Origin of the sequence: Peribacillus psychrosaccharolyticus ATCC 23296 (assembly GCF_000305495.1) — a bacterium.
In the GTDB taxonomy this organism is placed as follows: domain Bacteria; phylum Bacillota; class Bacilli; order Bacillales; family DSM-1321; genus Peribacillus; species Peribacillus psychrosaccharolyticus.
Map to the genome: position 1 here is coordinate 1 of NZ_AJTN02000187.1, position 40,666 is coordinate 40,666.

The window sequence follows — 40,666 nt, forward strand, 5'->3', positions numbered from 1 at the left end:
GGGAATCCCACTTTCATTCATCGTTCAAGCGGTTAAACGTCTCAACCACCTTTTCATGGTTCGTGCTCGTAACGCCCTCATAGCGAATTAACTTTTTAGATTCTAACAGAGATCCTTCCTGATGTAAAAAGGCTTGAAAGGCCAGTAAGCAAATAAATTGAATGATAATGAGCTTTATAAGCAGCCGCTCAATTGATTTCATCGAATCCCTCCACACGTTCATAGTACAAGTATGGAAAAATATCGACTAATTCATTCATCTTTTTTATCTTACTGTGCTAATTCCTTTTTCTTTCTCTCCAGCTGCTTTTCAAAAATAAACCTAAACAAGGTTTGTGTATCACTTTCCGTGTTATCTACAAATTGAACAGACAGCATCATTCTCCCGTCCTTTTCTTCAGAAAGCCGGATGACTTCACTTTTTAGTCGTAAGTAGTGTATCTCACCTGATTTAAAAGGTAACACAAGCCATATATAAACCTTAGAAGCTAAGTCAATTTGAGTATTTTTGGGAACGACTAACGCAGCTCCGCCAGCACTAATATCTTCTGTTAGTGTTGTAAATGGCGTAAATTCACGGTTTTCCGGATGAACCGCTGCATCCATCACTGTTCCTATCCTCACGAAATGTCTTCTCTGGATTTTAAGGAATCCATCCGTTGTCGGACATGACAATTGAACCATAGGAATATTTGCTTTTAACCTTCCCAGCACTTCTGACTCAAAAATATAAACAGCATTTTCTGAGTCAGTATACGTCACTTTTAATTGTGTACCATCCATTAAGAATGAGATTTTACCAGTTTCGATATTCACTGGATAATCAACGAACACACAGCCCTCATCATATTCCACAACCATACATTTATATTTTTCTTCGTGTTGGGCAAATTTAGGTTCCAGAATCAATGTTTCTCCAACTTTAATCATTCTCTTCACTTCCTGGATGTTATTTCTATTGTCAAATCTAGTATAAAGTACCCACTACTTAAGAAGTTAAATCCTGCCATTATTATTGCATGAAAACAGAAAAAGGAAAAGCACATTCCGTACCTTTCCCATACATTTTAGAGAATATTTTCATAAACTGGTTCTGGATTTTTTAATTTTTCTACCTTTTCTTCGTTCCCATTATCGGCGTTAATAAAGATTCGATACGTATCATTGTCGATTGTCCCTAAATATTCGTAGCAGAGTGTTTCTTTGCCTAAGTCATTAATAATTAACGCTTTTCTTTCTTCCATAATTGTCACTTTGTGATTAATCTTCTCTTTTGCATCTTCCATGCTTAAACGCGCCTTATTGATCTTTCTGTTCACATTATGCGTTTTCAAATAGTCAGCTGCTGAGAAACCAATCACGCCGCCGTCATCAAGGGCTACCTTAAGTGTTACAGAATCAGGGTAAATTCTGACTCCATCTACTACTGACACAAAATTGAAAAGACCGATATGATCATACTCCGAGCTTTCGTATAATTCAAATTGCTCAAAATCGTGATCCTTCAAGAATTTCTGTGCCTTTAAATTGGCATCGTTTAACGAAAGTTTTGACTCATTAATGTCACGATTATTAATCAACCAAATCGGAAAACCACCTTTTTTGGTAATATCCATATTTACTTCTGCTTTGGTCTCTTGATCGACTAAACTGACACTATAAAATCCGTAATTCGCACCTTTACCATTTTTTTCGATTTTGATTGCCGGATCTGCTGAAAATCCAGAATAGTGTTTAGCAATCTGAATGGCTTCTTCTTTAGTGATCTTCTTTCCTTTTAATTTTTGATAATTTTCATCTTCATATTTGGTACTTGAAAAGCTGGGATTAAGGGAGTTTTCAGGATAACCCGTTACCTTTTTCTCTACCGTCTTAAAACCGTCTATAATGGTATTGTCACTATTTTCTTTTTGTGAAGCGAGAGCCGTTTCCACATCCATCCAGCGTAAGTTATTTTTGATAACAAGATATTGAACCTTACGCAGTTCCTTTTGGATATCGCCAGCTTGGTTATATAACGTGGCCATTTTGGCATATTCATCATCATTCAACGGTTCTTTATCCAAATCTCTAACAGCTGTTTGGTAACTGAATGTTCCGATCTCCGATAAGAATTCCTCCGTTTTATTAAAGGGAAGAAGCGTAAGCGGCAGCTGACCAACGTCATGCTGGGCATCAGAGGTAATCCTCCATACATCCGTAAGTGCCGGACTAATCGATTTTTTTGAATTCATCGCCAATGTATTCCCAATTTTATCTTGAAGGAGATCCACATGGTAAGATAGGTCATGAAACGCACGCTGATAGGTATTCTCAGCATTAATCAGAATCGCATTTTTTTCTTTATGTTCTTGATAGCCCCAAAAAGAGGTTCCAGCAACAACAACTAATAAGCATACAATCACAATGTTTCTAATCAAGATCGTTCACCTCCTTATTTACAGAAAATATGTTTCCCAATTTTTTTATTTGCGGTCTTGTCCAAATCCATTTACTCGTTGCTGTATCCGGATTAAAATAATATTCCGCTTGTCCAGTTGGATCCATTCCATTCATCGCATCAATTACCGCATTTTTAGCTTGTTCATTCGGCGTCAGCCAGATTTGACCATCTGCAACGGCTGTAAAGGCCAGCGGTTCAAAGATCACTCCAGAAATGGTATTCGGGAAAGAAGGACTCTCCACACGATTTAAAATCACCGCAGCCACCGCTACCTGTCCTATATAAGGTTCTCCTCTAGATTCACCATATACTGCATTGGCCATTAGCTGGATATCATTTTGCGAATATCCTCCGGGCACACTTGCAGATTTAGTGGTCTCTGTTTTCTCTGTTTTCTCTGTTTTTGGTTTCGATTGAGTCTCACTTTGTTTAATTTGTTTATCCACATCAACGCCTGAATAATAGGTAAATTCATTGCCTTTATTAATCTGCTCATGGACGAATGCTTTATTAAAGTTGGATGCATTCGTCAATTTCTTTTTGGTTGATTCACCTGCTAATCCATCAATGGGAAGACCAAATGCTTCTTGAAAATTACGAAGTGCCCAATATGTACCCCACCCATAAGCACCGTCTATTTTCCCATGGTAATAACCAATATTCTGCAGCCTTGCCTGCAGTTCAATGACATCATCCCCCTTTGCTCCTCTTTGGATAATCTGATTCGAGAAAGCCTCTTTCGGTGCAGGAGCGGTAACCAAACAGATTGATACTACACATACAGAAAGCAGCCCTTTCCATTTTGACGAAATTCCTTTCATCAAAAAACACTCCCTTTTTTCTAAATAGATTGGATTTACACCTATTTTCTTCTTTAACACTATTTTTATCCCAGAAATTAAGCACTGCTAGCTTCTTCCACAAAAAAAAGAAACAGAATATTATCCTGTTTCTTTTCGTGAAAATAGTTTGCTTGTATGAACAACAGAATAATCCCGGGCTTTTTTTGCCTTTTTTAAAGCCAGCCACCAGAGAAAACCCATAAATGGTAAAATCCAATAGATCCAAAATTTTAACGTTAGAAGAATATAATCATACACACCATGAAGAATCACCGGCACAATTAGTGCCGAAAATAAGAATACACGCTTATGGGAATAAGAAAACTTCGCTTTTCCGATATAATACCCCATAATGACACCAAATAGAGCATGACTTGATACAGGCAGCATCGCTCTAGTTAAGGCATGTTCGACTCCATTAGCCACTAAATATAAAATATTTTCTAACGTAGCAAAACCTAGAGAAATTCCCGCTCCAAAAATGATCCCATCATAGGGTTCATCAAAATCAACATGAGGATAGATGATATACAGTAGAAAAAACCATTTCACAAATTCTTCAAGCAAGGATGCCTGCAGGAATGCTTGTGCAAACGGACCGTTAAGGACTTGTTCTACTTGAAAGATATATTGAAGGAACATTATCGGCAGGACTAGACACACACCATAAAGGAATGTTTTTAATACAGTTTTAAACGTTTCTTTCTCATAGTGATCTTTAAGATAAAAGTAGCTAAGCAAGGCCAAACCTGGAGCCGTGCCAGCTGACAAAATGACCAGCATAGGCTGACCCCTTTTCATTCTTTTTATTTAATCGTATCATGGAAACATGAAAAAGAAAAACGCCAATATCACCTTATTTTACCAAATAATAATGTGAAATACCTTTCCGGTTAACCAGATAGCAGGAGGAATGTACAATGACAAAGCGCATCTTAGTAATTCATACAGGCGGAACGATTTCAATGGAAGAAGATTCTGAGACAGGTGCTGTTGGACTGTCCATCGAAAATCCGATAAAAAAACACGCGGATGGATTTTTCGATGATGTTGATTTTTTAATTGAAGAACCTTTTAATCTTCCTTCTCCACATATTACGGCAAAAGAAATGCTGCACATAAAACAAATCATTGAAGACAGAATAAAGGATTCACATATTGAGGGAGTAGTTATTACTCATGGTACAGATACGTTAGAGGAAACAGCCTATTTCTTAGACCTGACCGTCGCTTCATCCATACCTATTGTGGTTACTGGTGCCATGCGCTCTAGCAATGAAATTGGGTCCGACGGGTTGTATAATTTTATCTCCTCAATTAGAGTAGCCACATGTAATGAGGCATCAGGAAAAGGTGTCTTAATCGTTTTGAATGATGAAATACATACAGCGGGAAATGCGACCAAAACACATACAAGTAATGTTTCAACCTTTCAAAGCCCGCAGTTTGGTCCGATCGGTATTGTAACAAGACGGAGTGTGATTTTTCACCACAATCCACTATATGAAGAAAAGTATCTCCTCGATACAGTAGCTAAGCGCGTGACCTTGCTTAAGGCTCATGCGGGAATGGATTCATCTCTCTTCTTCAGCTTAAAAGAGATGAAGATCGACGGCTTAGTTATTGAAGCGCTGGGGCAAGGTAATATGCCTCCTCAAACCATCCCAGGTATCAAAGCTCTCTTAGCTGCTAATATACCGGTGGTCATTGTTTCTCGCTGTTTTAACGGGATTGTTCAAGATACCTATGGATACGATGGCGGCGGTAAGCAATTAAAAGAGATTGGTGTGATTTTCTCGAACGGCTTGAATGGCCAAAAAGCTAGAATTAAATTATTAATCGCTTTACATATCACGACGAATCATCAGAAAATCCAGGAAATATTCGCTTTCTAAGATTTAAATATCTTTAAATACATATGACAAAAGCGGCGTATCCATTCCGGAACGCCGCTTTCTATTTTTATTTTGACAGATGGTCAGCAATTAATCCCCCATGAAAACGGCCATTTTCAATAAAAATGGAATTGGCATTGTTGCCGGCTGCAATCACACCCGCAATATAAATCCCTTTCACATTTGTCTCCATTGTTTCAGGATCATGCACAGGCGCACCATCTTCCCCATTAATCTCTACACCCATTTCCGATAAAAATCCGCAATCTGGATGATAGCCAATCATGGCAAACACATAATCATTTTTAATTTCCTTCGTTTTATCACCCACATGGTAACTCAAGCTGTCTTCCGTTATGCTGTCAACACAGGCTCCAAATTCCATGGTAATGGTCCCATTACGTACCAATGATTCAAATTCTGGCAGGATCCAAGGCTTAATACTTGGAGAATATTCTAATCCTCTGTAAAGAACCGTTACTCTCGCCCCGGACTTGATTAGTTCAAGCGCTGCGTCAATACTTGAATTCTTACCGCCGATTACAGCTACATCAGTATCAAAGAAAGGGTGACCCTCTTTAAAATAATGAGACACTTTCGCAAGGTTTTCACCTGGAATGTTCAAGTAATTCGGCTGACCGTAATAACCGGTAGCGACCACAATGGCTTCAGCTTGATATTCATCTTTTGATGTAATGACATGGAAATTATTTTCACCAAGTTTTTTCACTCTTTTTACTTCTTCAAAAGAGTTAACCCGTAAATTCTTCCGTTTTACGACTTCTCTGTAATAAGCAAGTGCTTGGCTGCGAACAGGTTTCCTGTTTTCCGTAATAAAAGCCACATCACCTATTTCTAATTTTTCACTCGTACTAAAAAATGTCTGGTGTGTTGGATAATGATAAATCGCATCAACAATATTCCCTTTTTCAAGAACAAGTGCTTGCCTGCCTATATCATTTACAGCTATGGCTGCAGCGAGTCCACAAGGACCTCCTCCAATAACGATTACACTTTCTTTTTTCATAATATGCGCTCCCTATCACGGTTTCCCGTATTTTTCATGCTGTTATAGTTAGTATGGGTTCCCGTCTAAAAAAAATCTCCTATCACTTAATGATAGGAGATTTTTTGCACCTATTCAACTAGTAAGGCTTGAGTGTTTATACCCAGCCGCGGAACCGCGAGGCCTCAGCCATCTTCCTGACACCGACCATATACGCTGCGAGACGCATATCTACACGGCGGGAATGGGCAAGCTCATAGACATTATTAAAAGACTTGACGAGGATTTTTTCTAATTTTTCTTCAACCTCTTCTTCACTCCAATAATACCCTTGATTATTTTGAACCCATTCGAAATAAGAAACGGTCACACCACCGGAAGAAGCTAGTACATCAGGAACAAGCAAAATTCCACGTTCTGTAAGGATTTGCGTTGCCTCGATCGTTGTTGGTCCATTTGCTGCTTCTACAACGATTTTCGCTTTGATATTATGAGCATTTTCTTCTGTAATTTGGTTCTCAATTGCAGCTGGAACAAGAATATCACATTCAAGTTCTAATAATTCTTTGTTCGTTATCGTATTTTTAAACAGCTTCGTTACCGTACCAAAGCTGTCGCGGCGATCAAGGAGATAATCGATATCAAGACCCTTTGGATCATATAAACCGCCGTATGCATCGGAAATACCTACAACGACCGCACCCGCGTCATGCATGAATTTAGCTAAGAAACTCCCTGCATTGCCAAACCCTTGAACAACTACACGTGCCCCTTTTACACTAATGCCCTTCTTCTTCGCTGCCTCATTAATACAGATTGTTACACCTTTTGCAGTAGCTGACTCCCTGCCATGGGATCCACCGAGTACAAGAGGTTTACCCGTAATGAAACCAGGAGAATTCGAACTATCAAGACGACTATACTCGTCCATCATCCAAGCCATAATTTGTGAATTAGTAAATACATCAGGTGCTGGGATATCTTTAGTCGGTCCAACAATTTGGCTGATTGCACGGACATACCCACGGCTTAGCTTTTCTAATTCACGGAATGACATATTGCGAGGATCACAGACAATTCCACCCTTCCCTCCGCCATATGGTAAGTCAACAATGCCGCATTTTAGACTCATCCAGATTGAAAGAGCTTTCACTTCACGTTCTGTTACATTAGGATGAAAACGGATTCCTCCCTTTGTAGGACCTACTGCATCATTATGCTGAGCGCGGTATCCTGTGAAGATCCTTACAGCACCATCATCCATTCTAACTGGAATTTTCACAGTTAACAGTCGTAAAGGCTCTTTTAAGAGCTCATAGACTTCCTCCGGATATCCAAGTTTGTCTAATGCTTTATGTATTACAGTTTGAGTCGACTTCAGCACATCATTTTTCTCCTGTTGGCTGTCATGGTCAGTACCTTTTTCGGCTACCATCTGTGTACCTCCTAAAAATCATCATTTAATAGGCTATCGGCCAGCTTTCATGACATAGTATACACCTTTGCCGATTATCTGAAAAGCCATAAAAAAATGAAATAGTCAAATTCCCCCAAACAATTGTAAACGTTACCAATTATTAAGAGTTTTTTATTCTCCTATTCATATCTTCCCGATAGCCCTCTCTTCTAAACTGGTTTAATCCCTAACTGTAATCTATTGAATTTTCAAAGTCCCGTGTCCTATTTGCGAAAATATCCGGTCAAGGTAGTGATAGCTTCTTTAGGAATCAAACATTTTCCATATTCATTAATTCTATACAAGGTAAGTGTAGATGCACGGCCATACTCAGCAGCTAAAGAACTTATCGCATCAAAAAAATTCTCTTGGATATCCTCCAGTAGTAAATAATATTGATCATCGTATAAATATAGGGAACTTACAGAAATCTCCTTTAGGCGTAAGCGATAGCAAAGCTGTATTACATCCTCGATGTCCTGAAAGAAAAAAAGTATATGTGGACAATCGTCCATTTTGACTTTTAGATTTAAATAGTCCTCTTCGTCTGTCAGTGTATCTTCTTCATCCTTTGTCACAATGATGACGAGACCTTGAGCCTGAAGTGAAATAATCTCAATGGCGATGGACCCGCTCATATCAAAGTCAAGCTCCTCACAAGCTTCCTCCACCATATCTTGAAAGAGCTTATGAACCTTTATAGAATTGCCTCTAATCTCTTCTTTAGTTACTCCTCGGTCGAAAAGATCATCAAACGTAAAAAAAATTTTAATTTTATTGTTGGATAATCGCTCAAGCCTCATAAAAAAATGCCCCCCGGGAAAACCTTCTTCATCCATACTATGAAGTCGGCCCCACGGGGTGCATATTTTATCTTTATCTATTTAACCACTTATTCCACTCAGTCGGCGTGTCTCCAACGAATAAATCCTCTTCGTACCCAGCAAATCCTGTTCCTCCCAGACCTATTTTAAGCTGGGGATATTTCTGTTTTATAAGAGGTAACATCTTCATTGTTTTTGTATAGCACGCTGGCATTGTACACGATAGAAATAGGTAGCCCGGATTGACAGCATCAAGGACTGTTTCTAGATCATTTTCAGCAATGCTCGGTCCCAAATAGATGGTCCCATAGCCTTTTCTCCTCAAGTAAAGCGTAAATATAAGTAGTCCTAATTCATGTTTTTCTTCTGGACCACATACCATTACTGCTTTTGGCATCATGGGATTTGAAGGCTGGGTGTGCATAATAAAACTAATTCGCGCCTGTAAAATGGAAGAAGCAAAGTGTTCATGTGCAGTGTTTATTTCACCGTTTTCCCACATATCTCCAATTTTAACAAGAGATGCGCCTAATATTTCAATAACAGCTATTTCTACTGTAAACATACTGAATACTTGATTGATTATACTATGTGCTTTATCCTCTTCAAAAGCCAAAAGAGCCTTAATCAGTTTTTCAGAATAATCTTTTGTCTGATTATCCGTAATGATTGATTCTTCTTCTACAGCTTCTGTGCTTCTCTCACGATCAAGTAAGGCGACTGCTTGACTAATCGTAAAGCCCTGCTTTGTTTTTTCAATTAATCCTTTTAAGGTTTGAATCTGTTTATCTGAATATAGACGATGCCCGGATTCATTTCTGTCTGGAGCGATAAATTGATACCGACGCTCCCATGCGCGCAGCGTACCCGACGGAATGCCTAGAATGGTTGATGCTGCTTTAATATTATATTTACCTTCATGCATGCGTACCTAATGCCTCCATTTAAAGGAATAGTCGATTTCTTAAAGTATAGGACATTAAATGTGGTCTGTAAAATTCGGGTATGTAAAAAACCGTTAAAGAGTGTGTACCTTAAGATTTGGAGGTCGACTATCCCCTTTTTTCAGGATCAGCAGATGGGTTTCAGGCTTAGCACCTAACCTAAGCGGCACACCACTTGTTCCATACCCATTACTCGTCAATAACAGTGTATCACCTTGTTTTTCGATACCTCCTGCTTTATATGGACCATACCCGAAAATTCTAATTTGTCCTCCATGAGTATGACCAGCTAATACCAGCTTAATCGATTGTTCCTCTTTTAAATAGTGGCGTATTTCAGGGTTATGACTGACCAATATCCGAAATACTTGTTCAGAATCCTCCACAGCCATCGTAAGTTTAGCCCGGTTATCACTCATATCATCGACACCCATTAATGAAAGACGATCTCCTTCGCTGGATTCAAAGCTAACCGCTGTATTATCTAGTATTTTTACGCCTTTCTCAAGCAGCATCGCATCTAATGCATGATAATCGCCTTCATAATCATTGTTCCCCCAAACAAAGTACAAGGGACCAATCTTCTTTAGCTTACTAATATTCTCTTCCACTTGTTTAAGAGATATCCCGCCTTCACGAAGATCTCCACCGATAATCACGATATCTGCTTTTCCAATCGTAAAGTTAATGATTCGATCAGCAATGGTTCTCCTATGTATATCAGATATAAAAAATATTTTCATTTCACCAAAGGATTCGGGGAAATCGGGGAAATACAACGTTTGTTGTAATACCCTATTTTGGTAAGCCTGCCTCCACATTATGAAAACAAGGATTACCGCTGCTCCCAGTACAGCTGCTAAACTATAGACTACCATCTTGCGCCAACCTTTCTCTTGTTGCTTTTTATCTGGATAAATACTACCATTTATCGCCAACATTGTATAGGCAGATATCACTCTAAAAAAAGAGCAAGGAGGCCGCATGCTGCCTGCCCCCTTGCCTCATTTATTCATCCTCTTGAATATCAAGAATACCGAACCCTGCATCTTCTAACTTTTTAATAAATTTTTCAGTGTTTGATTTTTTTTCAACTTTCATAACAATACGGCGTACAAGCTTGTCCGTTTCATCGAACGTAACGAGGGAGATGATATGCTCACGGTACTGATGAGCAATCTCAGACAGCCGCGCAATTCGGCCTTCTGTTTCGACCGTCGTGAACGCGATCCGAATCCCTGGTCTCAGCATACCGAAAGCACTTTTAAATTGCTCGACCACATCGCTTCTCGTCACAGCCCCAAGAAACTCGCCTTTTTCATCAACCACCGCCAAGATCGGGAAATCTTTCAAATCTATAAGTGTTCGTTCAAAAATTTCTTTTCCTGTTAAGAAACTTTCTTGATGTGTAGCAATATCAGCGGCGATGGTTTCATGTATGTATGTTTCCCTCGACGATTCTGATTCAAAATAGTGTTTATAAATAAGATACCTGGTGATGATTCCTTTATAACTATTTCCTTTTAGAACAGGAAGGCCGTCCACATCGTGCTTTTTTAACTTTTCTAATGCTGTGTGAATGGTATCATCATGCTGAATAACATGACAATGAAATTTTGGTATCATTATACTTTTTGCAAACATGTCTATCACCCCATAAGTGTATTAACTACCTATTCCATACTTTTACTAAAATACCTTTATTTTTATTACTTACTTACTTATTTTCATGGTAAAGGTTTATGTCGAATTTTTTCTTCATCATTTCGAACACTTTGTGACGGCTTTTCCAACTTTCTTCCTGTTCCCACAAGATATTGCTTTTACTAATAATTTCAGTTCGAAGTCCCTGATATTCTTTTTCTGCTTTATCCATTTTCTTTTTCATTAAAACCATATATCCATTTGCACCCAATGCCAGACCTAACATAATAAAGTGGCCGAATCCTTCCACAAAAACCGTAAACATTTTTGCAAATGAATAAGAATATGGAACAGCAATATAAAAATAAACATCAAAAAGAAGCATAAGCGTGGCCGCTAATGCAGCCCAAACCCATTGTAAATATTTTTTCTCTAATGCCTCAAATTTTCTTTTTCTCATTACAACATTATGCAGCATCTGTTTGGTTGTCTGATCTGTCAAATCATCTAATAAAATAATGGCTGATTCCATCGTATGTCCCTCCGCTCACTTGTTTTAAGGAAGACTAAGATTCTCACTTCTATACCTATGTATGTCCACTTTGACTTTATGCTTCTATACAAAAAAAACCCGTAAATAGCGGGGTCGCATTTACAGGTTTTCCTTATTCTTTTACTGGGACTTTTAACTTCTGTCCTAGCTGAACTTCATCGCTGTCAAGCTGATTCCATTCACGGATGATCTCCATCCCCTCGCTGGAATGATAATAGGTAATGGCAATTGTAAACAAGGTATCTCCAGGAACGACAACATGATAACTTTGTTTAATTCCTTCCGTCTCGTCTGCCACTGTTTTCTGTTTTTCGGCAGTTTGGTCTTCACCCGCATCCGAAGCAACTGTAGTCTGTTCCTGCATCTCTTGTTCCTCAGTCTTAAGGGGAGCTGTTGCATGAGGAACAATACTTACTGTCTCATAACCGTTACTGATTTCCTTTATTAATGGCAGCGTTTTTTTCTCAAAAATGTCCATTAACAGAATAACCAAAAGCGGCATGAAAATAAAAAAGCAGCAAGAATCTTTATTAACGGGAAAACAGACTTCTTTTTACGTATTTTCTTTTTCTTTTTCTTTTTCTTTTTCTTTCGACGTTGAACTTCGCTTCTACTCGGCAGACTGCCTGGAGAAGGGGGATCCGCCTCTAATTTAACTCGTTGGTGTCTTTTTTTTCTCGGCATAGGTACATCCCTCTCTCTAAACTATTGTTTCCCTTTGGCTTTTACTAAAAAACCAAGGATGCAATCAATCACAAAATGCATCACAATCGTCGCAGTAAGACTCCCCGTAATTTCAAATATGAAGCCAATAAAAAAGCTAACCATCACAATACTGATAAATAAAAAACCATTAAATAAATAGCGATAATGTACCAAAGCAAAAATCAAGCTCGCCCATATCAGTCCGAAGTTAACCTGAAGAACCCCACGAAAAAGAATCTCCTCAGTAACAGCAACGATTAACGCGACCACCACAATCATCGGATAAGAAAGACTTTTAAAGATTCGTTCATTCACTCCACCGTCATCCTGCCAAGAATCCGGCACCCTTTTCATCATATAGAGGTCAACCAAAACCAGAGCTATACCAGCCGTCAATCCAATCAATAGTTGGCTAGGACGAATATGAAAAAGAGACAAAAAAGAAGCTGACTGAATATGTAGAAAAAAGCCTAATATACCCGCAGTAATAAGTATGATTATCTGTGTGACAAGTAAATTCAAAAATAATTCACGATTTGAAAGCTGTTTAATCATTGCTGCTTGCTTATTTTTCATACAATTCAGGGTCCTTTACTAACATAGCGGTCAATTCTTGTTTCCACTCAAATGGATGGACAGGATTTAGTATGGATTCTTTCAAGTTCTCCGTCAATTCTTTCACATTTACCCCGCATCGATCACAGCATATTAAATTTGGCTTCAACAAATCTTCCTCAAAATATTGAAGGATAGCCGTACGTCTGCATTGATTGGTCTTCAACCAATTAAAAAGACCAGCAAACCGATTAATGTTATATTGCCTTCTAGTTTTACTGTATTGTTTTAACTGTTCAATCATAACAGACATCTCCACTTGTTCCTGATGCTCCTTCACATAATGCTGTATAAAATTCCACTGTCCTTCAGATAAAGAATAGTGTTGTCTGAGTACTTCAGGAGACTGTCGATTTTCATTTTGTTCGCTCATCATGGTACATACGCCCTCTATTTGATTATCTTCAGGAATCTGTTGATCCAATAAGCGAAGCGGTAATCCTTCATCCCCTTCACAATAAAGCAAAACAGCCATACTTTGTTTACCGTCTCTCCCAGCTCTCCCTACTTCTTGAACATACGATTCCATAGAAACCGGCAAATGAAAATGAACGACAGCTCGAACCTCTTCTTTATTCACTCCCATACCAAAAGCACTTGTCGCACATATAATACGCAGCTGTCCAGTTATGAATTGCTGCTGGATCAATTTACGCTGTTCCTGTTCCATGCCGCCATGATAAAAATCAATGCTTTTTACTCCATTTTCTTGCAGATACTGTGTAACATTTTCCGTTGTTTTTTTACTGGAAAAGTAAATAATTGCTGATCCTTTGATTTCTTTGGCAAGCTCTAACAAGCGGGTTAATTTAGTCTCGTAGTTCGAAAAATTTTCAACGATATACGCTATGTTGCTTCTATCGACCGATGAGACGACCTCATTAGCTTCTCTAAGGTTGAGTTTAGACTTGATGTCCGTACGGACCGCTTCTGTAGCTGTTGCTGTCAACGCCACGGTAAGCGGGTTATTCAGCCTCTCTCTTACGCTGCCCAAATGTAAATAGTCCGGCCGGAAATCATATCCCCACTGTGAAATACAATGGGCCTCATCAATGACAAACAACCCAATATCAAGCTTCTTCACCTCTGTAATTACTTGATCGAGCATCAGCATTTCAGGTGAAAGAAAAATAAACCGATAGCGATTTAGTTGACTCAGGGCAGACTGTTTTTGCCTTGGCGTTAAGAATGAATTTAAGGCTAGTACACTTTTTTCACCACGCACTTTAAGCTGCTCCGCTTGATCCTCCATTAAGGAAAGCAGCGGCGAAACAATGATAACGTGTTTTTTTAATAAATAAGCTGGCAGTTGATAACATAAAGATTTCCCGGTACCGGTCGGCAGCATCCCCAAGGTATGGTTACCCTCAAGCAATGAAGTAATGACTTCTTTTTGTCCTGGACGAAAAGTAGAAAAGCCAAAGTGCCGATAAAGGGTTTCCTCCAAATTCATATGATCCCCCCCGATTTAGCCAGCACCAGTCGAATTTGGAAGAAGCTGATTTCATCATCTTCTAGTGCACGTTTTATAGGTGTCAATTGTCTGGTACTGCATGATTTAACTGCCTCGGCAATTCTTTGTTGAGCTTCCGCCGAAACATAGGAATCAATAGGAAATGACGAATCTGTAAGTACAATTTCGACAATATGATCTTCTATTGTGTTTAGCTTTAGTCGTCGGAAACCGGCGATTTCTTCAAGTTCCATTCCCTTTAAAACATAATCTAATGTGACCTTGGTAGACTGAGTCAACTGTCTTTCACTTTCTTTATGTAAGTCTTTTACTACACCTCTAAGTATGGAATAACGGGCAGGTTCTTCCATACTCGCTTTAATTAAGCCATGAAGTGTTCCAAGAAATACGTATCGTATATAGCCTTCGTCCAATTTCAACTCTCCAGCCAACTGAGGATATGTACTTCCGATTCGCCGATTACCAGTTAACCTCCATACAAAAATGTTTTGTTCAAGCGGCTCTCTAGTTTCTAGATATCCGGTTAATTCTGAGAGTAAACATTCCGCGAGTTCATTACGATTCTTTTGATTCACAGCTAAAAAATGCTTAACCCACCCTTGAACTTGTAAATTCCGCTGGATGGGATAAAAGCGATTTTCACTGTGAACAATATGAGAGAGTGTTTGAATTAAAAGGCTTAACCTCTCCCAAAAGGGTACTGTACTATCTCGAAACCTTATTCCATTCAGATCCTTTGGTAAAGGACAATGTTTAAATGATTCTAATAAATGCACGTTTCCCGATTCAGTGATTTGATAACGGTCCTCTCGGGTATGTTTTTTATATACTCTTTTCTAGCAAAGCCAGTAATCGTTTGTTCAAGATCTTTTCTTAAAATACTCGGAAGCGTTCCAAATAAAGGACTTAAACCAAACAAATGTGCATCCTGAATCGTTTGTGACGATTTTTTTCCCTTAAGCATATGATAAATAGCATAAATTGACCGTTCGCCATCAAAAACCTTTATTCCATATAAAACAATAATTTCGAAATACGTCAGCATTCTTATCCCCCGCCGTAAAATGATTTGAACCTACTGTCCTATTGTAACAAAATGCCTTTCATTCATGGTATTATAAACATAAGCGTACTAAAAATATAGTATCGCCTATGACTGACAATTCAAAAAAATAGATTCTGCGTAACAATTTCTATTGACTTTTCTTATTTGATAAAGATTCTCAGGTATATTTATATTGAAAAGTTACTATATCAGTTTTACAATAGATAAGAGTATATGGTTTTCGTGGCAAAGGAAGCCAGAGATAAAACATATCGGGAGGTCTTTATTCATGGCAAAATATACAATCGTTGACAAAGAAACGTGCATTGCCTGCGGTGCATGCGGAGCGTCTGCGCCTGACATTTATGATTATGATGATGAAGGTATAGCTTATGTAACACTGGATGATAATGAAGGGATTGTTGAAATTCCAGACGTTCTCATAGATGACATGATGGATGCATTTGAAGGTTGTCCAACAGATTCCATTAAAGTAGCAGATGAAGCATTTGATGGAGATGCACTTAAATTTGAATAGTAAATAAAAAGCCATCTTCCAACAGGAAGATGGCTTTTTTTTATTCATACAAGTAATCTGCACTTTTGTTTAAGCATTTTTATATTTTTTATATATTGACTGCTTATTAATCCATGTTTGAAGACGGACAAACAGCAGCATAAATACGACAGTAATTAAAATTCCTTTTACGATGTTAAATGGAAGAATGGCTGTAGTAATCATTTGTCTGGTTTCAGCACCTGACATGGCTGTTGCTCCCGCAAAAATCGTATAAGCAGGCAGAATAACGTAATAATTTAGGATACTCATAAATGCAGCCATTACGAATGTACCTGTAATCAGACCAAAAGTCATTCCCTTTTTTGTCTTCTTAAGCAGTTCATAAACATAATAGGTTGGTAAGATAAACAAGATCCCTGCAGCAAGATTAGCCAGATGGCCAACTGGTACACCTGTAGGACTTCCTGTCATAACAAAATCCAGCATGTTTTTGATTAATTCTACTAAAATACCTGCCAGCGGTCCAAAAATCAACGCAGCAATGAGTGCAGGAATGTCACTGAAATCAATCTTTAGAAAAGGCGGCAATCCTGGAAACGGAAAATTCAACAGCATTAGCACATAGGCTATGCTCCCTAACATCGAAAGTATAACTAATTTTTTCACACGCGTGTTGCTCATAATAGCTCTCTCTCCTTCTTTTTGTGTACTAATCTACCCCACGAAAAGAGGATCGGCACCAAATGCCGTTTCACAAAAAAACCCTTTGATCAATAAGATGATCAAAGGGAGAATTAGCGGCATCAACAAATAAACGTCACAAATTATTACATTTGGCACGGCATTTGGAACCTCCATCTTCTCCCATCCAGACTATACTGTCGGCTTTGGAATCACACCAAATCCTGCCTTGTAAGGCTCGCGGGCTTAGAAGGGATATTCCTTCATCACCGCCGGTGGGGAATTACACCCCGCCCCGAAGATAGACCTATTAAATTTTATTGCATAAAAAGAGTATATACGATATTTCTATGTTTGAAAAGCTTTTTGGCTTTAAAAGTTAGTTTTTAATTATTTATTCCGCATACTTCCCTTAAACACTATGCCGCTGTACTTCGCTAAAATAATTTCACACCATGCTTTTGTGAATCGAAAAACCATTCAGAATGCATGCTGGTAACATTTATTCACAAACATATTCAAATTGAAAACGATTACACATTAAGAGATCAAATTGACAGAAAGATAAAAGGTCGATAGAATTAACTGAAAATTCTAGAGAAAAACTTGGTTAGGAAGGTGTTTCTACGTGTATCGAATTTTAGTTGCAGATGCTATAAAACCAGAGGGATTGGGACCCTTATTAGAGTCCTCTCATGTTACCCTTATTCAGAAAACCATCCAAGAAGCAAAGGATGAGCTTAATGAAATGGATGCCATTCTTGTAAGAAGTGCGACCAAAGTAACAGAAGAACTAATGAGTCAAATGTCTAACTTAAAAATTATAGCTCGAGCCGGGGTAGGCGTTGACAATATCGATGTCCCTGCTGCCACCAAAAGAGGAATTGTCGTTGTTAATGCACCTGATGGCAATACAATTTCGACTGCTGAGCATACGTTTGCAATGATGGCTTCCTTAATGCGTCATATCCCACAAGCCTATTCTTCCTTAAAAAATGGAGAATGGAAACGTTCATCCTTTACAGGAACAGAACTTTATGGCAAGACGTTGGGAATTGTCGGCATGGGCCGTATCGGAACTGAAATTGCCAAGCGTGCAAAAGTATTTGGCATGGATGTTCATGTATTTGATCCTTTCTTAACAGCTGATCGCGCTAAAAAGATTTCTGTCACTTCCCTGCCGCTGTCTGAAGTCCTAACCAGCTCAGATATAATTACCGTACATACACCTCTAACTAATGAAACAAGAGGCTTATTGAACAAAGATAACCTGCGGACTTGTAAAAAGGGTGTTTATTTATTAAATTGTGCACGAGGCGGCATCATTAATGAAGATGATTTATATGAATTAATCGTGGAGGGCCATATTGCTGGAGCAGCTATAGATGTCTTTACAGAAGAACCCCCCCTTGGACATAAGCTTCTTGAATTAGATCAAGTCATCGCCACTCCTCATCTAGGTGCTTCAACAAAAGAAGCACAGTTGAATGTGGCTACACAGGTTGCCCAAGAGGTGCTAGTATTCTTAGAAGGAAAACCAGTATCAAATTCAATTAATCTTCCTGCCATCTCTAAAGAGGTCTTTGAGAAGGTTCAGCCATTTTATGAACTGATCAAACAAATGGGAGCAATTGTTTCACAATGTATGCAAGAAGGTGTACAAGAAATTTCTGTTTCGTATGCAGGAGAAGCCTTGGACTTTGATACATCGATTTTAACGAAGAGCCTTATATCAGGTTTCTTTAAACCAAGACTAGACGTACCCATTAATGAAGTAAATGCATTGTTGATCGCTAAAGAGCGCGGCGTATCTATTGGCGATAAAACCTCTCATGACACATTTGGGTATTCTAACTTAATCACGGTAACTGTAACTGGAGATAAGCAGCAGCTTAATATCAGCGGTACATTTATTCCTAATTATGGTTCTAGAATCGTGAACCTTAACGGATTTAAGATTGATTTCCATCCTGAAGGAAATCTGCTTTATATACAACACATCGATAAACCTGGTGTAATCGGGCGCGTAGGGAAAATCCTAGGTGATAACGATGTCAATATCGCCACCATGCAGGTTGGCCGTAAACAAGCCGGCGGCGAAGCAATCATGGTACTTACCTTTGATAAACCACTACAGCCTAGCTTAAAAGATAAACTTAAAGAAAATGCTGATATTACATCCATGTATAAAATAACATTATAATCTCTGTACGAAGAAAAGACTGTCGTCGAGTACTCAACGACAGTCTTTTTTTATGCGGAAAGTTTATATCCATTCCTTCATTACTCTATATAATTAGGTGCTGCCGGAATCGTAATCGGCGCCGATAAGTCTAGCTCCTGTACCTGATTTATGGAAGCATTAAACAATTGCACCTGTTCAAAGCCAAAATCTTTTGCAGTAAAAAGAATAGCCTCTATAGCGGTTTTTGTTTCGTCCGTATCGTCTATACGCGTATCATTAGACAGGTCAATTTCAAGTGTACGCTTATGCTCTCTGACATTGTCCCAGCCGATTGTTTGAGGTACTGAAGGGGAAATGCCTTCAATACCCGGATCTTCCTTCAGTGACGCTAATGCGTCGGTAATAGAATCATAGCTGATGTTTGATGGTGCAAGAAACCTCCTGCTAGTTTCATGAAGCTGATACAATAGAAAGGCTTTTTTATCAAATTTACTAATCTCCAAGGTCTTTAACATGCCTGCATGAGAAAACGATACCCCAGGCTGCCCATTTGTGGTAAATACGACACTTTCAATTTGATTATATTTTACTGTTTCTTGTAAAGCGGCTAAGAATGTACTATCTAACGTAATCAATGGTGAATCTTCAGACAAGTCAATGATAATTTGATTATTCTCTGCACCATCACTAATTGTGATGTCCAGCGGATAGTAATCGGTCAGGCCCCACGCTTCTTCCTTTGCATTAGTCATCGCTTCAACTAATGCCTGAGCAAGTGAAGCAGAAGCACTTGAGACGGTTATGGGAATAATGTAATTAGATTGATCATCTGGTACACCTATCGTAACAGCCTCACGGTTTGCCGCTTGATCACTTTCGTTCGCTTCAGCCTTACTAGCGTAGTCTTCCTCGTCATTTAAAGTTTCTTTTTCATCTGCCATGGCATCTGATTCAACTGCAGCTTTATTCTCTTTAGCTTTTTCTGTGTTATAATCCGATTCATTAGACTCCTTTTTGTCTTCCTGTTTTTCTACTTGATCCATCGATATAAACTGACTTCTGGGTGATTTCTTATCTGTACTTTCGCCGTTCAAAATGGAAGCACCCAGGACAGCCACGAGGAGCAGCGCAGCAGTCGCTGCAAACAAAGGAATCCAATTTTTCTTCTGTTTCCTTTTCCTTATGGATCGATTATTAACATGATGATAAACTTCTGAACGTGAACGTTTATCTTCTACTTCCGGCAGTTTTTGAAGAAGCTTAATAAGTTCGTACTCATTCCATTGGGATTTTTTCAATTGAATTCCCCTCCTCCCTGCCCTTCTCTTCCATTTTCTTTTTAATGGCCTTTAATGCACGGTGCTGTGTTGTTTTCACCTTACTCTCCGTCCAGTCCAAAACAGCCGCAGTCTCCATAATCGATAATCCCTGAATATATCGAAGAATAATAACACTACGTTGATCAAGTGTACATGAATGTAAGCTTTGATAAATCCCTTGAACTTCAGCGTTTTGAATAGCAATTTCCTCAGGTAACGGCTGAACATCCTTAACAGGCTGCTTATCCAAATCAAAATTCTCCAGCAATCGCTGTTTCCAGCCTTTTTCTTTTCTAAAATAATCAATTGCTGCATTTCTTGCAATCGAATAGAGCCAAGTTTTCTCACTGCTTTTCCCTTCAAAGCGGTCATATGACTTTAAAACGCGAATATATACTTCTTGAACAATATCTTCTGCCACCTCATGTTTTTTCACCATATAAAATAAAAATTGATATAAATCCTTATGATACTTTTCATAGAGTTCCTGAAAAACGGAGTCCATTTTTTTCTCCCTCCGTTCATATATTGTAGTCGTAATTTCCCGGAGAATAGTTACAAACTAACTATAGTATTTTTATGGAGAAAAAGGAATAGATTTCCGAAAAAGAAACCGGATACTCCTGCGAAAGAAATAGACTCCCATTTGAGATATCTTTTCATTTCGCGGCAGTATCCGGTTCTAAAAACAGTCGTTTCTTATGAAACAAGATTTTCCGTCATCATTTTATATCTTTACTCATTTTCTTCCAACATTCGTGGCAAAGAAAAAGTAAATGTTGTCCCTATATCCAGCAGACTATGTACAGAAATATAGCCTGCATGTGCGTCTATAATGTTCTTAGCAATAGCAAGACCAAGCCCCGTTCCAGATTTACCACGTGTTCTCGCCTTATCCGCTTTATAAAACCTTTCGAATACATAAGCTAGATCTTCCTCAGGTATACCTGTTCCAGAGTCTTTTACCTCCATGACTAATCCATTTCTCTCTTCTATCCATTGAGACACTTCCACAGTGCCTCCGCTTGGCGTATGGCGTATGGCATTATCAATTAAATTGGTCAACACCTGTTCGATTCGATCATGGTCAAAATCCCAATACGTTTCTTCACTAGCAGTCTTGGCATATAATTGAATCCCTTTTTCCTTCGCAAGCCCATTAAACTTGTATACGATTCGTTCAATATAACCGGTTACTTCAATTCTTTCATATCTTAAAGTAACCTTCCCTGATTCCATTCTTGCCAAATCCAGCAAATCATTAACAAGCCTGCCCATACGCAGTGATTCATCATAGATAACTTGTGCCATATCCTTCTTATCTTCTTCAGTGCCGGCTACATCATCAATAATGGCTTCACTATAGCCCTGCAGCATGGAAATAGGTGTCCTCAGTTCATGAGAGACATTGGCAATAAAATCAGTACGGAGTTTATCCGTTTTCCGTTCTTCTGTCATATCCCGAAGAATGGCTACAGCGCCTCTTATACTGCCGGCGCCATAAAGCGGACTGACGATTAGTACCCAATCATGACCCTGCAGACTAATTTCACCAATTTGCTCCTTATCAAGGATATCTGATTGATTAAATAGGGTCATTAATACTGCTGGAACATCATTACTTTCATCTTGCTTCTCAAAATACCAGCTTTGGAGAAATCGTTCTGCCGGTGGATTGGTCTCAAGGATTGTACCATCTTTATTAAAGGTAATAACCCCGTCAGCCATACTGCTCAATATACTGGCAAGATGTTCTTTCTCTTGGCTTAGCGCACTCATATTGAATTTAAGCTGTTTACCCATTTGATTAAACGCCATTGCCAGCTCGCCGATTTCATCTTGCGTCACAATAGGTACCTTCGTATCAAATTTGCCGCGAGCCACTTCAAAGGCAGCTTCCTTCATCTTATTTAAAGGAGCATTAATTCGAGTGGAAAGGAAAAAAGCAAAAATGGTTGTTAAGATAATCGCAACACCAGCAGCTAAAAGAATAAATTTAGTTGTGGAGCCGATTGCCTCTTCCATTAATTCGGATGATTGATATAAAAACAACTGATGCTGCTTGCCATTCAACTCCAACGGCATACCAATAACGATTGCTTTTATCTTTTCACCATCCTCCCCCTTTTGTGGATGAGTAATTTCTTTTTCAACGGTTTTACCCTCTGTAAAAACGCGATGAAAAGCGGAGTCATTTTCCAAGAATTCATAGGAAATCCCAGAAAGATCGCCTTCGTTTGAAGAATAAACAACAGAGTCATTTTGAAACACAACGATTTTTGTTTCATCACCAACAAGTTCTGAACTGATTTTCAGCACTTCATCAGTATTACTGTGTTCATTAGTAATTTGTACAATACGATGCGCTGTTTTTGTTAAATTATTCTCTACTTCTTCAATTTGGAAGTTTTCGAAAAATTCAACTAGAAAAACAGTCAGAATTAAGAGAACAAACGTTACCAGCAGTAGAATAGTTGCCCATAGTTTCCCTACAACACTTCTCCAAAGCATCAGTCATTGTTCACTTCAAATTTGTATCCAACGCCCCAAACAGTTACAATCATTTTTGCAGCGTTTTCAGATATTTTATTCAATTTCTCCCGCAAACGTTTAACGTGCGTATCTACTGTTCGAAGATCTCCAAAAAATTCATAATGCCACACTTCTTTCAATAACTGTTCTCTGTCAAAAACCTTATCAGGTGTTTTTGCCAAGAAGTATAATAATTCATACTCTTTCGGTGTCAGCGAGACTTCTTTCCCATCTGCTGTTACACGATGCGCATCGTTATCAATCATTAAATCAGGGAATACAATAACATCTTTTGAAGCAGACTCTGCCTGTAAGAACCCATTTGAGGAAGAACGGCGCAAGAGCGCTTTCACACGCAAGACCACTTCTCGGGGACTAAACGGCTTCACAATATAATCATCCGTCCCTGCTTCAAAGCCTTGAACTCTGTTAACTTCTTCACCTTTAGCAGTCAGCATAATGATGGGTGTTGATTTAATTTCTCTTATTTCCCGACAAACCTCAATCCCGTCTTTCCCTGGCATCATTACGTCAAGAAGAATTAAATCATAATCATTTTCACTTGCTTTCGATATCGCAATATCTCCGTTCTCTGCTTCATCAATCAAGTAATCTTCTCTTTCAAGGTACATTCTTAAAAGCCGGCGTATTCTATCTTCATCATCAACCACTAGAATTTTCAATTCATTATCCATTTTACCCATCCTCTCTCTCTCTTCTCTATAGTTTATCAAAAAAGAGCAGAATTTCTATAATTTTTCGTTTTCTCTCATGAAGTGAACAGAAAATAGACATAATATCGTCACTTTCATTACTAAAATCTCCCAAAAAAAGACAAATTAGCCATACTCGTTCAAAAAATCTATAAAAAAAGTCCATAAACGTTCAGTCCGAGGCACTAATAGAAAAAAAGCGTAGTTTTAAGTAACGGACAATCCGTTAACAAAAAACAAACGCTTTGGTTCATTATGCGTATGAATGTAGTCCTTTAATAACTAAGTTCACGACAATAAGATTAAACAGAATAATCCCAAAACCAATTACGGCAAGCCAAGCAGATTTTTCGCCCTGCCAGCCTTTTGACAGTCGTAAATGTAAAAATGCTGCGTAAAATAACCATGTAACAAGTGCCCAGACTTCTTTAGGATCCCATCCCCAGAAACGGCTCCAAGCAATCTGTGCCCAAATCATGGCAAATATCAGTGCACCTAAAGTGAAAACTGGGAAACCGATCATAACGGCACGATAACTAATTTCATCCATTAAATCGAGATTAACGTTCTTAACTAACGGTTGAAGAAGAGCGCCAGCACGTTTCCGGAATATCAGACGATAAATTCCATAAAGGACAATTCCTGCCCCAAGAGACCAGATCACTGTATTCGCCTTTCTTCCACTTAGTATAGGCGGGAGATCAAAAAACGGTTTGAACGCATCGGGTGTCTCGAGTTTACTTTCATGCGGTCCTACAAGAGCAGGCATGGTATATTCCATCTCAGCTGTTTGACCACTCTTATCTACCCAAGTAAATTCTGCTTTATAGTCCATTGCTTTAAATCCACTTGATACAAGCACAAAGCCGACGGTACAAATCAAAAAGAACATAATCGCTTCCAGCCAGAATGTCTTCGCGCTTCGCTTTGACTGATCAACTGATTTTATTAGATAAATTAACCCTGCGGCAAAACTCACAGCTAATATGGATTGACCAATGGCAGCAGTCGTTACATGGATATGCAGCCAATCACTTTGCAGAGCAGGAATTAACGGGGATATTTCCCGTGGAAACATGCTTGCATAAGCAATAATAAGTATAGCAACTGGAAGAGTAAACACGCCTAAAACAGGTGTTTTATACATATAATAAATGCCGATAAATGCTCCTACCAGCATCATACCAAAGAAAGTGGTAAATTCAAAAAGGTTACTAACGGGCGCGTGTCCGCTGGCAATCCATCTCGTAATAAAATAGCCAATTTGAGCAATAAATCCGATTGTTGTCACCCAGATGGCAAGAAGTGCCCATTTACTTTGCTTCTTTTCCATTTGTCCTTTTTTTGTTTAATCGCTCCACCGAATAAGACTGTTGCCACTAAATATAAGAAAAATGCTGCATATAATAAATTACTGCTTAGTTCAGCCATTTAAAACTTCCCCCTTTTTGGAAGACGGCTCATCTTGAGCTTGATCCACCGGTTCTTCTATGTCCGTCCCTTTAATAACTTGTTCGATATCTCTTTTCAGACCGTGCCAATTTTTATTTGTATGACCGGCAAGCCACATCTGGCCATTTCTTCTTTGAATCCATATCCGACGATGATTCCAATAACTCCCCTGAATTACTCCAATCATAAAGATACCGCCGCCAATGAATAACAGCCATAGTGTCATATCTTTTCTAACAGCTAAACCAGCTGCATTTCTCGTTTCTATACCTGCAAATGCAAGTTTATAGGTGTTCTCCCCAAGTGGTTCTAATGTTTGTTTAATAGCAACAAAGCTCGTCTCACCTTTTGGCTTATCAGGTGTATACATAGTAAATACGAAAGCAGGATTATCCGGTATTTTTGATTTAGTGATAGGTGTTCCCTTATCATCAAACTCAAAATCTGGGAAGTAGCTTTCAAGCTCTACTGAATATCCTTCTTTTAAGTCATATTTGGGTTTGGGGTCATTAAGATCGACCGTCATACTGCCAAACGATTCTTCGGTTTTTTTATTAATCAAATCAAAAGACATCGTATTTAATTCATCTTTTTTATAATCCATTTGATACAACGCATAATGATCATGCTTCAATGGAATATTGACTTTGATTTGAGCATCTTTTATTTTCTTCAAATTGACTTCTTCCCCTGGAAGTGTTTCACCGTCTTTTTCATACAGCGTGACATTAGACTGATAGTTCTTTGCTACTGTACCTGTACGTTCAATAGCTTCAGAGAAATCTTTATCATCTTTATCATAGACTTCCAGAATAAATTCATCATTTTTAAGAAAATACTTTCCATCTGTGCCAGGGATCGCTTTCGTTTCTCCCTCGCGAATCCAGAGGATTTCATCCACATACATTCCAGGTACAAATCGCAGCATACCGCCGAGTAAGAATAATATTAAGCCCAAATGATTGACGTATGGACCCCATCTGGCAAAACGGCCTTTTTCAGCAAGCAGGCTGCCATTCTCCTCACGCACTTTATATCGCTGTTTTTCGAGACGTTGTTTAAGGTCCTGGGTATCCGTTTGGTCCGTTTCAGATACTCCAAATATCCGCTGTCTTTTCATAAACCCTTCATGGCGCTCCACCTTTTGTTTCGTAAGTGAGCGATATAGCGGTACAATTCGGTCAATACTAGCAATCGTCAGCGACATGCCTAGGAACGCAATCAAAGCTAGATACCACCAAGAACTGTATAAATTATGGAACCCTAAGAGATAATAAAGCTTCCCAAACCAGCCGTATGTTTCTTCATAATATTCTGCTGCTGTCATCGTTTTAGGTATGTACATTTCTTGAGGCAATATGGTGCCAATGGCAGATGCCGCTAATACGAGCACAATCAGCCAGATTCCAATTTTTACGGAAGAAAAGAAATTCCATATTTTATCAACAATCGTTTTGTTATACGTTTGAGACCGCCTGGCTCCGCCTTCATAACGCATATCAATGAGCTTACTGTCTTTTTGTGTTTCATCAAGCAAACGTCCGCATTTCTCACAAAGAATGGTGCCATACGGATTGACATGCCCGCATTCACATTTAATATCATTCATGTTTAAAACTCCCCATTAAGGCTTAATACTCTCCATATGCTGTTGAATTGCAGCTTCAGACAAACTGCCCGAAAGTACATCTACTACTTTCCCTTCTTTATCTATTACGAAAGTAGTAGGCAGTGGATCTACACCATAAGCTGCTAAAACCTGGCTGCCTTTATCAATTGCCACTGGGAATGTCAGGTTATGCCTTTTGACAAATTTTTCAACGGCTAAGGTTGATTCATCTACATTGACAGCCAAAATTTGCACACCCTGATCCTTATAGTGTTGATATTGGTTATCCATATATGGCATTTCGTATTCACATGGTTTACACCATGTAGCCCAGAAATTCAGAAAAATCCCCTGTCCCTTATAATCTGATAGCTTATGTTTGTTTCCATCTAAGTCAACCAGTGCAAAATCAGGAGCTGTATCTCCTTTTTTAATCGTCTGGTTACTGTCTTTGGTAAAGTTAGCATAAAGCGTATACACCAAAGCTAGAGCCAATACTGCCAAGATAATGGTTCTCATAATCAGGCGCCGTTTTTTCTTATTCATTTGTGTCCCCCCGCCGTACAGTAAAAATTCCTTTCTATTATACCATTTAACAACATAGCGATAGTGTTAACAAACGTGAAGAATCTGTGACATATCTTACCATGCTGCTGTTATTTTTCGTTCATCGCCATTGAACGAAGCAGTTTAACTTCATGCGGTGTCAGTTCTCTTGAATCACCGGCAGATAAACCATGTAATGTCAGGAATCCATATTGTTCACGCTTAAGCTTTATAACAGGATAGCCAATTGCTTCAAGCATACGGCGAATTTGTCGATTTTTACCTTCATGAATCGTGACTTCAATAATTGATGTTTGTTTTTGTTTATCGACTGAAAGTACTTTAGTCTTGGCCGGAGCTGTCACTCCATCCTCTAGCTTAATTCCTTTTTCCAGCTTTTTAAGATCTTCGCGGAATGGCATTCCTTTTACTTTTGCCACATAGATTTTTTCTACTTCATGTTTCGGATGCATCATAATATTCGCAAATTCACCATCATTCGTCAAAATCAGTAAACCTGATGTATCGTAATCCAAACGTCCAACCGGGTAAATTCTTTCAGGGATCTCCGGGAAGAAATCTGTTACAACTTTTCTGTTTTTATCGTCCGTTACAGCTGAGATTACACCACGTGGTTTATAAAATAAGAAATACACTGATTTTTCTTTTTCCATTGGCACTCCATTTACTTCAACTTTATCATGAAGGCCGACTTTCACACCCAACTCTTTCACTACCTTGCCATTAACCTTTACTTTTCCTTCTGTAATCATTTCTTCTGCTTTTCGTCTCGATGCAAGTCCTGCATGAGCAATAACTTTTTGTAATCTTTCCATCTATATTCACCTCTAATGTTTCCTTTTGATTTGTAAATCCGTTAGTGCAATCATACAATTATTACACATTGAAGCAAAAAAACAAATGCTTTTTATTATATACTAACTGTTCCCTAAAAAACGGACCCTTATGAAGTGTACCACAAGCACTTTTCAATCATCAAAAAATGTACCGCTGAAAAATTCGGCAGAACGCAAAAAAGAGCTGGTATCTGCCAGCTTCTCTTGCATCTACTTTGTTCCAAATACAAGAACCACAACCACGATTGCGGCAATAAGACCGACTAAATCTGCCAATAAACCAACCTTAACCGCATCCCCCATCTTCTTGATTCCCACAGCGCCAAAATAGACGGTAAGGACATAAAATGTGGTATCGGTGCTTCCTTGAATGGTAGATGCCAGTCTGCCAATGAAGGAATCGGGGCCATGAGATAAAATTAAATCACTCGTCATACCAAGTGCTGCTGTTCCTGAAATTGGCCGGATAATGGCAAGCGGCAGGATTTCTGGCGGAACATGAATAGCTGTAAGAACGGGCCTTAATAGTTCGACAAGGAAGTCAAGTGCTCCTGAGGCACGAAAAACCGATATCGCTACAAGCATCCCTACTAAGAAGGGAATAATAGAAAATGATATTTCTATTCCCTCTTTTCCCCCTTCAACAAAGGTTTCATAAGTAGGAATCTTTTTAAACGTTCCATAAAGTAAAATAATGCAAATTAAAATAGGAATCATCCATATAGATATTGCTGCCATCCATTCAATCATTTATTCCACCCCGTTCCGTTTACGTCGGTAATAAAAATAACGATCAATGGCGATTCCGCCGATTGCAGATATAATGGTAGCAATAATCGTTGGGAATACGATGTCGGTCGGAGAAGCAGAGTGATAGTTCAATCTAATAGCAATGACCGTTGTTGGAATTAGTGTGACACTTGATGTATTTAGCGCAAGAAACGTAATCATCGATCGACTTGCTGATGACTTGCCTCCATTTAGCAGTTTAAGCTGTTCCATCGCCTTAATCCCGAGTGGTGTTGCCGCATTTCCAAGGCCGAATAAATTGGCCATCATATTGGATAAGATATACCCCATCGCCGGGTGCTGTGGAGGAATATCAGGAAATAGCCAGGTAATCAACGGTTTAAACAAGACAGAAAGCTTGTCTAACAATCCTGCTGCCTCCGCAATTTTCATCAGTCCCAGCCAGAAGACGAGGATGCTCATTAATCCGAGACAAAGTGTAACGGCCTCTCTGGCACTAACAAATAACGCTTCATTCACCTGTTCCATTGTTCCATTTACCATAGCGAATAAAACACCTATTAAGGTCATCCCAACCCATATATAATTAACCATTATTGATTCCCAGTACAGAAAGGAACATTTCCTTCCATACAGCACCCAAACTAGTTGAACTCATAACTTCTTTAGGTTTGCCATAAAAAACAGATCGTCTGCCTATTTCTTTGCCATCAAGATAAATCACAGCTTTGCCCACCACCTTAGGAATGTCACGTTCACCCTTCCAGCGAGGCTTCAATAAGAGATAATCAATTTTCACCTTATCTTCTTCATCTTTCATTAATGGATAAACAAACTTCGACTTAATATATAAATTATTTTGGTATTGTTTAATCCTGACTTTCTTTACTTCCCCAGCAGAAAGAATTTCTTCTTGATGATAAGAAGTAAACGTAGATTCAAACATATTAATATGATCGTTCCAATCATCTGGGCCCTTTAACGTTACCGCAATTAAATTCATATTATCCTTTGTTGCTGTCGAAACAAGGGTCCGTTTTGCCAGTTTAGTATAACCTGTTTTCCCCCCGGTACTATATTTATATAAACTTGTCAGTAATCTATTTTTATTGGTCCATTTATAATCCCAGTTTTCCATAGAATTCGGCGCCCGATGGACCTTAGTTCCCGCTATTTTCTTATATTCGTTATTATGCATAGCGTATCGAGTTAAAAGTGCCATATCATACGCAGTAGAATAATGGTCTTTCGTACTATCAAGTCCATGAGGATTAGTAAAATGACTATTTGTCATCCCAATTTCCTCCGCTTTCTTGTTCATCAAAAAGACAAATCCCTCTGGACTGCCACCAACCTCTTCGGCAATCGCTGCGGCTGCATCATTGCCTGAACGAAGCATTAATCCATAAACCAGATCTTCAAGCTTCATTTTTTCACCATGCTTTAAAAAAAGTGAAGACCCTTCTGTACCAATGGCGTCATCACTTATTTTCACAGTCTTATTCATTTTTCCTGATTCAATAGCTAGTAGTGCCGTCATTATTTTTGTAATACTAGCAATTCGGCTTATCTCATGAATATTCTTTTCAAATATTACACGGCCGCTATCTTGATCCATTAAGATAGCACTTTTCGCAGTAACAACGGGTTCTCCGTTCACCTTTTCAGGCAGTCCTCCCGTACAAAGCAAACAAATTAACAAAAGGGGCAGCACCCTATTTAGAAATCTCAATGTATTCCCCTCGTCCCTTTAGTGGTTTTGTACAAGTTTATGCAAAGAGACAAGGGTTATTACAAGAAAAAATCGAGCATCTTATTCATTAATTTCTAAATCTGATTAATAAGGCTTCCATTTAAGTGTTTTTGCTTTTTCAAAGCGTTCACTAACATTATTCCAGTTAACCACGTTCCACCAATTATCCACATAGGCATCTTTTTTGTTTTTGTATTGTAAATAATAGGCATGTTCCCAGACATCAAGGGCAAGCAGTGGGATTGTATCCCATTGAGTTAAAATCATATGTCGTTCTGTCTGCAGAATCTCAAGACGGTGTGCACGCGGGGACCAGACAAGGATTGCCCAACCTACTCCTTCCACTTGCTTGGCCGCCTCACTGAAATGCTTTTTAAATGCAGAAAAACTGCCAAAATCCTTCTCTATTTGAGCGAGCAGCTTGCCAGTTGGTTTTCCCCCGCCCTCTGGTTTCATACTTTCCCAGAAAATCGTATGCAAATAATGACCTGAGCCATGGAACGCAGCTTCCCGTTCCCAGTGCTTTATTAACGAATAATCATTTGTTTTTCGTGCTTTTTCCATCATTAATTCCGCTTTATTTAACCCATCAACATATGCCTGATGATGTTTATCATGGTGCAGACGCATCGTTTCTTCAGAAATAGCGGGCTCTAACGCATTATATGGATATCCAAGCGACGGAAGCTGATGTTTGCCAATAGGTACACTCATCTTTTCTCTATCCAGCTCTTTCGTCAATATGGATGAACATTGATCAGCAAACAGGCGTAATTCTTCATTTAACATGACCTGATCTGCCTCGGTCGCTTGACCTGCTTCGATTTTATCAAGTAGTACATTAATCCTTTCGTTACAGTAAAGCATTTCACTCTCTCTGAACTTACCCGGTATTAATTGAGATGTCTCTTTCAGCCACTTTCGAATATCGACAACGTATTTCTTCCATTTTTTCATTTTCTCTACCTCCTATAGGCAACTAGCAAGCTATTTTAATTTTATGAATCCTAGGAGGGATAGGTGCACAAAAAAAGCTTTATAAAATCCGCTCTGTCTAGCAGCAGAATTTATAAAGCATTATCAACTATTTTGATTGCATCATTTTTGTTCGATAATCCGTTTCATAGAATTCCAATTCTTCACGAAACGTTTGGAAGTTTGCTTCAAGATTCTTAAGAACCTGAACGATCCGATCTGGAACCTCACCATGGAACTTAATCGAATTTCTCCCTGTATACGCGGCACGGCTGTCTTCAAACCAACGATCAGATTTTGGAGAGAAATATTCCTCAATACATTGATGGTAAACTCTGTATAAGGTTTTTTCTGCGGCACCTTTATGAAAGATCTCATTATTAAGGATGATCTGGCAGGTTTCTAGATTCTCCTCACAGTTTACAAGTAATCTTCTAAGCCCAGATAGGATCCCCTTATAATATAGATCCTCTCCCGGCTTCTCTTGTTGCAGCTGCGAAAGAGTGGTTTCATTCAAGAACTCCTCAAGTCTGCTTACCGTACCGCCTAAAAAAGTTCGCACATCATCAAGCTGAGATTTAACCATTGAATTACCCAACCATGAACCCTCCTCAGTAAGTTTTTACAGGTATAGTTCGTTTATCTGTTTACAATCGTACTTTGTCCCTGATCCAGACGTTTAATTGTTTGTTTTAAGGAATCAAAGTCGAGATTTTTGAAGTAAGCAGAGAATTCTTCTTGGGAATTCAAATATAATCGTTTCCGTTTCGATAAACTGGAATCCTTCAGTAAACAAACGAGCGCTACAATATCATAAAAATAAAAATTCCTAGTTGTTCCTTTATAAAGAGGATGTTCCATGAATGGTGTCAACTCTCGCATAAGCTCATCAAAAACCCGCAAATACACAACATGTAACCTTTTTTCTTCATTGCCTTCTTTAAAACTGACGGATGAACGATTGAAAAGATCCTCTGGTGAATTTGATTTTTCTTTTTCAAGCTCAAGACCTGCGCATTCGAGAATTTCCACACCCACACCTCGATATCTCAAATAATGTAATATTAGTAGTATATTAACACATTTTCAATGAAATTGTTATTCGATTGAGCCTTTAAATGTCTCGAAAAATAAATCTGCTTCCTCTTGTTCGAAATCCTGCTCATTTTGGGCATCTAAAGCAGGCAGTTCATCTATTGCTTTCAGGCCAAAGTAGTCAAGAAATTCTTTGGTTGTACCATATAGATAAGCTCTTCCGGAACCTTCCATTCTGCCAACTTCTTTAATCAGCGCTTTCGAAACAAGGGTATGAATCGGTCTTTCTGTTTTTACTCCACGAATTTCTTCAATTTGGGCCCTAGCAATCGGCTGTTTATAGGCTATAATCGCAAGTGTTTCTAATGCAGCTTGAGATAATCCATGTGAGCTTGAAGTCTCTACCAGCTTTTTTAGATAATCCGAATGTTCCTTTTTAGTAACAAGCTGAAAAACACCCGCAAGCTCCACTAATTGGATGCCTCTTGATTCTTGCAGATATTCTTCCTGTAATTCAGTGATAATGTCTTCTGTTGCCGACTCAGTTAATTCTAGTACTGAGGCCATCTGCTTTAACGCTAAGCCTTCATCTCCGGCTGCAAAAAGCATAGCTTCTAAAACGCCTTTCCAATTATCCAACTGCTCCTACACCTTCCTTAGCTGCAACAAAGATCTCTGAAAAATTGTTATCTTGTTCAACCTGAATTTGATTTAGTTTCATTAATTCTAATACCGCCAAAAAGGTAATAACAATATGCTCCTTTTCCGGTTCAGGGAAGAGGGAAAAGAAACTTGTTCTTCCGTTTAATGAACGGAGATTGGTTAATATTTCACCCATTCTCTTATCTATAGAAATTTCCTGTCTAGTCACCTTGGTATGTAAAGGCTTCTGTAATTTCTGCCGGCGAAGTAATTTCTGAAGAGCGCCCAGCATATCATACAAGCTGATATTAAGCTCTGGCTTGACAGTTTCCGCTTCCTTGGAGAATTCCGAAAAATCACTCGGTGGTTTTGAGAAAAATAAACTCCGCTCTTCTTCTAATGTTTTAAATTCCACCGCAGCCTGCTTATATTTTTTGTATTCGAGAAGCTTTTCAACGAGTTCCTCACGAGGATCCTCATCCAGCTCCATGCCGTCTTCATCATAAGCTGTCTCGTCCTCATGTTTAGGCAGCAGCTGCTTACTTTTAATAGCTAGTAAGGTAGCCGCCATTACTAAATATTCACTTGCGATATCTAGTTCCAAGCTCTTCATCGTATGGATATATCCTAGGTATTGTTCAGTAATTTCAGCCATCGGTATATCATAAATATCAATCTCCAGCCGATTAATTAAATGAAGGAGCAAATCCATCGGACCTTCGAATGCATCAATTTTTATATTATAACCCACTATAAAAAACCCCACTATAAATCATGATTGTCTTGTTTGTTCATTGAGTTCCATCCCTTAGTATAGAGGATTGCCTTGTTTTATCCAATAACAATCTTCGTTTTCAGCTATTGAAAAATTTCCTAGCCCGTCTTTTATAAAATACAGGCCGGAGCCCATACATAATTTTCTCCACTGCATATTTTAAAAAGGTAAGCAGTAAGAAGTCAAAGGAGGTACTTACATGGGAGAAGGCGGATTCGGTTTCGGAGGCGGCTTTGCATTAATCGTAGTACTGTTCATTTTGTTAGTCATCATAGGTGCATCCTGGTTATAAACTAATCAGGGTATCAAAACCTGCTTGCCTTAATGGCAAGCAGGTTTTTTTGTAAACATTCTAGCTAAAAGATCTCATATGATACAATTAGGATAGATTTTTATTCGAAGGGATGTTTGCAAATGAGCTATCCAGCTGAATATATTGATTACTTAGTCGAATTTCATGGAAGCCGTGATTATTTTGAGTGTCATGAAATCCTTGAGGAATATTGGAAAGAGGTTTCACCTGGTGAACGGGATTCCCATTGGGTCGGGTTTATCCAGCTTGCTGTCGCACTCTACCATCAACGGCGCGGGAATTTCAACGGTGCGGCAAAAACGATAAAAAAAGCGAAAGAAATCCTTTCAAAAAAAGAAGATGTTATTACTGAACTCGGAATGAACCCACATGAACTACTCGATATTATATCGTCAATTGAAAGACACATACATAACCAAACCCCTTATCAGAGCATCACTCTTCCATTAACTGATACAGAATTAATAAAAGCCTGCCAGACTTCCTGTAAGAATTCCGGATTTTTCTGGTGTATGCCAAGCAATTTAAACAATGCCGAACTCATACATCGTCACACTTTACGAGACCGCACAGAAGTTATTCAGGAAAGAAACAGGCAGTTACGGTTACGCAGGGAAAAACCTCAAACGTAAGCATAAAAAAAGAGACGCTTCCTATAGGGATCGCTTCTTTTTTAATTTTTATTGATAGAGACATCAAGCATTACGAAGAACAGCATCTTTTCTTCTATTTATGCAGGTGTTTCATTTCCGGGCAGGTCACATTTACCAAAAAACTCCGCTACATCATCTGTAGGTTGAACCTCTTTATCTGGATACTGCTCGATAATCGCTTTCACCATTGCCTTGCCCACACCTTGGGCCCTGAAGGAAGGATTGACAGAAATATGCTGTATTTTAATGATTCCTTCTTGAGAAAGATTAAGACCAGCCACACCAATTATTTCTTCTTCTTTCCATAGCAAAAGCTGCAAACTTTCATCAGATTCGTAATCCTTCATTGTCGTCTGTAATTTTTTTATGTCCTTTAAATCAGGCATAAACGACAATAAGCCCATTGCAATTTTTTCATGATTTTTTTTATATCTTATAAACATAGGATCCCTCGTCACTTAAGTACGTAGTATTTTTAAGAATATAGTACATCATACATAATAATACCTGTTCTTTCAATGCTACCCTAATTAGCATTTTCCTCGGTCAAACGATGAACACCCAGTAAATAATTCCCCAAACCAATCCCATTACTAGCAGGAGTGCAAGCAAGATATAGTTGTTTTGTTTCATAACAGCATGCTCTCCTTCACCCGGTAAGTTCACGCATCAACTTTTATATGTCGATTCCATTCTACTATAACAAGTCTTTACTGACAAATCAGGTTTTAATCTTTTTGTAAAATACTATAAAAACGTAAAGACTTTTTAGTTCGTATTCTATATTTTTCTTTGTAACTTTTGGTGAATCTGCTTATACTAGATAGCAGCTAGAAATTTCCTTTTTAAAGTGAATCTTTTTTTATGAATTTTCGTCTAGCATATTAAGGAGGCAGACTATGAAACAGAGTATGATAAAAAAGTATTGTGTTATTGCTTTAATGTTATGTTTATTCTTCCCAATTCGTGCTTTTGCTGATGCGGCAGTTGGGGATCAAGTGGTAACACTAGGTGAAAACTTGACCACTGAACAAAAAAACATGCTGCTCGCTGAAATGAAGGCACCAGCAGATGTAGAAATCTTAACCGTTACTAATCAAGAAGAGCATGAATATCTTGGGAAGTATATTGCTAAACGATTAATCGGTACCAAGGCGATATCCTCTTCTTCTATCACACTAGAAAAAGCGGGTACCGGTTTGACAGTTGAAACAAAGAATATTAATTGGGTTTCAGAAGAAATGTTTATCAACGCATTAGCAACAGCAGGTGTAAAGGATGCAGCCATTTATGCGACCGCACCCATTCCCGTATCTGGTACAGCTGCACTAACTGGAATTATTAAAGCCTATGAATTATCAGCCGATACAGCCATACCTGAAGACGTGAAACAAGCAGCCAATGAAGAAATGGTTAAAACGGCTGAGCTCGGTGATGAAGTCGGTGCTGAAAAAGCGGCCGCACTTATGACCAGAATTAAAGAACAAATGGCAGAAAATCCACCTAAAACAGATGATGATATTCGAACAATCATTGAAACTTCTTCTAAAGAAATCGGTCTGAACCTTACAGAAGATCAGATTCAAAGTCTGCTAGATTTATTCAAAAAACTAAAAGACTTAAATATTGATTGGAACCAAGTAGGCGATCAACTGGATAAAGCAAAAGAAAAATTAACCACCTTCCTTGAATCTGAAGAAAGTCAGGGGTTCTTGGATAAACTAAAAGGATTCTTCTCAAGTATCATCGACGCAATCAAGGCGTTGTTTTCCTAAAGCAGATGATAAATAGAGTTTAATCACAAAAAAGCGGGAGTCATTTAGGCTCCCGCTTCAGACAGTAGACAAACTCGGGTGAGATTTGAAATCGAGATGTTGATTTCCATTCCAGGCGCTTCGCTTTCCGCGGGCCTATTTGGTCCAAAAAATGCAAAAGAGGTTCGGAATGAAACCATTCCGAACCTCTTTTGTCTACAAACTGAAGCGGAAGTCATTTATACTCCCGCTTTTTTGTGTTGAAGAAACTGACAGTAACTTACTTTGTTGATACTTCCTGTAGAGCTAGATCATAACGGACTAAATCTTCATAGGTTTCCCGTTTAATAACTAATCTTGATTCCGCATTTTCAGTAAAAACGACAGCTGGTTTAGGAATACGATTATAATTATTCGCCATGGAATAACCATACGCCCCTGTGCAAAAGACAGCAAGTAGATCGCCGCGCCCGGACTTTGGTAATGGTAAATCCCAAATCAGCATATCGCCGCTTTCACAGCATTTCCCTGCAATCGCCACGGTTTCTTCAACAGGGTCGAGTGGACGATTTGCCAATACCGCTTCATATTTCGCTTCATACAGAGCTGGTCTGATGTTATCACTCATCCCTCCATCAACAGCTAAGTATTTTCGAACCTGTGGGACATCTTTTTCTGAGCCTACTTTATATAAAGTAATTCCGGCATCTCCGACAAGTGAACGTCCTGGTTCAATCCAGATTTCAGGCATCATTAATCTAGATTGATTAATATGATTTTGTACTTCTTTGACGATTTCTTCTACATAATAAGCCGGGGGCAGGGGCTCATCCTCTTTTGTATAGCGAATACCAAACCCGCCTCCTAGATTCAAAACTTTAGGCTGATAGTCAAATGCTTCATACCAAGCCTCTAGTTGTCCAAGAATTTTCTGCGCAGCTAAAATAAAACCTGTTGTTTGGAATATTTGGGAACCAATATGACAATGGATACCTAGAACAGTAATATTTTGGCTTGACAGCGCGGTTTTTAAGGCATGTTCAGCCTGACCGTTTAGTAAATCAAAGCCAAATTTTGAATCTTCCTGACCTGTCAGAATATAATCATGTGTATGAGCTTCAATTCCCGGTGTTACCCGCAGAAGAATCTTAACCTTTTGGTTTCGGTTTCTACAAAGTGTTTCAAGTAATTCGAGCTCTGAGAAATTATCGACCACAATACAGCCGACATTGGTCTCAAGAGCCATGATTAATTCTTCTTCACTTTTATTATTGCCATGGAAGTGAATCCGTTCAACCGGGAATTCTGCTTTTAAAGCCGTATAAAGCTCTCCCCCTGAAACAACATCGAGTGACAAACCTTCTTCCTCTGCTAACTGAATCATCGCAATGGAGGAAAAAGCTTTACTTGCATAAGCCACTTGTGCTGTCACGCCGAGATCCTCAAACGTTTGTTTAAAACCTCTAGCCCGTTCTCTAATTAAAGTAACATCATAAACATAAAGAGGTGTTCCATATTCTGCAGCCAGTTCCACTGTATCAACGCCGCCGATTTCTAAATGCCCTTGTTCATTTACTCGTTCAGTTCCATAGAAATGCATATTCCCTCTCCCTTTCTTGAAAAAGGTATCTAAATAATTGAGGCAGACTAGAAAGAGTCCTCTCCTTTTTGTAAAGGAAATCTTTTAACCCTTTCTCCATCAACCTCATATCTGTGTAATTTAGCCTTTTAACGCTTTATTTGAATAAATTTAAAATTACCACAACTTTTCGACAACATCAATACAAAATCCTACTTCGTCTGCCGATACTTATTCTGCGGATGGACAACACTTGGTCTGATTCGCGAACCAGGCAATGTCCTTCTTATTAAGATATGCGAGAAGGCCTTAGGACGAAATGGGATAAATGGCCATAGATAAGGTGTATTCAATGATTTTATACTTACCAGCAAGATAAAGAATAAAGTCATTCCACCTACTAAACCAGGCAAATGGAAGATGGCGACCATTATAAGGATTCCTAAACGGGCAATTTTATTTGCTACACCAAGCTCTAAACTAGGGGTAACAAAGGTTCCTATTGTGGCGACCGATACATAAAGAATAACCTCTGGTACGAATAATCCGACATCTATCGCAATTTGACCAATCAATACGGCAGCAATTAAGCCCATCGCAGTCGACAGTGGGGTTGGCGTATGAATGGCCGCCATCCGGAGAAATTCAATCCCGATTTCAGCGATGAATAACTGGACGATAATTGGGATATTTGTATGCTCATTAGGTCCAATAAACGCCAGTTTTTCGGGCAGCATTGAAGGTTCTAAGACAAACAAAAACCAGACAGGCAACAGAAAAATAGATGCGATAATCCCTAGAAATCTGACCCACCTGATCATCGTTCCTACCGCAGGAGACTGCCGGTACTCCTCTGCATGCTGCATATGATGAAAGATTGTGGTTGGAGTAAGGATAACGCTTGGTGAGGTATCGACAATAATAATGACATGGCCCTCTAATAGATGTGCAGCAGCCACATCCGGTCGTTCTGTATAGCGCACAAGCGGATACGGGTTATATCCTTGCTTGACAATAAATTCTTCAATCGTTTTATCGGCCATTGGCAGGCCGTCCAGATCAATGGCTTCTAATTCTTTACGGATGACCTCAATTAAATCTGGATCAGCAATATCTTTAATATAACCAATAGAGATATCCGTTTTTGAACGTTCCCCTACCTTCAGCATTTCAAAACGTAGATTCTCATCACGAATTCTGCGTCTCGTTAACGCGGTATTCAGAATGATATTTTCGACATACCCATCGCGAGATCCTCGGACGACCTTTTCTGTATCCGGCTCTTCAGGACTTCTCCCTGGATAACTTCTCACATCCACGACTAAGGCAGTGGGTGTACCATCAACTATAACACCGATGAGTCCAGATAAGACCTGATCGACCATTTCATCTAGCGTTTCAACTCGGCTGACTGATTGATTCACCAATCTATTTTCGATAATTTCAAAAACCTTCGTCTTATTCGTTTCTTTATCATTAATATGAACGAGCTGACTTAAAATGTCCGTAATGAAACTCGTATCACAAAGCCCGTTGACATAATACATTTGAATATCTGTTTTTAAGATGACAAACTTGCGGACACCCAGGTCAAAGCTGGTTCCAAGCCCGACATTTTTTTTGAAATATGCTTCTACTTGATCAGCGTCCTTATAGATCCTGGTCTTGTTCTCGTTTTCCGAACTCACGATACCCGCTCCTTTCCAAAATAAGTTCAACCGCTAACCTTGTAATGGGTGCTCCCTTACGATAATCGTCCCTGCTTGCCATTTTTCCAATGTCTCCGATTCCAACAACCAACGGTGCATGTAATTCATCAATACAGTAGACCGTATCTCCCGTGATTCTACCAAGTTCAAATTCAGCGGTGCCATTTTTATCTACGCCTTGTGGTGTCAAATTCCCTTCGCGATCAATACTTACATCAACTCTTGTCCACTCCGCATGTCTAGTCCTTGATGCAACAGCGATAATGCCCAGAACTTCAATTCCATCATCAAGAGCCACATAGCGCATGGCTGTCTCTCCTGCCCCTTCACCGACAATTCCACTATCATCAAACATAACTAAAACAGGATCATAGGGAGCTTTTTTGATCATTCTGACTAATTGGGCACCTGAATGAACGGATGGATTTCCATACGACATTGAAATACATCGGCCGCCAATCTCCTTTGCCACAAGTTCCACTACTCGCTTTGCATATTCATCACCATCTGTAATTAAGATCACTTTTCGTTTCGCATCCATCAACTTGTTCCTTTCAGCACTTTGTTATAAATCGACAAAATAGAGCCATTGAAACAATGAACCAGCCACTTTTCCTAGTACAAGGGCCATCACCAAATGAATCACTTTATCCTGAAGCCCAATGCGTTTTGAAAGAATCGGAAAAACATTAATAACCTCCGTAAGCGCAGCTGCCAGCATTCCATTAAAGATCCCATCCGCCAGTCCGATTGGCAGCAGGATATACGCATGTATGTAAAACGATACACCTTGTAATTCGTTCCATCCAAAGAACACGATGCCTAAAACGATGGCCGCTTCATAGGCTGGAAGCCTCTTTTCAGTTTT

At 38.9% G+C, this 40,666-nt stretch carries 44 protein-coding genes, 2 pseudogenes and 1 riboswitch; of the genes and pseudogenes, 6 read left to right on the plus strand and 40 right to left on the minus strand.

Going from position 1 to position 40,666, the window contains the following annotated elements:
* Positions 1-13: 13 nt before the first annotated feature.
* The 5 genes and pseudogenes from WYK_RS10520 to prsW form a co-directional block, all read right to left on the minus strand.
* Positions 14-202: a YpfB family protein gene (locus WYK_RS10520; protein ID WP_040374457.1), complete on the minus strand. Its 189-nt coding sequence runs from the start codon at positions 200-202 to the stop codon at positions 14-16.
* 68 nt (positions 203-270) lie between these two features.
* Complete coding sequence (locus WYK_RS10525) at positions 271-930, minus strand: flagellar brake protein (protein ID WP_040374458.1); 660 nt, start codon at positions 928-930, stop codon at positions 271-273.
* 137 nt (positions 931-1,067) lie between these two features.
* The gene (gene ypeB / locus WYK_RS10530) at positions 1,068-2,420 is read right to left on the minus strand and encodes a germination protein YpeB (RefSeq protein ID WP_040374459.1); all 1,353 of its coding nucleotides are present in this window, start codon (positions 2,418-2,420) and stop codon (positions 1,068-1,070) included.
* A 14-nt stretch (positions 2,421-2,434) separates the two neighbouring features.
* Positions 2,435-3,264 (minus strand): annotated as a pseudogene (sleB, locus tag WYK_RS10535) (spore cortex-lytic enzyme).
* A gap of 120 nt (positions 3,265-3,384) precedes the next feature.
* Positions 3,385-4,068: a glutamic-type intramembrane protease PrsW gene (gene prsW / locus WYK_RS10540; protein WP_040374460.1), complete on the minus strand. Its 684-nt coding sequence runs from the start codon at positions 4,066-4,068 to the stop codon at positions 3,385-3,387.
* Positions 4,069-4,205: 137 nt separating this feature from the next.
* On the opposite strand from prsW, the gene WYK_RS10545 reads away from it, so the two are divergent.
* A complete protein-coding gene (locus tag WYK_RS10545; protein ID WP_040374461.1) occupies positions 4,206-5,180 on the plus strand; it encodes an asparaginase in 975 nt (324 codons plus the stop codon).
* Between the two features lie 67 nt (positions 5,181-5,247).
* Here the strand turns inward: WYK_RS10545 and WYK_RS10550 are convergent, their stop codons facing one another.
* From WYK_RS10550 to WYK_RS23315, 13 genes are all read right to left on the minus strand, one after another.
* Positions 5,248-6,207 (minus strand): YpdA family putative bacillithiol disulfide reductase, encoded by a 960-nt coding sequence (locus tag WYK_RS10550; RefSeq protein WP_040374462.1) that lies wholly within the window; start codon positions 6,205-6,207, stop codon positions 5,248-5,250.
* 136 nt (positions 6,208-6,343) lie between these two features.
* A complete protein-coding gene (locus WYK_RS10555; protein ID WP_040374463.1) occupies positions 6,344-7,621 on the minus strand; it encodes a Glu/Leu/Phe/Val family dehydrogenase in 1,278 nt (425 codons plus the stop codon).
* Positions 7,622-7,866: 245 nt separating this feature from the next.
* Positions 7,867-8,445 (minus strand): adaptor protein MecA, encoded by a 579-nt coding sequence (locus tag WYK_RS10560; RefSeq protein WP_040374464.1) that lies wholly within the window; start codon positions 8,443-8,445, stop codon positions 7,867-7,869.
* Between the two features lie 73 nt (positions 8,446-8,518).
* Complete coding sequence (locus WYK_RS10565) at positions 8,519-9,391, minus strand: MerR family transcriptional regulator (protein ID WP_040374465.1); 873 nt, start codon at positions 9,389-9,391, stop codon at positions 8,519-8,521.
* Positions 9,392-9,484: 93 nt separating this feature from the next.
* Positions 9,485-10,396 (minus strand): metallophosphoesterase, encoded by a 912-nt coding sequence (locus WYK_RS10570; RefSeq protein WP_328286280.1) that lies wholly within the window; start codon positions 10,394-10,396, stop codon positions 9,485-9,487.
* Positions 10,397-10,418: 22 nt separating this feature from the next.
* The gene (locus tag WYK_RS10575) at positions 10,419-11,054 is read right to left on the minus strand and encodes a CBS domain-containing protein (protein WP_040374466.1); all 636 of its coding nucleotides are present in this window, start codon (positions 11,052-11,054) and stop codon (positions 10,419-10,421) included.
* 73 nt (positions 11,055-11,127) lie between these two features.
* Positions 11,128-11,586 carry a DUF2663 family protein gene (locus tag WYK_RS10580; RefSeq protein WP_040374467.1) on the minus strand — a complete coding sequence of 153 codons (459 nt, stop codon included), beginning with the start codon at positions 11,584-11,586 and terminating at the stop codon, positions 11,128-11,130.
* A 133-nt stretch (positions 11,587-11,719) separates the two neighbouring features.
* On the minus strand, positions 11,720-12,085 hold the full coding sequence (locus WYK_RS10585) for a LysM peptidoglycan-binding domain-containing protein (RefSeq protein WP_040374468.1): 366 nt from the start codon (positions 12,083-12,085) through the stop codon (positions 11,720-11,722).
* Positions 12,085-12,291, minus strand: coding sequence for a hypothetical protein (locus tag WYK_RS10590; RefSeq protein ID WP_040374469.1), 207 nt, complete (start codon positions 12,289-12,291; stop codon positions 12,085-12,087). Before WYK_RS10590 ends, WYK_RS10585 begins: the two co-directional genes overlap by 1 nt.
* A gap of 21 nt (positions 12,292-12,312) precedes the next feature.
* On the minus strand, positions 12,313-12,888 hold the full coding sequence (locus tag WYK_RS10595) for a CPBP family intramembrane glutamic endopeptidase (RefSeq protein WP_040374470.1): 576 nt from the start codon (positions 12,886-12,888) through the stop codon (positions 12,313-12,315).
* Positions 12,878-14,380 (minus strand): RecQ family ATP-dependent DNA helicase, encoded by a 1,503-nt coding sequence (locus WYK_RS10600; protein ID WP_040374471.1) that lies wholly within the window; start codon positions 14,378-14,380, stop codon positions 12,878-12,880. The genes WYK_RS10595 and WYK_RS10600 overlap by 11 nt, the downstream gene beginning before the upstream one ends.
* Positions 14,377-14,976, minus strand: a complete 600-nt coding sequence (locus WYK_RS10605) for a helix-turn-helix domain-containing protein (protein ID WP_152526456.1) — start codon at positions 14,974-14,976, stop codon at positions 14,377-14,379. The genes WYK_RS10600 and WYK_RS10605 overlap by 4 nt, the downstream gene beginning before the upstream one ends.
* Before the next feature lie 188 nt (positions 14,977-15,164).
* A complete protein-coding gene (locus WYK_RS23315; RefSeq protein WP_051387440.1) occupies positions 15,165-15,446 on the minus strand; it encodes a YpbB family protein in 282 nt (93 codons plus the stop codon).
* A gap of 289 nt (positions 15,447-15,735) precedes the next feature.
* Between WYK_RS23315 and WYK_RS10610 the strand changes: the two genes are divergently transcribed.
* Positions 15,736-15,984: a ferredoxin gene (locus WYK_RS10610; RefSeq protein WP_040374472.1), complete on the plus strand. Its 249-nt coding sequence runs from the start codon at positions 15,736-15,738 to the stop codon at positions 15,982-15,984.
* A 69-nt stretch (positions 15,985-16,053) separates the two neighbouring features.
* Here WYK_RS10610 and WYK_RS10615 read toward each other — a convergent pair whose 3' ends face one another.
* Complete coding sequence (locus tag WYK_RS10615) at positions 16,054-16,647, minus strand: ECF transporter S component (RefSeq protein ID WP_040374473.1); 594 nt, start codon at positions 16,645-16,647, stop codon at positions 16,054-16,056.
* Positions 16,648-16,818: 171 nt separating this feature from the next.
* A riboswitch (FMN riboswitch) is annotated at positions 16,819-16,954 on the minus strand.
* Positions 16,955-17,275: 321 nt separating this feature from the next.
* Here WYK_RS10615 and serA point away from each other — a divergent pair.
* Positions 17,276-18,850, plus strand: a complete 1,575-nt coding sequence (gene serA, locus WYK_RS10620) for a phosphoglycerate dehydrogenase (RefSeq protein ID WP_040374474.1) — start codon at positions 17,276-17,278, stop codon at positions 18,848-18,850.
* An 80-nt stretch (positions 18,851-18,930) separates the two neighbouring features.
* On the opposite strand, the gene WYK_RS10625 is transcribed toward serA, so the two are convergent.
* The 16 genes and pseudogenes from WYK_RS10625 to WYK_RS10700 all read right to left on the minus strand — a co-directional run bounded on the left by WYK_RS10625 (position 18,931) and on the right by WYK_RS10700 (position 33,766).
* Positions 18,931-20,130, minus strand: coding sequence for a hypothetical protein (locus tag WYK_RS10625; RefSeq protein WP_040374475.1), 1,200 nt, complete (start codon positions 20,128-20,130; stop codon positions 18,931-18,933).
* A complete protein-coding gene (gene sigX, locus WYK_RS10630) occupies positions 20,108-20,656 on the minus strand; it encodes an RNA polymerase sigma factor SigX (RefSeq protein ID WP_040374476.1) in 549 nt (182 codons plus the stop codon). Before sigX ends, WYK_RS10625 begins: the two co-directional genes overlap by 23 nt.
* A 230-nt stretch (positions 20,657-20,886) precedes the next feature.
* On the minus strand, positions 20,887-22,665 hold the full coding sequence (locus tag WYK_RS10635; protein WP_040374477.1) for an ATP-binding protein: 1,779 nt from the start codon (positions 22,663-22,665) through the stop codon (positions 20,887-20,889).
* A complete protein-coding gene (locus WYK_RS10640; protein WP_040374496.1) occupies positions 22,662-23,378 on the minus strand; it encodes a response regulator in 717 nt (238 codons plus the stop codon). Before WYK_RS10640 ends, WYK_RS10635 begins: the two co-directional genes overlap by 4 nt.
* A gap of 271 nt (positions 23,379-23,649) precedes the next feature.
* A pseudogene (ccsB, locus tag WYK_RS10645) lies at positions 23,650-24,827 on the minus strand (c-type cytochrome biogenesis protein CcsB).
* Complete coding sequence (gene resB / locus WYK_RS10650; protein ID WP_040374478.1) at positions 24,820-26,457, minus strand: cytochrome c biogenesis protein ResB; 1,638 nt, start codon at positions 26,455-26,457, stop codon at positions 24,820-24,822. The pseudogene ccsB and the gene resB overlap by 8 nt, the downstream one beginning before the upstream one ends.
* Positions 26,458-26,472: 15 nt before the next feature.
* Complete coding sequence (gene resA, locus WYK_RS10655) at positions 26,473-27,003, minus strand: thiol-disulfide oxidoreductase ResA (protein WP_040374479.1); 531 nt, start codon at positions 27,001-27,003, stop codon at positions 26,473-26,475.
* A 110-nt stretch (positions 27,004-27,113) separates the two neighbouring features.
* Positions 27,114-27,839: a pseudouridine synthase gene (locus tag WYK_RS10660; RefSeq protein WP_040374480.1), complete on the minus strand. Its 726-nt coding sequence runs from the start codon at positions 27,837-27,839 to the stop codon at positions 27,114-27,116.
* A gap of 231 nt (positions 27,840-28,070) precedes the next feature.
* Positions 28,071-28,610, minus strand: coding sequence for a spore maturation protein (locus WYK_RS10665; RefSeq protein WP_407951442.1), 540 nt, complete (start codon positions 28,608-28,610; stop codon positions 28,071-28,073).
* Entirely contained in the window at positions 28,611-29,204 is a 594-nt protein-coding gene (locus WYK_RS10670) for a nucleoside recognition domain-containing protein (protein ID WP_040374481.1), read from the minus strand.
* Positions 29,197-30,342: a D-alanyl-D-alanine carboxypeptidase family protein gene (locus tag WYK_RS10675; protein ID WP_040374482.1), complete on the minus strand. Its 1,146-nt coding sequence runs from the start codon at positions 30,340-30,342 to the stop codon at positions 29,197-29,199. The genes WYK_RS10670 and WYK_RS10675 overlap by 8 nt, the downstream gene beginning before the upstream one ends.
* Positions 30,343-30,447: 105 nt before the next feature.
* Positions 30,448-31,320, minus strand: a complete 873-nt coding sequence (locus WYK_RS10680; RefSeq protein ID WP_040374483.1) for a superoxide dismutase — start codon at positions 31,318-31,320, stop codon at positions 30,448-30,450.
* 127 nt (positions 31,321-31,447) lie between these two features.
* Positions 31,448-31,936, minus strand: coding sequence for a YpuI family protein (locus tag WYK_RS10685; protein WP_040374484.1), 489 nt, complete (start codon positions 31,934-31,936; stop codon positions 31,448-31,450).
* A 41-nt stretch (positions 31,937-31,977) separates the two neighbouring features.
* On the minus strand, positions 31,978-32,370 hold the full coding sequence (locus tag WYK_RS10690; RefSeq protein ID WP_040374485.1) for a hypothetical protein: 393 nt from the start codon (positions 32,368-32,370) through the stop codon (positions 31,978-31,980).
* A gap of 66 nt (positions 32,371-32,436) precedes the next feature.
* Positions 32,437-33,012: an SMC-Scp complex subunit ScpB gene (scpB, locus tag WYK_RS10695; protein ID WP_040374486.1), complete on the minus strand. Its 576-nt coding sequence runs from the start codon at positions 33,010-33,012 to the stop codon at positions 32,437-32,439.
* Positions 33,005-33,766 (minus strand): segregation/condensation protein A, encoded by a 762-nt coding sequence (locus WYK_RS10700; protein WP_040374487.1) that lies wholly within the window; start codon positions 33,764-33,766, stop codon positions 33,005-33,007. Before WYK_RS10700 ends, scpB begins: the two co-directional genes overlap by 8 nt.
* A gap of 223 nt (positions 33,767-33,989) precedes the next feature.
* Here WYK_RS10700 and WYK_RS23955 point away from each other — a divergent pair, with 223 nt between their 5' ends.
* Together WYK_RS23955 and WYK_RS10705 are read left to right on the plus strand one after the other, a co-directional pair.
* Complete coding sequence (locus WYK_RS23955) at positions 33,990-34,082, plus strand: YjcZ family sporulation protein (RefSeq protein ID WP_081704860.1); 93 nt, start codon at positions 33,990-33,992, stop codon at positions 34,080-34,082.
* Between the two features lie 122 nt (positions 34,083-34,204).
* A complete protein-coding gene (locus WYK_RS10705; RefSeq protein WP_040374488.1) occupies positions 34,205-34,735 on the plus strand; it encodes a DUF309 domain-containing protein in 531 nt (176 codons plus the stop codon).
* 98 nt (positions 34,736-34,833) lie between these two features.
* Here WYK_RS10705 and WYK_RS10710 read toward each other — a convergent pair whose 3' ends face one another.
* Entirely contained in the window at positions 34,834-35,199 is a 366-nt protein-coding gene (locus WYK_RS10710; RefSeq protein WP_040374489.1) for a GNAT family N-acetyltransferase, read from the minus strand.
* 456 nt (positions 35,200-35,655) lie between these two features.
* On the opposite strand from WYK_RS10710, the gene WYK_RS10715 reads away from it, so the two are divergent.
* A complete protein-coding gene (locus WYK_RS10715; protein ID WP_040374490.1) occupies positions 35,656-36,531 on the plus strand; it encodes a DUF1002 domain-containing protein in 876 nt (291 codons plus the stop codon).
* Between the two features lie 259 nt (positions 36,532-36,790).
* On the opposite strand, the gene lysA is transcribed toward WYK_RS10715, so the two are convergent.
* The 4 genes from lysA to WYK_RS10735 all read right to left on the minus strand — a co-directional run.
* Positions 36,791-38,110, minus strand: a complete 1,320-nt coding sequence (lysA, locus tag WYK_RS10720; RefSeq protein WP_040374491.1) for a diaminopimelate decarboxylase — start codon at positions 38,108-38,110, stop codon at positions 36,791-36,793.
* 191 nt (positions 38,111-38,301) lie between these two features.
* Entirely contained in the window at positions 38,302-39,777 is a 1,476-nt protein-coding gene (locus WYK_RS10725; RefSeq protein WP_040374492.1) for a spore germination protein, read from the minus strand.
* Complete coding sequence (spoVAEA, locus tag WYK_RS10730) at positions 39,740-40,339, minus strand: stage V sporulation protein SpoVABEA (protein ID WP_040374493.1); 600 nt, start codon at positions 40,337-40,339, stop codon at positions 39,740-39,742. Before spoVAEA ends, WYK_RS10725 begins: the two co-directional genes overlap by 38 nt.
* 24 nt (positions 40,340-40,363) lie before the next feature.
* On the minus strand, positions 40,364-40,666 hold a 303-nt coding region (locus tag WYK_RS10735; RefSeq protein ID WP_040374494.1), incomplete at its 5' end, for a stage V sporulation protein AB.

Bases quoted from the DNA above. Each gene is read 5' to 3' on its own strand.
- WYK_RS10595 (WP_040374470.1), bottom strand. From the start codon at position 12,888: ATGAAAAATAAGCAAGCAGCAATGATTAAACAGCTTTCAAATCGTGAA.
- WYK_RS10670 (WP_040374481.1), bottom strand. From the start codon at position 29,204: ATGGTTAATTATATATGGGTTGGGATGACCTTAATAGGTGTTTTATTC.
- WYK_RS10665 (WP_407951442.1), bottom strand. From the start codon at position 28,610: ATGATTGAATGGATGGCAGCAATATCTATATGGATGATTCCTATTTTA.
- prsW (WP_040374460.1), bottom strand. From the start codon at position 4,068: ATGCTGGTCATTTTGTCAGCTGGCACGGCTCCAGGTTTGGCCTTGCTT.
- WYK_RS10520 (WP_040374457.1), bottom strand. From the start codon at position 202: ATGAAATCAATTGAGCGGCTGCTTATAAAGCTCATTATCATTCAATTT.
- sigX (WP_040374476.1), bottom strand. From the start codon at position 20,656: ATGGACTCCGTTTTTCAGGAACTCTATGAAAAGTATCATAAGGATTTA.
- spoVAEA (WP_040374493.1), bottom strand. From the start codon at position 40,339: ATGGATGCGAAACGAAAAGTGATCTTAATTACAGATGGTGATGAATAT.
- WYK_RS10575 (WP_040374466.1), bottom strand. From the start codon at position 11,054: ATGTTTGCAAAAAGTATAATGATACCAAAATTTCATTGTCATGTTATT.
- WYK_RS10715 (WP_040374490.1), top strand. From the start codon at position 35,656: ATGAAACAGAGTATGATAAAAAAGTATTGTGTTATTGCTTTAATGTTA.
- WYK_RS10660 (WP_040374480.1), bottom strand. From the start codon at position 27,839: ATGGAAAGATTACAAAAAGTTATTGCTCATGCAGGACTTGCATCGAGA.
- WYK_RS10610 (WP_040374472.1), top strand. From the start codon at position 15,736: ATGGCAAAATATACAATCGTTGACAAAGAAACGTGCATTGCCTGCGGT.
- WYK_RS10560 (WP_040374464.1), bottom strand. From the start codon at position 8,445: ATGAGGCTTGAGCGATTATCCAACAATAAAATTAAAATTTTTTTTACG.
- resA (WP_040374479.1), bottom strand. From the start codon at position 27,003: ATGAATAAGAAAAAACGGCGCCTGATTATGAGAACCATTATCTTGGCA.
- WYK_RS10550 (WP_040374462.1), bottom strand. From the start codon at position 6,207: ATGAAAAAAGAAAGTGTAATCGTTATTGGAGGAGGTCCTTGTGGACTC.
- WYK_RS10570 (WP_328286280.1), bottom strand. From the start codon at position 10,396: ATGCGGCCTCCTTGCTCTTTTTTTAGAGTGATATCTGCCTATACAATG.
- WYK_RS10590 (WP_040374469.1), bottom strand. From the start codon at position 12,291: ATGCCGAGAAAAAAAAGACACCAACGAGTTAAATTAGAGGCGGATCCC.
- WYK_RS23315 (WP_051387440.1), bottom strand. From the start codon at position 15,446: ATGCTGACGTATTTCGAAATTATTGTTTTATATGGAATAAAGGTTTTT.
- WYK_RS10600 (WP_040374471.1), bottom strand. From the start codon at position 14,380: ATGAATTTGGAGGAAACCCTTTATCGGCACTTTGGCTTTTCTACTTTT.
- WYK_RS10585 (WP_040374468.1), bottom strand. From the start codon at position 12,085: ATGGACATTTTTGAGAAAAAAACGCTGCCATTAATAAAGGAAATCAGT.
- lysA (WP_040374491.1), bottom strand. From the start codon at position 38,110: ATGCATTTCTATGGAACTGAACGAGTAAATGAACAAGGGCATTTAGAA.
- WYK_RS10565 (WP_040374465.1), bottom strand. From the start codon at position 9,391: ATGCATGAAGGTAAATATAATATTAAAGCAGCATCAACCATTCTAGGC.
- WYK_RS10705 (WP_040374488.1), top strand. From the start codon at position 34,205: ATGAGCTATCCAGCTGAATATATTGATTACTTAGTCGAATTTCATGGA.
- WYK_RS23955 (WP_081704860.1), top strand. From the start codon at position 33,990: ATGGGAGAAGGCGGATTCGGTTTCGGAGGCGGCTTTGCATTAATCGTA.
- WYK_RS10580 (WP_040374467.1), bottom strand. From the start codon at position 11,586: ATGGAATCAGCCATTATTTTATTAGATGATTTGACAGATCAGACAACC.
- WYK_RS10525 (WP_040374458.1), bottom strand. From the start codon at position 930: ATGATTAAAGTTGGAGAAACATTGATTCTGGAACCTAAATTTGCCCAA.
- resB (WP_040374478.1), bottom strand. From the start codon at position 26,457: ATGAATGATATTAAATGTGAATGCGGGCATGTCAATCCGTATGGCACC.
- WYK_RS10640 (WP_040374496.1), bottom strand. From the start codon at position 23,378: ATGGATAATGAATTGAAAATTCTAGTGGTTGATGATGAAGATAGAATA.
- WYK_RS10615 (WP_040374473.1), bottom strand. From the start codon at position 16,647: ATGAGCAACACGCGTGTGAAAAAATTAGTTATACTTTCGATGTTAGGG.
- WYK_RS10710 (WP_040374489.1), bottom strand. From the start codon at position 35,199: ATGTTTATAAGATATAAAAAAAATCATGAAAAAATTGCAATGGGCTTA.
- WYK_RS10680 (WP_040374483.1), bottom strand. From the start codon at position 31,320: ATGAAAAAATGGAAGAAATACGTTGTCGATATTCGAAAGTGGCTGAAA.
- WYK_RS10555 (WP_040374463.1), bottom strand. From the start codon at position 7,621: ATGGTAGCCGAAAAAGGTACTGACCATGACAGCCAACAGGAGAAAAAT.
- WYK_RS10545 (WP_040374461.1), top strand. From the start codon at position 4,206: ATGACAAAGCGCATCTTAGTAATTCATACAGGCGGAACGATTTCAATG.